At 63.2% G+C, this 57,002-nt stretch carries 56 protein-coding genes, 1 pseudogene and 1 riboswitch (2 of these 58 cut by a window edge); of the genes and pseudogenes, 31 read left to right on the forward strand and 26 right to left on the reverse strand.

All coding sequences use genetic code 11. The features are described 5' to 3' along the window. Positions 1-209 carry the beginning of an NAD(P)/FAD-dependent oxidoreductase gene (locus M1L53_RS06660; RefSeq protein ID WP_042921712.1) on the reverse strand. Its footprint begins 1,348 nt before the window's first position, so only the first 209 of its 1,557 coding nucleotides appear in the window; the start codon lies at positions 207-209; its stop codon lies off the left edge, out of view. A 183-nt stretch (positions 210-392) separates the two neighbouring features. Here M1L53_RS06660 and M1L53_RS06665 point away from each other — a divergent pair, with 183 nt between their 5' ends. Beyond that, positions 393-1,049 carry a TetR/AcrR family transcriptional regulator gene (locus M1L53_RS06665; protein ID WP_007733534.1) on the forward strand — a complete coding sequence of 219 codons (657 nt, stop codon included), beginning with the start codon at positions 393-395 and terminating at the stop codon, positions 1,047-1,049. Further along, positions 1,046-1,672 carry a TetR/AcrR family transcriptional regulator gene (locus M1L53_RS06670; protein ID WP_007733533.1) on the forward strand — a complete coding sequence of 209 codons (627 nt, stop codon included), beginning with the start codon at positions 1,046-1,048 and terminating at the stop codon, positions 1,670-1,672. The genes M1L53_RS06665 and M1L53_RS06670 overlap by 4 nt, the downstream gene beginning before the upstream one ends. 4 nt (positions 1,673-1,676) lie before the next feature. Here the strand turns inward: M1L53_RS06670 and M1L53_RS06675 are convergent, their stop codons facing one another. Beyond that, positions 1,677-2,855, reverse strand: coding sequence for an acyl-CoA dehydrogenase family protein (locus M1L53_RS06675; RefSeq protein WP_261949209.1), 1,179 nt, complete (start codon positions 2,853-2,855; stop codon positions 1,677-1,679). A gap of 187 nt (positions 2,856-3,042) precedes the next feature. Between M1L53_RS06675 and M1L53_RS06680 the strand changes: the two genes are divergently transcribed. Continuing rightward, entirely contained in the window at positions 3,043-4,764 is a 1,722-nt protein-coding gene (locus M1L53_RS06680) for an FUSC family protein (protein ID WP_007733531.1), read from the forward strand. On the opposite strand, the gene M1L53_RS06685 is transcribed toward M1L53_RS06680, so the two are convergent. After that, positions 4,740-5,702 carry a sigma-70 family RNA polymerase sigma factor gene (locus M1L53_RS06685; RefSeq protein ID WP_007733529.1) on the reverse strand — a complete coding sequence of 321 codons (963 nt, stop codon included), beginning with the start codon at positions 5,700-5,702 and terminating at the stop codon, positions 4,740-4,742. The two genes, M1L53_RS06680 and M1L53_RS06685, sit on opposite strands and share 25 nt — an antisense overlap. Before the next feature lie 277 nt (positions 5,703-5,979). Here M1L53_RS06685 and M1L53_RS06690 point away from each other — a divergent pair, with 277 nt between their 5' ends. From M1L53_RS06690 to M1L53_RS06715, 6 genes are read left to right on the forward strand one after another with little or no spacing between them, the layout of a single operon-like run. After that, a complete protein-coding gene (locus M1L53_RS06690) occupies positions 5,980-7,059 on the forward strand; it encodes an ABC transporter substrate-binding protein (protein WP_007733528.1) in 1,080 nt (359 codons plus the stop codon). Next, entirely contained in the window at positions 7,056-7,877 is an 822-nt protein-coding gene (locus tag M1L53_RS06695) for an ABC transporter ATP-binding protein (RefSeq protein ID WP_003940477.1), read from the forward strand. The genes M1L53_RS06690 and M1L53_RS06695 overlap by 4 nt, the downstream gene beginning before the upstream one ends. After that, positions 7,870-8,742: an ABC transporter permease gene (locus M1L53_RS06700; protein ID WP_007733521.1), complete on the forward strand. Its 873-nt coding sequence runs from the start codon at positions 7,870-7,872 to the stop codon at positions 8,740-8,742. Before M1L53_RS06695 ends, M1L53_RS06700 begins: the two co-directional genes overlap by 8 nt. A 31-nt stretch (positions 8,743-8,773) precedes the next feature. Further along, positions 8,774-10,120: an LLM class flavin-dependent oxidoreductase gene (locus M1L53_RS06705; protein WP_007733520.1), complete on the forward strand. Its 1,347-nt coding sequence runs from the start codon at positions 8,774-8,776 to the stop codon at positions 10,118-10,120. Continuing rightward, positions 10,117-11,349: an MFS transporter gene (locus tag M1L53_RS06710; RefSeq protein ID WP_007733518.1), complete on the forward strand. Its 1,233-nt coding sequence runs from the start codon at positions 10,117-10,119 to the stop codon at positions 11,347-11,349. The genes M1L53_RS06705 and M1L53_RS06710 overlap by 4 nt, the downstream gene beginning before the upstream one ends. Positions 11,350-11,362: 13 nt before the next feature. Next, the gene (locus M1L53_RS06715) at positions 11,363-12,349 is read left to right on the forward strand and encodes an LLM class F420-dependent oxidoreductase (protein ID WP_007733516.1); all 987 of its coding nucleotides are present in this window, start codon (positions 11,363-11,365) and stop codon (positions 12,347-12,349) included. Between the two features lie 9 nt (positions 12,350-12,358). Here the strand turns inward: M1L53_RS06715 and M1L53_RS06720 are convergent, their stop codons facing one another. The 5 genes from M1L53_RS06720 to M1L53_RS06740 form a co-directional block, all read right to left on the reverse strand. Further along, positions 12,359-13,021, reverse strand: a complete 663-nt coding sequence (locus M1L53_RS06720; protein ID WP_007733514.1) for a DUF3239 domain-containing protein — start codon at positions 13,019-13,021, stop codon at positions 12,359-12,361. A 74-nt stretch (positions 13,022-13,095) separates the two neighbouring features. After that, on the reverse strand, positions 13,096-15,174 hold the full coding sequence (locus M1L53_RS06725) for a hypothetical protein (RefSeq protein ID WP_007733513.1): 2,079 nt from the start codon (positions 15,172-15,174) through the stop codon (positions 13,096-13,098). Positions 15,175-15,276: 102 nt separating this feature from the next. Continuing rightward, a complete protein-coding gene (locus M1L53_RS06730) occupies positions 15,277-16,935 on the reverse strand; it encodes a DNA repair helicase XPB (protein ID WP_003940219.1) in 1,659 nt (552 codons plus the stop codon). A gap of 180 nt (positions 16,936-17,115) precedes the next feature. Further along, the gene (locus tag M1L53_RS06735) at positions 17,116-18,192 is read right to left on the reverse strand and encodes an alcohol dehydrogenase catalytic domain-containing protein (protein ID WP_050654728.1); all 1,077 of its coding nucleotides are present in this window, start codon (positions 18,190-18,192) and stop codon (positions 17,116-17,118) included. Further along, a complete protein-coding gene (locus tag M1L53_RS06740; RefSeq protein WP_054188959.1) occupies positions 18,189-19,382 on the reverse strand; it encodes an LLM class flavin-dependent oxidoreductase in 1,194 nt (397 codons plus the stop codon). The genes M1L53_RS06735 and M1L53_RS06740 overlap by 4 nt, the downstream gene beginning before the upstream one ends. Before the next feature lie 215 nt (positions 19,383-19,597). Here M1L53_RS06740 and M1L53_RS06745 point away from each other — a divergent pair, with 215 nt between their 5' ends. Then, a complete protein-coding gene (locus M1L53_RS06745) occupies positions 19,598-19,909 on the forward strand; it encodes a hypothetical protein (RefSeq protein ID WP_003939736.1) in 312 nt (103 codons plus the stop codon). Positions 19,910-19,963: 54 nt separating this feature from the next. Beyond that, positions 19,964-20,614: a TetR/AcrR family transcriptional regulator gene (locus tag M1L53_RS06750; protein ID WP_003940633.1), complete on the forward strand. Its 651-nt coding sequence runs from the start codon at positions 19,964-19,966 to the stop codon at positions 20,612-20,614. Positions 20,615-21,038: 424 nt separating this feature from the next. Here M1L53_RS06750 and M1L53_RS06755 read toward each other — a convergent pair whose 3' ends face one another. After that, positions 21,039-21,164, reverse strand: coding sequence for a hypothetical protein (locus M1L53_RS06755; protein WP_007733507.1), 126 nt, complete (start codon positions 21,162-21,164; stop codon positions 21,039-21,041). 87 nt (positions 21,165-21,251) lie between these two features. After that, positions 21,252-23,576 (reverse strand): helicase-associated domain-containing protein, encoded by a 2,325-nt coding sequence (locus M1L53_RS06760; RefSeq protein WP_054188880.1) that lies wholly within the window; start codon positions 23,574-23,576, stop codon positions 21,252-21,254. A gap of 60 nt (positions 23,577-23,636) precedes the next feature. Here M1L53_RS06760 and M1L53_RS06765 point away from each other — a divergent pair, with 60 nt between their 5' ends. Then, on the forward strand, positions 23,637-23,825 hold the full coding sequence (locus M1L53_RS06765; protein ID WP_019744939.1) for a hypothetical protein: 189 nt from the start codon (positions 23,637-23,639) through the stop codon (positions 23,823-23,825). A gap of 83 nt (positions 23,826-23,908) precedes the next feature. Here M1L53_RS06765 and M1L53_RS06770 read toward each other — a convergent pair whose 3' ends face one another. After that, complete coding sequence (locus M1L53_RS06770) at positions 23,909-24,472, reverse strand: transglycosylase family protein (protein ID WP_003939675.1); 564 nt, start codon at positions 24,470-24,472, stop codon at positions 23,909-23,911. Positions 24,473-24,480: 8 nt separating this feature from the next. After that, a riboswitch (cyclic di-AMP (ydaO/yuaA leader) is annotated at positions 24,481-24,701 on the reverse strand. A gap of 383 nt (positions 24,702-25,084) precedes the next feature. Here M1L53_RS06770 and M1L53_RS06775 point away from each other — a divergent pair. Further along, positions 25,085-26,482 (forward strand): YncE family protein, encoded by a 1,398-nt coding sequence (locus tag M1L53_RS06775; protein ID WP_054188879.1) that lies wholly within the window; start codon positions 25,085-25,087, stop codon positions 26,480-26,482. Positions 26,483-26,576: 94 nt separating this feature from the next. Here the strand turns inward: M1L53_RS06775 and M1L53_RS06780 are convergent, their stop codons facing one another. Beyond that, positions 26,577-26,966: a YccF domain-containing protein gene (locus tag M1L53_RS06780; protein ID WP_003939919.1), complete on the reverse strand. Its 390-nt coding sequence runs from the start codon at positions 26,964-26,966 to the stop codon at positions 26,577-26,579. Between the two features lie 33 nt (positions 26,967-26,999). Further along, positions 27,000-27,227 (reverse strand): hypothetical protein, encoded by a 228-nt coding sequence (locus tag M1L53_RS06785; protein ID WP_003940194.1) that lies wholly within the window; start codon positions 27,225-27,227, stop codon positions 27,000-27,002. Positions 27,228-27,442: 215 nt separating this feature from the next. On the opposite strand from M1L53_RS06785, the gene M1L53_RS06790 reads away from it, so the two are divergent. Continuing rightward, the gene (locus M1L53_RS06790; protein WP_007733502.1) at positions 27,443-27,856 is read left to right on the forward strand and encodes a cold-shock protein; all 414 of its coding nucleotides are present in this window, start codon (positions 27,443-27,445) and stop codon (positions 27,854-27,856) included. 88 nt (positions 27,857-27,944) lie between these two features. Here the strand turns inward: M1L53_RS06790 and M1L53_RS06795 are convergent, their stop codons facing one another. The 3 genes from M1L53_RS06795 to M1L53_RS06805 all read right to left on the reverse strand — a co-directional run bounded on the left by M1L53_RS06795 (position 27,945) and on the right by M1L53_RS06805 (position 31,033). Continuing rightward, positions 27,945-28,412, reverse strand: a complete 468-nt coding sequence (locus M1L53_RS06795; protein ID WP_223304425.1) for a DUF2771 domain-containing protein — start codon at positions 28,410-28,412, stop codon at positions 27,945-27,947. Between the two features lie 26 nt (positions 28,413-28,438). Continuing rightward, positions 28,439-30,133: an MFS transporter gene (locus M1L53_RS06800; RefSeq protein ID WP_223304424.1), complete on the reverse strand. Its 1,695-nt coding sequence runs from the start codon at positions 30,131-30,133 to the stop codon at positions 28,439-28,441. A gap of 69 nt (positions 30,134-30,202) precedes the next feature. After that, positions 30,203-31,033, reverse strand: a complete 831-nt coding sequence (locus M1L53_RS06805; RefSeq protein WP_073512664.1) for a glutaminyl-peptide cyclotransferase — start codon at positions 31,031-31,033, stop codon at positions 30,203-30,205. A 38-nt stretch (positions 31,034-31,071) separates the two neighbouring features. Here M1L53_RS06805 and M1L53_RS06810 point away from each other — a divergent pair, with 38 nt between their 5' ends. The 3 genes and pseudogenes from M1L53_RS06810 (at position 31,072) to M1L53_RS06820 (ending at position 35,192) form a co-directional block, all read left to right on the forward strand. Next, the gene (locus M1L53_RS06810) at positions 31,072-31,893 is read left to right on the forward strand and encodes a DUF3027 domain-containing protein (protein WP_030535360.1); all 822 of its coding nucleotides are present in this window, start codon (positions 31,072-31,074) and stop codon (positions 31,891-31,893) included. Between the two features lie 68 nt (positions 31,894-31,961). After that, positions 31,962-34,634 (forward strand): annotated as a pseudogene (locus M1L53_RS06815) (sacsin N-terminal ATP-binding-like domain-containing protein). A 6-nt stretch (positions 34,635-34,640) separates the two neighbouring features. After that, the gene (locus M1L53_RS06820) at positions 34,641-35,192 is read left to right on the forward strand and encodes a phosphatase PAP2 family protein (RefSeq protein ID WP_050654714.1); all 552 of its coding nucleotides are present in this window, start codon (positions 34,641-34,643) and stop codon (positions 35,190-35,192) included. On the opposite strand, the gene M1L53_RS06825 is transcribed toward M1L53_RS06820, so the two are convergent. Together M1L53_RS06825 and M1L53_RS06830 are read right to left on the reverse strand one after the other, a co-directional pair. Beyond that, the gene (locus tag M1L53_RS06825) at positions 35,182-36,165 is read right to left on the reverse strand and encodes an iron-siderophore ABC transporter substrate-binding protein (protein ID WP_232319120.1); all 984 of its coding nucleotides are present in this window, start codon (positions 36,163-36,165) and stop codon (positions 35,182-35,184) included. The genes M1L53_RS06820 and M1L53_RS06825 overlap by 11 nt on opposite strands. Positions 36,166-36,322: 157 nt before the next feature. Then, on the reverse strand, positions 36,323-36,580 hold the full coding sequence (locus tag M1L53_RS06830; protein WP_007733492.1) for a DUF2530 domain-containing protein: 258 nt from the start codon (positions 36,578-36,580) through the stop codon (positions 36,323-36,325). A 102-nt stretch (positions 36,581-36,682) separates the two neighbouring features. Here M1L53_RS06830 and M1L53_RS06835 point away from each other — a divergent pair, with 102 nt between their 5' ends. The 3 genes from M1L53_RS06835 to M1L53_RS06845 all read left to right on the forward strand — a co-directional run bounded on the left by M1L53_RS06835 (position 36,683) and on the right by M1L53_RS06845 (position 40,046). Continuing rightward, positions 36,683-38,137: an NCS2 family permease gene (locus tag M1L53_RS06835; RefSeq protein ID WP_003940242.1), complete on the forward strand. Its 1,455-nt coding sequence runs from the start codon at positions 36,683-36,685 to the stop codon at positions 38,135-38,137. A gap of 65 nt (positions 38,138-38,202) precedes the next feature. Then, positions 38,203-38,634, forward strand: coding sequence for a MarR family winged helix-turn-helix transcriptional regulator (locus M1L53_RS06840; RefSeq protein ID WP_003939901.1), 432 nt, complete (start codon positions 38,203-38,205; stop codon positions 38,632-38,634). Positions 38,635-38,738: 104 nt separating this feature from the next. Beyond that, on the forward strand, positions 38,739-40,046 hold the full coding sequence (locus tag M1L53_RS06845) for an MFS transporter (protein WP_007733487.1): 1,308 nt from the start codon (positions 38,739-38,741) through the stop codon (positions 40,044-40,046). On the opposite strand, the gene M1L53_RS06850 is transcribed toward M1L53_RS06845, so the two are convergent. After that, positions 40,030-40,578, reverse strand: coding sequence for a hypothetical protein (locus M1L53_RS06850; protein WP_003940103.1), 549 nt, complete (start codon positions 40,576-40,578; stop codon positions 40,030-40,032). The two genes, M1L53_RS06845 and M1L53_RS06850, sit on opposite strands and share 17 nt — an antisense overlap. Positions 40,579-40,648: 70 nt before the next feature. Here M1L53_RS06850 and M1L53_RS06855 point away from each other — a divergent pair, with 70 nt between their 5' ends. From M1L53_RS06855 to M1L53_RS06865, 3 genes are read left to right on the forward strand one after another with little or no spacing between them, the layout of a single operon-like run. After that, a complete protein-coding gene (locus M1L53_RS06855) occupies positions 40,649-41,239 on the forward strand; it encodes a TetR/AcrR family transcriptional regulator (protein ID WP_037128521.1) in 591 nt (196 codons plus the stop codon). Between the two features lie 49 nt (positions 41,240-41,288). Then, positions 41,289-42,095 (forward strand): RNA methyltransferase, encoded by an 807-nt coding sequence (locus tag M1L53_RS06860; RefSeq protein ID WP_003939731.1) that lies wholly within the window; start codon positions 41,289-41,291, stop codon positions 42,093-42,095. After that, positions 42,092-42,352, forward strand: a complete 261-nt coding sequence (locus M1L53_RS06865; protein ID WP_054188877.1) for a DUF2537 domain-containing protein — start codon at positions 42,092-42,094, stop codon at positions 42,350-42,352. Before M1L53_RS06860 ends, M1L53_RS06865 begins: the two co-directional genes overlap by 4 nt. Positions 42,353-42,372: 20 nt before the next feature. Here the strand turns inward: M1L53_RS06865 and M1L53_RS06870 are convergent, their stop codons facing one another. The 4 genes from M1L53_RS06870 to M1L53_RS06885 form a co-directional block, all read right to left on the reverse strand. Next, the gene (locus tag M1L53_RS06870) at positions 42,373-43,158 is read right to left on the reverse strand and encodes a DUF6928 family protein (protein WP_054188876.1); all 786 of its coding nucleotides are present in this window, start codon (positions 43,156-43,158) and stop codon (positions 42,373-42,375) included. Between the two features lie 52 nt (positions 43,159-43,210). Beyond that, a complete protein-coding gene (sepH, locus tag M1L53_RS06875; protein WP_003940223.1) occupies positions 43,211-44,152 on the reverse strand; it encodes a septation protein SepH in 942 nt (313 codons plus the stop codon). A 200-nt stretch (positions 44,153-44,352) separates the two neighbouring features. After that, positions 44,353-45,474 (reverse strand): phosphoserine transaminase, encoded by a 1,122-nt coding sequence (gene serC, locus M1L53_RS06880; RefSeq protein ID WP_007733484.1) that lies wholly within the window; start codon positions 45,472-45,474, stop codon positions 44,353-44,355. A 63-nt stretch (positions 45,475-45,537) separates the two neighbouring features. Continuing rightward, a complete protein-coding gene (locus M1L53_RS06885) occupies positions 45,538-46,665 on the reverse strand; it encodes a citrate synthase 2 (protein WP_003940025.1) in 1,128 nt (375 codons plus the stop codon). Positions 46,666-46,909: 244 nt separating this feature from the next. Between M1L53_RS06885 and pdxH the strand changes: the two genes are divergently transcribed. From pdxH to M1L53_RS06910, 5 genes are all read left to right on the forward strand, one after another. Then, complete coding sequence (gene pdxH / locus M1L53_RS06890) at positions 46,910-47,623, forward strand: pyridoxamine 5'-phosphate oxidase (RefSeq protein WP_042451217.1); 714 nt, start codon at positions 46,910-46,912, stop codon at positions 47,621-47,623. Continuing rightward, on the forward strand, positions 47,620-48,885 hold the full coding sequence (locus M1L53_RS06895; RefSeq protein WP_021332219.1) for an MFS transporter: 1,266 nt from the start codon (positions 47,620-47,622) through the stop codon (positions 48,883-48,885). The genes pdxH and M1L53_RS06895 overlap by 4 nt, the downstream gene beginning before the upstream one ends. A 41-nt stretch (positions 48,886-48,926) precedes the next feature. Next, positions 48,927-49,874, forward strand: coding sequence for an aldose 1-epimerase family protein (locus M1L53_RS06900; protein WP_054188875.1), 948 nt, complete (start codon positions 48,927-48,929; stop codon positions 49,872-49,874). Positions 49,875-50,232: 358 nt separating this feature from the next. Then, the gene (locus M1L53_RS06905) at positions 50,233-51,531 is read left to right on the forward strand and encodes a citrate synthase (protein ID WP_003940509.1); all 1,299 of its coding nucleotides are present in this window, start codon (positions 50,233-50,235) and stop codon (positions 51,529-51,531) included. Positions 51,532-51,601: 70 nt separating this feature from the next. Next, complete coding sequence (locus M1L53_RS06910) at positions 51,602-51,964, forward strand: FKBP-type peptidyl-prolyl cis-trans isomerase (RefSeq protein WP_003940440.1); 363 nt, start codon at positions 51,602-51,604, stop codon at positions 51,962-51,964. A 92-nt stretch (positions 51,965-52,056) separates the two neighbouring features. Here M1L53_RS06910 and M1L53_RS06915 read toward each other — a convergent pair whose 3' ends face one another. Both M1L53_RS06915 and M1L53_RS06920 read right to left on the reverse strand, forming a co-directional pair. Next, positions 52,057-52,818: an ABC transporter permease gene (locus tag M1L53_RS06915; protein WP_007733480.1), complete on the reverse strand. Its 762-nt coding sequence runs from the start codon at positions 52,816-52,818 to the stop codon at positions 52,057-52,059. Next, positions 52,815-53,768, reverse strand: a complete 954-nt coding sequence (locus M1L53_RS06920) for an ATP-binding cassette domain-containing protein (protein WP_054188874.1) — start codon at positions 53,766-53,768, stop codon at positions 52,815-52,817. Before M1L53_RS06920 ends, M1L53_RS06915 begins: the two co-directional genes overlap by 4 nt. A gap of 93 nt (positions 53,769-53,861) precedes the next feature. Here M1L53_RS06920 and M1L53_RS06925 point away from each other — a divergent pair, with 93 nt between their 5' ends. Next, positions 53,862-54,665 carry a TetR/AcrR family transcriptional regulator gene (locus M1L53_RS06925; protein ID WP_007733476.1) on the forward strand — a complete coding sequence of 268 codons (804 nt, stop codon included), beginning with the start codon at positions 53,862-53,864 and terminating at the stop codon, positions 54,663-54,665. Here M1L53_RS06925 and M1L53_RS06930 read toward each other — a convergent pair. Next, positions 54,600-55,583 carry a sugar-binding transcriptional regulator gene (locus M1L53_RS06930; RefSeq protein WP_007733475.1) on the reverse strand — a complete coding sequence of 328 codons (984 nt, stop codon included), beginning with the start codon at positions 55,581-55,583 and terminating at the stop codon, positions 54,600-54,602. The two genes, M1L53_RS06925 and M1L53_RS06930, sit on opposite strands and share 66 nt — an antisense overlap. A gap of 239 nt (positions 55,584-55,822) precedes the next feature. On the opposite strand from M1L53_RS06930, the gene M1L53_RS06935 reads away from it, so the two are divergent. Further along, positions 55,823-56,650: an MIP/aquaporin family protein gene (locus M1L53_RS06935; protein WP_054188873.1), complete on the forward strand. Its 828-nt coding sequence runs from the start codon at positions 55,823-55,825 to the stop codon at positions 56,648-56,650. A gap of 64 nt (positions 56,651-56,714) precedes the next feature. Next, positions 56,715-57,002, forward strand: partial view of a glycerol kinase GlpK gene (gene glpK / locus M1L53_RS06940; RefSeq protein ID WP_003939742.1) — the 5' end (the start) only. The gene runs 1,221 nt beyond the window's last position; the window shows 288 of its 1,509 coding nt (coding positions 1-288); its start codon is at positions 56,715-56,717; the stop codon falls past the right edge of the window.

The raw sequence follows: 57,002 nt of genomic DNA on the forward strand, positions 1-57,002 counted from the left end.
TGTGCACCGGGGTAGGTATTGACCTGCCAGGTCCCCCCGGGCTCCGCGGCACGTTCCAGAACGACGAAGTCGTCGATCCCGGACTGCTTCAAGCGGACAGCCGTTCCGATGCCGCCGAAACCGGCTCCGATGACGACGACTCGTGTTCGGCGAGTTCGAGTTTCCTCGTCACCGGCCGATGGCCCCGAGGTTGGGTCGATGTCGACCATGTGTGACGCCTCCTGATTGGTGCGTGAACAACTGAACGAAGAGTAAGTCTGACATCAAGTGACGTCAACAGCGGTTGATGTCAGAATTCAACTGATTGACATCGGGCGATGTCAGTTCGCTTGCGGAGGTCGCCGCGATAACCTGAGGTCGAGAGCGCTGCCGGTCAGTGAGAACATGGGGACATGACGGATACCGAGGCTCGGCGCACCGGCCCGCGCAGGTGGCGTGGGCAGGAACCGGAAGATCGCCGCGCCGCGCGCCGGACACAGCTGATCGAAGCCGGGTTGCAGATCATGGGCACCGAGGGAGCGGCCGCCGCGACCATGCGTGCGACCTGCCGCGAGGCCGCGCTGACCGAACGGTACTTCTACGAGAGCTTCGCCAACCGTGACGAACTGCTGGTCGCCGTGCTCGACGAGGTCGTTCTCGGTGCGCGTGACACTATTCTGGACGCTCTCGAGGCGGCGCCTTCCGAACCGTCGGCCCTGATCCGCCACGTGGTGAAGGCCTTCACCAACTACGTATTCAAAGATCCTCGACGTGGACGCATCATGTTCGTCGAATCCCAGGCGGAACCTGCGCTGTGGGATCGAGGGCGAGAATTGATGGCGGAGTTCACGAATCCGATTTCCGCGTCGCTCGAGCTGATGTACGGCGGCGAGGCAACCGACTCCGCGAACTCCGAACTCAATTCGGTGGGGCTGTTCGGTGCCCTCGCGTTCATCTATCAGGCGCACACCCCGTCCTCCAAGATCTCTCGAAAGCGTTTGGTGGAGCACATTTCGCTCATGGTCGAGGCGCAGGCGACGGTCAACAGCACGCCCGCGAGAAAAGAATGACGTCCGCGTCGGCCACAGGCGGAAGGCGTCTCGGTCCCGAAGACCGGCGTGAGCAGATCATTGTCAGCGCGGCAAAGGTTTTCGAGGAGAAGTCTTTTGCCGACGTCTCGATGACCGAGTTGGCCAAGGCGGCTGGGGTCGGACGTCCGCTGCTCAATCATTACTTCGGCTCCAAGCGGGAGTTGTATCTCGACGTCGTGCGGCGGTTCGTCTTCATTCCCGAAGTGGCGGTGGACCGCATTCCGCGATCGGCGAGCCAGGAGAAGCGGATCGGCGCCGTGATCGATCGGTGGCTCGACGTTGCCTGGCGTCATCGCGACATGTGGATCTCGACAATCATGTCCGACGACCTCCGCCGTGATCCCGAGATGGATCGGATCCTGCAGGATGCTGACGACGTTGCTGCGCGACGCATGATGGATGCGCTCGAGATTCGACCGAGTGAAGGCAGCGCGGCTGCTGTTCATTCGATGATCGTGGCGTACGGAGGCTTGGCGAAGGCCGCCAGTAAGCAGTGGTTGGTGACGGGAGCGCTCGACCGCGAACAGGTGCACCTTCTGCTGGTACGCAGTTTGCTCGCCATCGTGCGTGACGTTCTGCCGGCGTGCGAGGCGGATTCCTGATTGCTCAGAGTGATCTCGCCACGAGGTCCTTCATGACTTCGTTCGATCCGGCGTAGATTCGCTGAATACGAGCGTCGGCGTACATCTGAGCGATGGGATATTCGAGTATGTAGCCGTACCCGCCGTGTAGTTGCACGCAGCGGTCGATCACGGCGCACTGCTGGTCGGTGAGCCAGTACTTGGCCATCGCGGCGGTAGTCGCATCGAGCTGCCCGGCAACGTATTTGACGATGCAGTCGTCGATGAACGTTCGTGAGATACGAGCGATGGACGCGCACTCGGCAAGTTCGAAGCGGGTGTTCTGCAGATCGAAGAGCGTTTGCCCGAACATGTTTCGGGATTTGGTGTACTCGACGGTGAGGGCGACTGCACGCTCCATTGCCGCAGTGGCTGCAACTCCGCAGATCAATCGTTCAGGCAGTAGCTGCTGCATCAGCTGGGCAAACCCTGTGCCTTCGCGGTCCCCGAGCAGGTTTGTTGCAGGCACCCGCAAGCGGTCGAAGAACAGCTCGGTGGTGTCCTGGCCCTTCTGTCCGACCTTCTCGAGTATTCGCCCGCGCTCGAAACCCGGTGTGTTGTCATCGACCTCGGCCACGATGAGCGACACTCCACGCGCTCCGAGGCTGGGATCGGTCTTGGCGGCAATAATCACCAGATCACAATTGCGACCGTTGGAGATGAAGGTCTTTGCGCCGCTGATCAGATAGTCGTCACCGTCGCGGACGGCTCGGGTGGTGATGTTCTGCAAGTCGGATCCGGTGCCGGGCTCGGTCATGGCGATTGCGCCCACCCACTCGCCACTCACCAGCTTCGGTAGCCAGCGCTGTTTGTGCTCGTGATCGGCGTAGGCATTGAGGTAGTGCGGCACGATTCCCGAGTGCACGCCGAGTTGGCGTGAATGATCACCCGCCATGACCTGCTCGTGGAACAGCACGGCGTCGTGCGCGAAAGTTCCTCCTCCGCCGCCGTACTCGGTGGGGATCGACATGCCGGCGAGCCCGAGCGCCCCGAGTTCCCGATATGCGGATTTGTCGGGAAAACCTTGGGACGCGAAGCGTTTCTGATGCGGTGTGACGTGTTTGGCGAAGAAGTTCCTTGCCAGGTCGGCCACGGCCTCCAATTCGTCGTCCATCCACGGGGACCGTCGTTCTGCGGTCCGGGTTGCGGTAGATCCTTGCGTCATCGTGATTCTCCCGATCGATGAAGTGCGACCCGCGAGCGGATCCGACTCCACCTATCATCCACACTGTTGACATAGTGTCAATAAAGGGGTGGTTGAATCGACCTCCGGACCCGCCTCGAATTCCACGTCGGCCGCCCGCAAGAATGGGACGACACAGACACGAACAGGCCGGCGCGAAGGATGGGCAGTGGACCCCGAAGAAACATCAGCGGGTCATGAGTCCGACCTCCCGGCTCCGCGGCCGGCGCGCAGCGTCCTGTTCGGATTGCCGCCGGTGGGAAACCGGTACCCCGGAGCGGTTCGCGTCGCCCTCGCCCTGGCGATTCCGGCGGCCATCGCCACACTGCTCGGATTCGGGTCTGCTTCGCTCCTGGTCGGCCTCGGTGCATTTGCATCGATCTACGGTGAGGGTCGTCCGTACCGGAGCAGGTGGAAGGCAGTCGGTATCGCTGCGACGGCGCTGACGATCCTGTCCTTCGTCGGGGCATCGGTGGGTGAGCCCGTCCACCGAGCCATCGCCGAGGGAGCGCCGACGGTGCTGCTCGTCTTTGTCGTGCTGATCATGGCCGTCGTGGTGTCGACCTGCGCCTTCACCGTCGACGCGCTTCGATTGGGTCCACCGGGCGCGTTCTTTCTGTTGCTCACCACCGAGATCAGTTCCGTGATCGCCACTCCCGGTCAGCCGCCGGTCGAGGTCGCGATGTGGACGGCAATCGGTGGGATCAGCGCGGTGGTCGTCTCGATGACGGGAATCCTGTGGGCACCGAGAGCTGTCGAACGCAGCGCTGTACAGGCAGCCGTCTCGGCCGTTGCGGAGTACACGGACGCTCAGGCGAGGTACGCCCCACCCGAACTCACGCGAGACAAACGCCACGCTGCAGCACTTCGGCTGCACGACGCGTGGCAGTGCCTCTACCGCGGCGCAATCGTCGGGAAAGACCACCCGTTGACCCGTGAACTCGAACGAGCGCAGATCTCGATGGCCAGGGCGATCTCCGACGACCACGATCCGGAACTCATGGCCGACCCCGCGTTCGACGTCGACGACGTCGGTGCTCACCCGCCTCTGCCCGACCCGACGATCCGATATCGGTTCCTCCGCGCCTGCAATCGGTCCAGCCGAGCGTCGGTGACGGCACTTCGGCTGTCCATTGCCTGTATGGCGGCGGGAACCCTCACCGTCCTGCTCGGCATCGATCGCCCGGACTGGGCGGTGATCGCCGCGGCGATGGTCCTTCATCAAGGACCGGATCGAATACTGGGCACCTATCGCGGAATCCACCGCATCGGTGGGACCGTCCTCGGGTTGATTCTGTTGGGTGCCATCTACTCCTGGAGTCCGACCGGTCTGTGGTTGGTGGCGGTACTTGCAGTCCTGATGGCGGGGGTCGAGCTGTTCCTGGTGCGGAATTACGGGATAGCCGTCATCTTCATCACCGCCCTCGCGATTCTCCTCGGCGCGGCCGGTGGTGCGCACGGGACCGTCCGACATCTGATCCTCAGCCGCATGCTCGAGACGGCAATCGGCGTCGTCGTGGCGTTGGTGGTCCTGTGGACGGTGGGGCGCGGTGCGCATCGACGCACTCTGATCTGGGTCGACGAACGGGCCAGTAGCGTCCTGTTCAAGCTGCTGACCGAAATTCGCGCGAGGCACTATGCACCACAGGCGAATTGGTCGGAGCTTTCGGAGCTTCGACGGGACCTGGACTTCGAACTGCGAGGTAGCGCGATGGCCGGGATCGACGCCGCCCACAACGAACCCGAGTGGGCGTCGCAGCAGTGGAGGACGCACACCGAATTGCACCATCTGGGATCGGATGTACTGCACCGACTGTGGTTCGGCACGCAGGTGTCCAGATCACACCTCGAGGAATGGGAGTCTCGCTACTTGCGTTCGGGTTCGGTGTGATCGAGCATCGGCACAGCGCTGAACTTGGCTGGATTCGCAATGTCGTAGGCCGCGCACACGACTCCGTCGCGGACAGTGAAGCCGGCAACGCGAGCGGCGAACTGCGGGTACTGGTCGTCCCCCGGTGAGCCGGCGAATACACCGCCGAGCTGTCCGTTGACGAGAACCGGTGACATCGAGAACACCGCTGCCGGTCCGTACTTGCGGGCCAATCCCAGATAGAACCGCGCGACACGATCGCTGCCGCGCACAATGTTGACAGCCGTGCGGGTAGTTCCGCCTGCGTCACCGATCAGGACGGCATCGGGATCGAGTGCACCTATCACGGCGTTCAGATCTCCACTCGCGATAGCCGTCACCAATCGCTCGACGGCAGCAGCATGCTCCTCGCTACTGACCGGGACCGGCGCCGACGCTGCGGCTTTACGGGCCCGCGAGGCCAACTGACGGGCAGTGGCTACTTCGATTTCGAGGATGCGCGCAACCTCGGCGAAGGGCACGTCGAAGCCGTCATGCAGGACGAAGGCAACGCGTTGAGCGGGAGTAAGGGTGTCCAGGACGACGAGGGCAGCAAAACGATTCTGTTCCTGCGTCACGACGTACTCCAGCGGATCGGGTGTCGCTGAGGGTGTGCCCGAGGTGGCGTCGACGGGCGTGACGATCGGCTCCGGAAGCCACTGTCCGACATAGCTTTCTCTTCTGACCGCGGCCGATTTGAGATGATCGAGGCAGATTCGGCCGACAACTGTGGTGAGCCATCCGCGCAGTTCGCGGATCTGCAATTCGTCGCCTCGCGTGTTTTCGGCAACTTGAAGCCGTATCCACGCTTCCTGCACCGCATCCTGAGCGTCGCTGAAACTTCCGGTGAGACGGTAGGCCACCGACGTCAGGTGGCCACGGTGTTGCTCGAAGTCCTGCGCAGTCGTCGGCGAAAGCATGCCCTCATGATACGGACCTCACACATTAAATCCGGCATGAATGTAACCGTTGACCCAGGTAGTGGGTGCCGACGTATGGTTTCGGCACTGCTCACGGCTCGATCCTGTCTGCACATTCATTGGAGTCTCACGTGTTTCGGTCTTTCCCGCTCATGTCGCTCAACTGTTGTCGTTGAACTGACATTCCCCACACCTGCCTGTGCCGAGCGCCGCACACGGCGCTCCGGACAGGTGTAGCCGAGAACTGAACCAATCATCTTCTACAGGAAGCAACTTCATGATTCGCCCTCGTTTCGCGCGCTCGGTAGCCGCGGTCGTCGCTCTTGTCACTCTGTCCAGTTTTGCCGTTGCCTGCTCGGGCTCCTCCGACGAAGTGGTCAAGACCGCCGACGGCAAGACCGTCCTGCGGTACGAGGGCAGCACCGGACAGGTCATCTACCCCGAACTGGCCGCTGACCTCGGCTACTTCAACGACGTGGAGCTCAACTGGATCGGCGATACGACCAGCGGCCCTCAGAGCATTCAGAACGCAGCGACCGGTCAAACCGAGTTCGGCGGAGCGTTCAACGGGGCGGTGGTGAAGTTGGCTTCCGCGGGTTCACCGATCACCTCGGTCATCGGGTACTACGGCTCCGACAAGGAGAGCTTCAACGGGTACTACGTTCTCGACGACAGTCCGATCAAATCGGCGAAGGACCTGATCGGCAAGAAGGTCGGGATGAACACCCTCGGTGCGCACCACGAGTTCGTCGTGCGTGAATGGCTTGCGCGGGAGGGGCTTACACCGGACGAGATCAAGCAGGTGGAACTGATCGTGGTTCCGCCGGTCAACACGGAACAAGCGTTGCGGCAGGGACAGATCGACGTCGCCACCCTCGGCTCGGTCTTCCGTGACTCCGCGCTCGAACGTGGTGGCCTTCGCGAGCTGTTCACGGACGAATCGTTGTTCGGCTCGTTCACCTACGGCACGTTGGTGTTCCGTGACGACTACATCGCGCAGAACAAGGAGGCGGTCGCCGATTTCGTGCAGGGAACAGCGAGGGCCATCCGCTGGACGCAGACACACCCACGAGAAGAAGTGGTCGCGAAGCTGACGTCGATCATCAACAGCCGCGGACGCAACGAGGACACCAAGCTCATCAGCTACTGGAAGAGCCCAGGAGTCGCCGGCCCCGGCGGAACGATCACCGATACCGAGATCAGCACGTGGATCGACTGGCTCACCCGTAACGGCGAACTCGAAGAAGGAAAGTTGAAGCCGTCGGACATCTACACCAACGAATTCAACCCGTACGCCAACGGAACGTATTCACCCGACAGCGGCGCTGACGGACAGGCACTGGAGGCAGCAAAATGAGCACAGAACCGAAACTACGGCTCGAGCACGTCACCAAACAGTTCGACATTCGTGGGACCGACGAAGTTTTCACCGCGGTCGAGGACATCAACATCGACGTGGCGCCGGGGGAGTTCCTGGTCCTCGTCGGGCCGAGTGGTTGCGGCAAGTCGACTCTGCTGGACCTCCTCGGAGGACTCAGTTCGCCCACTTCCGGTCGAATCCTTCTGGACGGCAAGCAGATCACGGGCCCAGGCTTGGATCGGGGAATCGTCTTCCAGCAATACGCGCTACTTCCATGGCGAACTGCACGTCACAACATCGAGTTCGGACTCGAAGCGAAGGGCGTGAAGAAGAGCGAGCGACGCGAGCTCGCCGAGCATTACCTCGAACTGGTCGGTCTGCAAGGTTTCGCGGATCGCTATCCGCACGAGTTGTCCGGTGGAATGAAGCAGCGAGTCGCGATCGCCCGCAGCCTGGCATTCGACCCCGAAGTGTTGCTGATGGACGAACCATTTGCTGCGCTGGACGCACAGACGCGAGAGTCGCTGCAGGACGAGCTTCTGCGCATCTGGAAGGCCACCGGCAAGACCATCTTGTTCATCACCCACGGAATCGACGAGGCCATCTACCTCGGGCAACGTGTTGCAGTACTGACTTCGCGGCCGGGGCGCGTCAAGACGATCGTCGACATCGACATCGACCGGTCCGGCGACGACGTGCGATCAGGTGAGGAGTTCCGAGTGTTCCGGCACCGGATCTGGACGCTGCTGCACGGTGAAGTCGAGCGCGCTCGGGCCGGTGAACTCGATCCTGCCAAGGAGGTTGCACATGTCTAGCGCATTGGCGACGCCGGAGGTGGTCGCCACCCCGAAACCGTTGGCCGACAAAACACCTGACATTGCACAGCGGAGCCAGGCCGGCGGCAAGGCGGCGCGCTACATTCGTTCCACCGCCTGGCGGATTGCCAAGCCGTCGATTGCGATCGCGATCTTCCTCGGGATCTGGGAAGCGGCACCTCGGCTCGGGCTGGTGGACAAGGTCTTCCTCCCGCCCTTCACCGAAGTTGTGTCCGCATTCTTCACTCTCGCCGAGAACGGACAATTGCAAGAGCATGTTTCGGCCAGTCTGACGCGTGCGCTGACCGGATTCTTCGTGGCCATCGCGATCGCGATTCCGTTGGGAATCGCGATCGCCTGGTACCGCCCGGTCTCCGACTTCCTCAACCCGATTCTCGAATTGTTCCGCAACACAGCAGCCTTGGCTCTGCTTCCCGTCTTCGTGCTGATTCTCGGAATCGGTGAGGAATCGAAGATCGCCCTGGTGATCTACGCCTGCACCTTCCCGATTCTGCTCAACACGATCTCCGGTGTGCGAACAGTGGACCCCCTGCTGATCAAGTCCGCTGCCTCGCTGGGGTTCTCCTCGATTCGGCTGTTCCAGAAGGTGGTTCTGCCCGCCGCTGTTCCCACGATCTTCACGGGTATCCGCATGGCAGCCGCGTCGTCGATTCTCGTGCTGATCGCCGCCGAAATGGTCGGGGCCAAAGCCGGTCTCGGGTATCTGATCACCGCTTCACAACTCAACTTCCAGATCCCGAACATGTACGCGGGCATCGTCGCGATCTCGTTGTTGGGTCTGACAATCAACGCGATTCTGGTCCTGATCGAACGTCGGCTCTCGCGCTGGCGCGTCACCACCTGACCACACATTCACGGAAAGATTCTGCGAACTCATGTCCGAACGACAATTTCATCTGAACGCCTTCCTGATGGGCGTCGGCCATCATGAGGCGGCGTGGCGCCACCCACGCACAAACGCGGCCAACCTCCTGGACGTCAAGCACTTCCAGGAATTGGGGAGAATCGCCGAGCGTGGAAAGCTGGACTCGGTGTTCTTCGCCGACGGTCTAGCAGTCGGCCCGCGGGTCAAGTACAACACCCAGGCGATCTTCGAACCCGTCACCTTGCTGTCGGCGATCGCTGCGGCCACCGACAAGGTGGGACTGATTGCAACCGCGTCGACCAGTTACAGCGATCCGTACACTCTCGCAAGGAAGTTCGCTTCCCTCGATCACATCAGTGGTGGACGAGGCGGGTGGAACATCGTGACGTCGGCCGGCGCCGACGAGGCCGCGAACTTCGGCCTCGATGCGGTACCGACGCACAGCGGTCGTTACGAGCGCGCCGAGGAGTTTCTCGACGTGACGCTCGGACTCTGGGACAGCTGGGAAGAGGGGGCAGTTGTCCTGGACGAAGAGACCGGAATCTTCGCCGATCCTGATCGTGTCCATCGCATCGACCATGACGGTCAACGATTCACGGTGGCTGGCCCGCTCAATTCGCCGAGGTCTCCACAGGGACGTCCGTTGCTCGTGCAAGCCGGTTCCTCCGAGAGCGGTAAGGACTTCGCGGCGAAGTATGCCGAGGCCGTGTTCACCGCTCAACGAACACTCGAGCAGGGGCAGGATTTCTACACCGACCTCAAAGCGCGGCTGATCAAGTACGGGCGTAGTCCCGACGAGATCAAGGTGCTGCCAGGCATCGTTCCCTTCATCGCGGATACGGAAGAAGAAGCCAAGGCACTGGAGCAGTCGTTCACGGATCTCATCTCACCTGAGTACTCGCTGCGCCAACTCTCGAACATGGTGGGCGTCGACCTCACCGAGCATTCGCTGGATGCCCCGTTGCCCCCGTTGCCGGACATCGATCGCATCCAAGGAAACAAGAGTCGATACCAGCTCGTCAAAGACCTTGCGGAGAGCGAAAACCTCACCGTCCGTGAACTGATCGGCAAACTCGGCGGTGGCCGTGGGCATCGGACATTTGCCGGGACACCCGAGCAGGTCGCGGACGAGTTGACCGAATGGTTCGACAAGGGCGCCGCGGACGGCTTCAACATCATGCCGCCCTATCTGCCCGGAGGGCTCGAGGTGTTCGTCGACCGGGTCGTGCCGATTCTGCAGGCGCGTGGGCTCTTCCGGACCGAATACACGGAATCCACCCTGCGGGGTCACTACGGCCTCGATCGTCCGGCGAATCGGTTCTCGCGGGCCGCTGACGCGGCAGAAGTGAGCGCGTGACGGAAACACTGCCCAAGGAACAGCCGGCGATTGCCGGTCTCAAGCCACTGGTCACAACGGTTTTCGTACCGGCGGCCATCTTCGGGATCGGTCAGGGTGCGGCTGCCCCCATCATTGCCGTCACCGCGCGCGACCTGGGTGCCTCGGTTGCCGTCGCCGGCCTGATCGTTGCACTCGGTGGTTTGGGCGCCGTACTCGGTGACCTCCCCGCCGGCAGGATCGTGTCGCGTTTCGGTGAGCGCAGGTCGATCATCGGCGGAAGTTCCTTGGGTGCAACAGGAGTGGTGATCTGTCTCCTTGCACAGACTCCGTGGATGCTCGGTATCGGCGCACTGTTGACCGGATTGGCGAATGCGGTGTGGGGCCTTGCGCGGCAGAGCTACCTCGCCGAGACCGTGCCACTCGGTCTACGGGCCCGAGCAATGTCGTCGTTCGCTGCGATGTGGCGGTTGGGTTTCTTCCTGGGACCGCTTATCGGGGCCGGCGTGATTCTCCTGGTGGGAGCGCGCGGAGGATTCCTTGTCCAGTTGGTGGGCGTCGTGCTCGCCGGGGCGCTGATGGCCCGCGTTCCCGACCCGCCACGAAAGGTGCAGGCAGGCAACAGCGATCACGGACACGTTACGCTCCCGGAGATCCTTCGCCGTCATCGTGCCGCTCTGTCGACGCTCGGGACAGGCTCCCTTCTGATGGGCGCCGCCCGCGCTTCGCGTGAGGCCGTTCTTCCATTGTGGGCATTGCACCTCGGATTGGATGCAGCCCAGGTGAGTGTGATCTTCGGTATCGGTGCGGCCGTGGACCTGCTGTGCTCGTACCCGGCCGGACACATCATGGACCGATACGGCCGCAGGCTGGTCGCGGTGCCTTCGCTGACGGTGATCGGTGTGTCGTACCTACTGTTGCCGTTCTCGACGGGTGCAGTGGGATTGACCGTGGTCGCTGTCGTGATGGGGATCGGCAACGGGCTGGGCAACGGCGTGATCATGACCCTCGGTGCCGATATCGCCCCGCCCGAAGAACGCGCCGAGTTCCTCGCTGCATGGCGATTGACTCACGACACCGGCATGTTCGGTGGGCCGCTCGCGATCGGTCTACTCGCCGCGGTGCTCCCACTCGGGTGGGCATTCGCCGCTCTGGGCGCGACGTCGTTCGCCGGCGCGGCGATGATGTTCCGCTTCATTCCGGTCTACTCTCCGCGGGTGTCACCCCGGTCGCGCGTCGGGAAACTGTAGGTAGGCTCGCTACATGCGATTCGGACTGTTCGTACCTCAAGGCTGGCGTCTGGACCTGGTCGGCATCGACCCCGCGAAGCAGTGGGAGGTGATGCGAGACTTCACGCTGCGCGCGGAGGCAGGGCCGTGGGAGTCGGTGTGGGTCTACGACCACTTCCACACCGTTCCCCAGCCGACGGAAGAAGCGACTCACGAGGCGTGGACGTTGATGGCCGCACTCGGTGCGTCGACCTCGCGTATCCGACTCGGCCAGATGTGTACCGCCATGAGCTACCGAAACCCGGCGTACCTCGCCAAGGTCGCCGCGACCACCGATCTCATCTCGGGTGGACGCGTCGAGATGGGCATCGGCGGCGGTTGGTACGAGCAGGAGTGGCGTGCGTACGGCTACGGTTTCCCCTCTGCCGGTGAGCGTCTGGGCCGCCTCGACGAAGGAATCCAGATCATGCAGCAGGCGTGGTCGACCGGCAGCTCGACGCTCGACGGCAAGTACTACCAGGTCGACGGAGCGCTGTGCCGTCCACTTCCGTTGCAAGAGGGCGGAATTCCCATCTGGGTTGCCGGTGGCGGCGAGAAGGTCACACTCAAGATCGCGGCCAAGTACGCGCAGTACACGAACTTCGACGGCACCCCGGCCGGCTTCGCGCACAAGTCCGAAATCCTGAAGAAGCACTGCGACACCGTCGGTAGCGATTTCGACGCCATCGTCCGTTCGGCCAACTACAACGTGGCCATCGGCGCGACGGAATCCGAGGTGGCTCAGCGGTTGGAGACACTGAAGGCCCGACTGACACCGTTGGTCGGCGAAGCTGCCGCCGATGCGTCGCTCGATGCGTTCCGCGGAATGCCTGCCGTGGGTACGCCCGAGCAGATCATCGAGAACCTGTCGGCGCTCGCGGCGCAGGGACTCGAGTACGGAATCTTCTACTTCCCCGAGGCCGCGTACGACACGTCGGGAATCGAGATGTTCGAGAAGGAAGTGCTGCCCGCGCTCGCGTAACCGTTTGGACTAGCGCAGCGAGTCAGGAAGATCGGCCGGGTTGATCAGAACCCGGCGATCGGGGTGGGTGCGAACTTCTTCGGAATCGGGAATCCGGCTCTGCAGGAAGTTCCACTCGCTCGCACTGACAGCAGCGATCGCGCGTGCCAGCACTGCCGAGTCCTTGGTCCCCCACTCGATCGGCATGGGACTGACCATCTGCCACGTGTCAGCCTTGCTGCGGGTGGAACGATCCGAACGCAGTGCGACCGACGGAATGCGGTCGCCGACTCGCCACTTCGGATTGAGTCGAACGTTGCGGCTGACGAGCGCGTACTGCGGTGCTCCGGCCGCCGGCTTCGCGATGTCGATCAATGCCGTCAAGGTCGCCGCTCGAGGATGAACCTCGGTGACGATCGCGGGAACCAGTGGGTTGTCCGCATACAGAGATTCGACGCTTCCCACCTTGCGAGGTGCCCACACGGCAACCCACAGGGAACTGGCCGCACCGATGGCGAGGACTGCGCCGATGATGATGGACCACACCTCGCCCATGCTGATCAACCAGGCCCCGACCGCGGCGAGGACGATCGCGAAGATCACCGCAGAAATCTGCAGGCGGCGTACATCGGCCAGTGTGTCGTTGACCGACTTGGCGTGAGCCTTGTCGACGGTGAACTGGAAGTCAGCCACGAAAATTTCCTTCGGGTGGTGCCGGACGATCTAGGACCGGCCCCCGATCGCCCGGGGACCGTCCACCAGCGTAGCTAGTTTCGCGCGCGCTCCCACATCTGCAGGTAAGCCTCGGCGCCGCGGCTCATGTCCTCGATGATGGTGTCGCCGTCGGCTCCCGCAGCGATGCGCATGTCCGCGATCCAGTCGGGAATCATCCCGTACTGCGCCACGCCGTCGGTGTTCACGTCGAAAACCCGGGTGCCGGCGCGCTGCTGGTCCATGATCGTGCCGTCGAAGGCGGTGTACGGATATTGCAGCGGATTTTCTGCGGCGTCGCCGCGCGGTGCGGCCTGCGGCCCGAAGCCGTTGGTGTCGGCGCCGTAGCCGAAACCGAAGTAGTAGTTCTCGCTTCGCATCGCCCGTGCGTCCCGCCACTGGTCGATGAACCCACGCTCCTCGGGCTTTTCGTCCGATGCGTCAAGTTGCCCGGCGTACAGGGCGACAAATCCGCCGAGTGCGTAGATCCGCTTGTACAGGCTCGGGTCGCTCCAGCTGTGACTGGAAACGACGCCGGAGTAGTTCGCAGCTTCGAGAATATCGAGAGCCGCTTCGGCGGTCTTGACGCTCATGTGATCGATGTCCACGATCATCCCTCGGTCCATCAAACCTCGGATCGTGTATGCGCCGAGGTCGGTCAGGCCGTGCGAATTGCATTGCGGACCAGAGGGATACACCGGAAGCGTCACTCCGGGTGGGAGTACCGCGAGAAGATTCTGTGCGCCGTCGACCTTGGTGGGCAGCACATTGTCCTCGGCAACGCCGGTGCATGGTTCCGACTGCCAGAACTCCCCGGTGCCCAGGTAGTTGCCGATATTGACGGCCACTCCGGTGACGCCGCCGTCGAAACGGGCACCGCCGAGGGCGTTGTCGAACTTGTGCGTGACGATCATCTGCCGGACACCGAGGTCGTACAACTCGTCCAGGCCGCGGTCGATGTCGTCCTCGGTGCACTGCGGAATACCGTTGCGCACAGAGCAACCGAAGGGTTCGGACACCTCCACCCCGAGGGTGACGGCCAGCTTTCCGTCGGCGGCCACCTGCCTGGCCTGTTCCGGCGAGCTCACGATGCGGAACCAACCCCGGCCGGGACCGCCGTACTGGGCGTCGATGTAGTCCTGGAGTTCGCGTGTCTGCTGCGCCTGGATCCGGACGGTCTCCATCTCGTCACAGGGATTTCGCTTGCTCGGATACAGCTCGCACAGGACACGATTGGCGACAAAGAGATTGGTGAAGATTCGCAGCCCGCCGCGCCAGGCCCGCTCGACCCACTTGTAGTACGTCTGCTCGTGTGTCAGTGAATCGTGCGCCGGCCAGTCGGCGAAACTCGGCCAGCCGGTGGTGTCGTGAGTTTCGAAGGGATTGCCGTACGACAGAACGTTTTCGAGGAGCGCCGGTATCCCGTCAGGTTGATGGTCCGGGCAGTCGACGAGCGCTGCGGTGACGCCCTGAGGATCGAAAGGTCGGCCGCAGTGCAGGTTTCCGCCCATGAACTCGGAAGCGTTCATGTGCACGTGTGTGTCGATGAATCCGGTGACTTCACCGTTCGGTCCGATTTCTCCCGGAACGCCGTTTGCGCCCACCTCCGCTTCGGGGAAATCGGCGCAGCCATCGCGCGGGATCAGCGTGAACGCAGATTCGGGAACGTCACCGGGATCGGACATCGTGAGCATCAAGTCGCGCGAGATCAGTTGACGGCCGTTCGAGGTCGCGGTCAGAACGAACGATTCACCGGTGGACATCACGGTCCAGTCGGTGGAGGGAGTTGCTTCGGAAGTGGCGAGTACCGAGTCCGCGCCGTCGTGCGAGAGCATCGACCCGTCCGGGCCGTACAGCATGAAACGACCCAACTGGGCCGCATGTAGCCGGAACGGTTCGGCGTCTGCGGCTTTCGTTACGTCGGTGAGGTACGCCGACCCGTCACGACGGACGAAATCACCAGACTCGGTGCGCAGCGCGAAGCAACCGTTCGCAAGTGCGTACACCGAGTTCTGCGCAGTAGGAGCAGGACTCGGTGCCGCGGCGCTGACGCCGGTCGCGGCGACGACGACGGCGGCAGTCAGCAGCGAGATGGTTCCGGCGAGCCGACCCCGTAGACGTGGAACTGAGCGCATGGTGCTGGTGACCCCCGGCCGATGGACACGACTGTGACAGGGGACACTCTACAGATAACTGGACGTATGTCCATTTGATTCTGCAACGTGTTGCAGAAATGCTCAGCCGATGGCAGGTCCGAGCAGGTCATCGGCGTCGGTGATCCGATAGGCGTAGCCCTGTTCGGCGAGGAATCGCTGACGATGTGCCGCGTACTCCGCATCGAGAGTGTCGCGGGAAACCACCGAATAGAAGTGAGCCTGACCGCCGTCGTGCTTGGGTCGCAGTAGGCGTCCGAGTCGCTGCGCTTCTTCCTGTCTCGACCCGAAGGTTCCCGAAACCTGCACGGCGACAGATGCCTCCGGAAGGTCGATCGAGAAGTTCGCGACCTTGCTCACCACCAGCGTCTGGATCTCACCGTTACGGAACTGATCGAACAGGATCTCGCGTTCCTTGTTCTTGGTGGATCCCTTGATCACCGGGGCGTTCAGGGCTTCGCCGAGTTCGTCGAGCTGATCGAGATACGCACCGATCACCAAAGTCGGAGAATCGGGGTGCTTGGCCAGGATCGACTTCACGACCGCAATTTTCGTGTGAGCCGTCGAGCACAGTTTGTAGCGCTCCTCCGGTTCGGCGACGGCATAGGACATGCGCTCGGCGTCCGTCATCGTCACTCGCACCTCGACGCAGTCGGCCGGCGCGATCCAGCCCTGCGCTTCGATGTCCTTCCACGGAGCGTCGTAGCGCTTGGGGCCGATGAGCGAGAAGACGTCGCCTTCGCGGCCGTCCTCGCGAACCAGCGTTGCGGTCAGGCCGAGACGGCGGCGCGACTGCAGATCTGCCGTCATCCGGAAGACGGGCGCGGGCAACAGGTGGACCTCGTCGTAGATCACCAGTCCCCAGTCGCGGGAGTCGAAAAGTTCGAGGTGCTTGTACTCGCCCTTCGTGCGACGTGTGATCACCTGGTAGGTCGCGATCGTGACCGGCCGAATCTCCTTGCGCTCGCCGGAGTATTCGCCGATTTCTTCCTCGGTCAACGATGTACGCGCGATCAACTCACGCTTCCACTGACGACCGGCAACGGTATTGGTGACGAGGATGAGGGTGGTGGCCTTGGCCTTTGCCATCGCTGCGGCGCCCACCATCGTCTTGCCGGCGCCACACGGCAGCACGACGACGCCCGAGCCGCCGGCCCAGAACGAATCCGCTGCCATCTGCTGGTAGTCGCGCAGTTCCCAGTGGCCCTCTTCGAAAGCGAGATCGATCGGGTGCGCTTCGCCGTCCACGTAGCCGGCGAGGTCCTCGGCCGGCCAGCCCACCTTGAGCAGCATCTGCTTGAGGCGGCCGCGTTCGCTCGGGTGGACGATCACGGTGTCGTCGTCGACCTTCTCACCGAGCATCGGCGAGATCTTCTTGTGTCGCATCACCTCGGTGAGGACTGCGCGGTCGAGGCTGACCAGGATGAGGCCGTGCACCGGGCTCTTGACCAGCTGTAAGCGTCCGTACCTGGCCATCGTGTCGACGATGTCGACCAGCAGCGGTTGTGGAACCGCGAATCGTGAGTACGACACGAGCGCGTCGACAACCTGCTCGGCGTCGTGTCCGGCGGCGCGGGCATTCCACAAGGCCAGGGGAGTGATGCGATACGTGTGGACGTGTTCGGGGGCCCGTTCGAGTTCCGCGAAGGGGGCGATTGCCTGCCTGGCATCGCCGGCGCGCTCGTGGTCGACCTCCAACAGCAGCGTCTTGTCGGATTGGACGATCAACGGTCCGTCGGTCACGGAATCCTCCTAGTGAAGCAAACGCGGCAGCCACAGAGCGTTGCGCCGCGTTGTCGGCTGACGCCAACCCTGCCATTGTCCTGGTATCGGGGCGCAGACGCCAACAGGCGACGCTCGCACAGCCCGAAGTAGAGGTGCCCGAGTGCGAGCACCCCTACGTCAACAGGGCAGGATCGACCGCTATTCCGGGAGGCCCGCGGGTAGCACGAGGATCTTCACGTGTTCGTCGGGTGCGCGCAGAGCTGCGAAAGCGTCCGAGACTCCATCCAGACCGACCCTGCCGGTGATGATCGCTTCGGCGTCGATCTCGCCGTCGGCGAGCCTCTGCAGGGTGATGTCGTAGGCATTCTCGTAAGGACCGTGACCGAAATTGATCGAGATCCTCCGGAACTGCCCGACGACGGGAATGATCGTCTCGTCGCCGAACGGCGCAGCCAGAACCTGAATCCGCGAGTTGAACGGCAGAGTGTGCATCAGTTCTCCGATGACTCCCGCCCGCCCGCTGCATTCGTAGGCGATCAGAACTCCGTTCGCGGCCTGGCCGACAAGCTGGTTGCCTTCGGCGATCATTCGATTCCACAGTTCGATCGGATCCTGCTCGGCCGGATCGACGACGATGTCCGCGCCCATCTTCGCGGCGAGCTCGCGTCGTTTGGGGGAGGGCTCCGACGCGATGACGATCTGCGCTCCGCGCGCTTTCGCGGCGACGATGGCGCCCAGTCCGATCGTTCCGCAACCGATGACGAGCGCCGAATCGGCCGAGGTGAGGCCGGACTGTTGGAGGTGCATCTCGCCGACGTGGAGAGGTTCGGCAAGTGTGGCGTGCTCGAGTGACAGGTGGTCGGGAACTTTGCGGACCCAGAACCCGTCGACGACGATGTGATCGCCGAACGCGCCGTGGTACTCGTTCGAGTAGCCGATGATCGTCGGGATCCCGGTAGCGGTGTCGGTGGCCAAGCCGATGCCGGCCACCCGATCGCCGATCGCGAAATCGTCTACTGCAGAACCGGTCTCGGAGACGATACCCGCGTATTCGTGCCCCAGCACCACTGGCGCGTCCGGATCGAAGGTGGCGAGCGGGTAGCCCCCGTCGTGCGCGACCTGAACGAAGCGGCACGGGTCCTTCGACATGCTCAGGTCACTGCCGCAGATCCCGCAGGCGACGACGTCGATGCGGATCTGATGGGGTGCCAACGGCGGCGGGTCGGCGATCTCGGTGACCGCGAATTCTCCCTGCTGGAAACGGACGGCCCTCATGCGCGCACGGCTCCCGTCTCGGCCGGCTGGCCGTAGTAGTCGGTATGGGCTTTGGTGATCGCTCCGACCAGCCCGCCGATCAGGTACTCGCGATTGTCCTCGGCGAACTGCATGCTCGCCTGACGCCCCACATTTCGCTTCCGGAAGTGCGGGACCACCTCGGAGGCGAACAATTCGTAGCTGCGTTTGGTGTCCTCCCAGCTCGCCATGTCGACGTGAAGGATCAAGAACGTGCCGAACCCTCCCGTCTTCTCGATCAGACGCTCGATCTGTGCGATCGCATCTTCGGGGGTACCGATGATCGCCTGACCGAACTCGCCGAGCGTGTCGTTGCGCCACTGATCGATGACTCCGGCCGGTGTATCTGCCCAGGCCGGGTTCTGGCCGGTCTGTCGATTCACGTAGGAAGCCATCGATTCGATCCGTCGGCTCACGGCGCGCTCGGCCTCCGCTCGGGTCTCGGCGATGAACATCGGATTGACCACACGCCACGTCGCTCGGTCGGCGCGGTGGCCGTGTTCGGCCGAGACCTTCTCGTACACATCCCAGTTGCGATCCAGTGCGTCGAAGCCGCTGGGTGAACTCGCGGCCAATGAGAGCAGGGAGAGGCCGTTCTTGCCTGCGAGCACCGAACCGTTGGGGGAAATCGTGGACGCTGTCACTGTCTCGATGCCGTCCGCGCGGTAGGTGGGCAGCTGTGCGCGTGCGTCACGCAACGTGAACCAGTCGGTTTCCATGTTGACGACCTCGCCGCGAAGCAACGCGAGAATGGCCTCGAGCGCTTCGCCCTGGCGACGACGCTGGTCCGACGGGTTGATGCCCATCATGTGCGCATCGAGGGGGATCTTGCCCGGGCCGGTGCCGAAGATGAGTCGTCCGCGCGTCTGCAGATCGAGCTGAGTGATGCGGTCGGCCGTGATCAACGGGTGGTGATAGGGCAGAGACGTCACGCCTGTGCCGAACTGGATGCGCTCGGTTCGCTCTGCGGCGGCCGCGATGAACATGTCCGGGGCAGGCACGATCTCGGCGCCGGTCGAATGATGCTCACCCATCCACGCTTCTTCGAATCCGAGGTGGTCCAGGTGTGTCATGAGGTCGATATCGCGTCTGAGTTGCAGGGCGGGATCGGCGTCGAGCGGATGGTACGGGGCGAGGAAGGCTCCGAAGCGGATGGACGATGCGGACCACACGATGACAACTCCTGTCGACAGGGGAGTGATTTGGATCACTCGCTCTGATCGAGATGTCTAACATGGATCACCTGATCCAATAAGTTGAGCCTCCCGCACAGTGGGAGATTTGTAATCACCTGTAGTTCAACGTTATCTGGTGCAATGACGTCGGATATCGTTGTTGCAAGTCGATCGACTGAACCAAGTACTTTCCGAAGGAGTATTGAAGAGGTATGCAACTGGACGTCACAATCACCCCCGACTCCTCGACCGTCGAACTGAACAGTGTCGACGACTTCACCAGTCTCTCGGTCGTCGTTGGCGGCGACGATCGATCCGAGACTCTGAGTCGGGTACTGGAACCGTGGGGGGAACTCGAGGGGGATCACGTCTGGCTCGACATCGGCCACTTGGAGCAAGCCGTCGCTGCCCGGATCGGAAACACCGAGTGGAGACAGAAGTTCTCCGCGATGGTGGACTACGCACGCGCCCACGGCTGGGTGGATCGCGACAACAGGGTGCGAGCACACCGTGAATCACTCTGACTCCGCGTTCGCCACGGTTGAGACGTTTGTCGAGCCCGTGCGAAGCTCGTTCGTATGACCGACTCCCGGCAGAACCGTCAAGGCGACGCGACGCGTCTGCGTTTGCTCAAAACTGCTGAAAGGCTTTTCGCGACAGAGGGATTGGATGCAGTTTCGCTGCGCTCGGTCAACGCCGCGGCCGGTCTCGGGCCGTCATCGGTCCACTACCATTTCGGAACCAAGGACGATCTGGTCGCAGCGGTGCTGTTGGACATGGGAACGTCGGTGCGAGATCAGATCAGCGCGAACGTCGACGCCCTCTCCGCCGACAAGACGCCGCCGACGGTGGAGGCGCTGGTACGGGCCGTCACTGCGCCCTACAAGGCATTGCTCCTTCGCCATCGCACGCGGGGAATGCGATGGATCAGAATCGTCACGCAGATCTCGCAGCCGCAGATGTCACGACCGGGCCATCCAGCCCTCGAGGCGACCGAGCTGCACCTGCGTGAACATCTTCTCGACCAGGTCCGTCGTACTTTTCCTGCTACCGATCCCGAACGGCTCGAGACTCGCTGGGCGATTGCCTTGATGGGCTTCCTCCAGGCGTTGAGCCGGGCGGACGATTGGAGCGGAAGTGGCAAGCCGCTCGCGCCGGAGCGGCTTGCCGACTTCTACGAGGACCAGGTCGTCTTTCTGGTGGGTGGTGTGCGGCAGTTATTGGGGTGAGCGCCTAATCGATGCGTCTCCTATTTCTGCGCGACCACTGACTTCCGCATTTCCATTACATGAGTAATAGCTTCGGAAATTCCGGACCGGTAACCGATATTCTTTTCGGAATCACCCGGAGTGGAATCAAGCTCCGATTCGAGTCTCGTTTGAATGCGGTCCAGGGTATGGATTGTTCTTTTCACGATGGTTGATTCTCTTTCTGCGGTAAATCCGATAGAAGTATTCCGGATTGCCGAGCGTGTTCGTCGAGGACGCAGAGTGAAGCGAGGGTCATGCCCGCTGCGTACCCGCGCGAGCGTGCGTCAGTTCCTCGATTACGTGACTTGAACAGGTTGAACGTTTCGTGCAGGTGCACGAGGGTGTCGGTGGAGGCAGGCATTGGTCAGCTTCGCAATCAGCTCGTCTTTTCTGGACTTTGCTGTCAGCTCCGCTTCCGCTTACGGATGAACTCGGAAGACTCCGCAGTTTTCGCCCGCTTCTCCGCGCGGCGTTCCTTGATCGACTGGGCGGGTTTCTTCATGTTCTTACCCGGCGCCTTGTCAGCCATTGTCGCTCCTCATTTTTCGAAGTGGCAATCACAAACTGACCTCGACCATACTTCATTTACAGAAAAAAGCCAGTTGCTTCTTTTTTGCTATTTTTTTCCGGAGTCGACGGGGCTGACGGAAGTAATTCGGTGCAACGTGAAACGGCGAACCGCGCCGCTCGCGGGGTCGAAGGCGTCCAGCTGTCCGCCGCCAACGCTGACGGGGTCGACGATGCGATGCGTCGCGACCCCCTGGGCGTCGACGTAGCCGATATTGACGCTCGAATTGTCTCGGGCCGCCGTGGCCAGCAAGGCGATGGTGGCGGCGTTGTTCTCCCGTGAACCGTCCGTTCGCACTCCGCCGCGGCCGGGGGCGGAAGCACGGTCTCCGGCCCGCATCGTGCGGACCAACGACGCCAGCTGATCCGCCGACGGGCTCGCCGGCATCCTCGACGCCGGTCGGCTGCGACGGTTGGGTACACGTGCCCCACGTGGGCGGAGATCGACCAACGTGCCCGAGGAGTCCTCACCTGCCGGCGCGAATCCGGCGGCTCGCAGCTCGGTCAGGACTTCGCGGAGAGGGGCCTGCGAAATCGCGACGGTGGGAGCCAAGGCGCGCAGTGCCAACGGCTCGGCCACTGCGGATGCGAGGACCTCCGCCAGCAGTGACGCGTCCTCACATCGAATGAACGACGCCGCCACTCCGGCACGCAGTCGTCCGTGTCGACGGGCGACATCGTCGATCAAATACGAAAGTGATTGGGGGACAGGAGTCTTCGATTTCGAAGCGAACATCGCATGCAGTTCGGTGGCCGTCAGACCGGCGTCGAGCGCACGACGCACGCTGTCCTCGCTGATGCGGTACATGGACGCCGATCCGGCCGACTCGATGTCTGCGACCAGGCTCACCTGCTCGAGCAGGTCCGGTACCAGCGGGCCGGGCGCAACCAGAGTCAGATCCGCCTGGACCAGGATGTAGTCGATGGGCTCGGGTAGCGCGGACTGCATTTCGGCTTCGGCGTCCCCGCCGTGCAGCAAGGCTCGTCCAGGTGACGACAACGCGCCGCGGGCCACCAGCCCGAGAGCAGCGGCCTCGTCCAGAGTCCGCTCGATCGCGAACGTCCGCAGGCGCCCGCTCCATCGCGGGCGTCGCCACGCCAGCAGCCGACTTACCTCGACGGTCGACGCGGTCTGGCCGCTGTCGAGTTCGGAGAGCAGCCCCAGAATGGCCTGACGATCTCGCGGAGCCGCCGGAGCGCGGCCCTCCTCGGACAACGCCGCGATCGGCTTGTCGGTGGAATCGCGCAGCCCGATCATCCACGGGACTCGAGGTACGTCGACCCAGGCGGACGCCAGGACCTCCCACCGTCGCGCTGTGGATGCGTTCAGCCAGCCGTCGACCGCAAGCGTGGGCGTCCAGTATTCGTCCGCGTTGTCCGAGACCGGCGCCGGATCTGGTGTTCCACTGGCGATGAGTCCGGCTGCCGAGAGCAACTCGACAAGTAGGCTCACGCGCGCTTCGTCGAGATCGGCCGTCTTGGCCACGCGTCGTAGTTCTCGAACACCGAGCCCACCGGCTCGCAGTGCGGGGGCCGGCGCTGCGCCCAGAACAGCGATCACGTTCTCGCATTGGCGTACCAACTCGAGCGCCTCGCCGGCTGCTGCGGCGTTCACGTCCGCCGGCTTGAGTTTGTCGCCCCCGATGACGGGTGCGGTCAGCGTCGTCGGATCGAAAACCGGCTCGCCGCGGATGACCTGACGAACCGTCGCCGGAAGCTCGACAGTCTGCTCGTCGAGCCACCGCAGCAGGCCGGCCGCCAGCAGTCGTTGAACCGGGCGCTCAGGCGGCGTTCCGGGGGCAGCGTCGCGGGTGCGACCGATCGGGCTGGAGTTGGCGAGTGTCTCGAGGAGATCCCGCTCGCGGGTGTCCAGAGCGTTGAGCGCAGCCGAGATCTCGGTCTCGGTCATCGCCTCGGCAGGTTCGAGGGCGCGCCCCACACGCCACGGAATCATCCCGATGACTGCCGGGACGACGCTGATGGGATCGACACCCCAGATGAGGGCGGACGCGCGCATCTTCGACAGAGACTTGTCGACGGCCTTCTTGGTGACCTTGCCCTTGCCGGTCAGCGCTCGTTCGGCGATCGCACTGTTGAGCTCCGCCCGCGTCATCGGAGTTTCCTCGGCGCCGCCCAGCGCCAACAATTCGAGAAGACCGAAATCGAGGGTGTCGAGTTCGTCTGCGGCTCGGCTGACCGACGCGCGTTGCTGTGCCCGACCGCTGAGAACCACCATCGTGCTCGGCGGCGGTACGGCCAGATCGGGGCGCAGACGCAGCAACTCCGTCAACTCGGCGTCACTGCGCGCCGAGAGCCAATCGGTCAGACTTTCGGCTGCGGAACTGCCCGCCGGGGTGCCACGTGTTTCGGTCATCAGGTATCAGATTAGAGACCTGGTCTGTACGGCGTAACGGCGTCCTGTCAAAATGACTTCGTGGCCAACAATTCGAAGCAACACTATGTAGATCCAGGATGGCCGGAAACTGCAGACGGAGATCACGCAGTGACCGAATTGTCATCGACCCGCGCAGGTGGACTTTCACCCTTCGGCGAGGACACCACCTTTCCGGTTCCGGTGGAGTCACTTCCTTACGTACACCCGCACACCGTCATCAACCGATAACAACTCGACACGAAGAAGGCCCGCACCGAATCGGTGCGGGCCTTCTTGATGTTCGAGCGTCCGAGCGGACAGTCTTGCCGGTGTTACTTGAGGAACGACTTCGCGGTGTCGGCGACTGCGAGGATCTGCGGGTCGACCGGGATGCCGTTGGCCTCGGCGAATGCGATTGCCTGATCGATGGCGTCGGCGACCGGGTGTGCAACGGTCTGTGCGACCTGCTGCGCCGGAGCCGGAGCTGCCTGAGGAGCCGTCGTGGCCGGAGCGGAACGCTCGGTGGCGCCGCTGCTCAGCCCGAGGCTGGAGGAGCAGGACGGCCATGCGCCCCAACCCTGGTTTGCGAGAACACGCTCGGCAACAACGATCTGCTGCTCGCGAGTGGCCTGGTTTGCGGTGGCTGCGTACTGTCCGCCGCCGTGTGCGTTCCACGTGCTGGGGGAGAACTGCAGTCCGCCCTGGTAACCGTTGCCTGTGTTGATGGCCCAGTTTCCGCCGGCCTCACACTGGGCGAGACGATCCCAGTCGGAGTCGGGGGCAGCGTTTGCGGTTCCGGTGGCTGCAATTCCTGCTACGCCCATGATGGCGCCGGTGACGGCGACCTTGGCGACAGTGCGGCCGGTGGTGGTGGGCTTGCGATGGCGTCCGCTCATGATGGTCGAAATCCTCTCCACACGCGCCTGCGAGGTCAGCTGTCGGGTTCGGGCTGAGAGGTCGCCCGGCCTCGCCTTTCCTGGCTGGAAAGGGTCTGGCTTCACCCCAAGATTCGGTCTTGCGATCGAACCGGTGTCCACTGGAGAACTTTTCTGTTCTCACAGAGGACTTTGGGTCCCCCGTCCTCGTCCCTGGAATGCTCTGTCGGAAGTCCGGTACCCGCGGGACAAGGCTTGGCGCGGCGGGCCGGAGGTGGCCGAGTTTCCCGGCCGAAAACGACGGTAACGGCTCGAGTCGCTCGTGTCACCATTTGATAACGCGGCGTGGCGAAAGCCGTACAACGCGTCACACAAAGCGCAGGAGACTCTTCCCAGGTAGGTGGGGGTGCCCGAGTGAATGTCCGGTTGTGTCCGTTCCGTTATCCATCCGTAATGTGAGCAAGGTCACACGTTATGTGGAAATACAATTTCGGGCGATTGAGAGGTGTGTCGATCCGGACCCAAGGTGTGGCCCGTGTCTCAACATCGAGATCGAAACTTAGGTTAGGTTTGCCTGACTTGCCTCGATTGGGCAGGTTTCGCAGAGTCTTCCAAAGAAGTAGGGCACCCCTCATGAAACTGCAATACCGTCGGCGTGCGGTCACCGCGTCACTCGCCGTCGCCGCTGCTGCTGTCGGCCTGGCCGTCACTGCTCCCGCTGCACACGCCTCACCCGAGGATCCGACACACGGTGTTGTCGGAAGCTATTCCGCAACCCAGCCCGGCGACATCGTCGTCGACTCGGCAACCCACCGCGGATACATCACGCAGTACGGCGGACCGACCAGCTCGTTGTCCGTCGTCGACACGAACACCGGCAAGTCCGTCGGCACCATCGACGGCGTCGTCGGTTACCCGTCGGCACTTGCCGTCGACTCGGGCCTCGGACGCGCATACGTGTCCTCCTCCTACGGCGGCGCGATCTCGATTGTCGACACGAAGACCGGGAAGGTCGAAAAGACGGTCACGCTGAGCGAGAAGAACCCCGACGGCTCGCGTCCGCAGATCAACGATGTCGTCGTCGATCCCACAACACACCGCGCGTACTTCTCGGACTACAAGTCCGGCAACATCCGAGTCGTCGACCCCAACGCCGCCGACGCCGTGTCGAGCATTCTGGTCCACAAGTCGGCAACGCCGACCAAGCTCGCCTTCGACAGTGTCCGCGGCTTCCTCTACATCGCGGACACCAACTTCTTCGACGAGAATTACGGCCGCACGCTGTGGCAGGCGGACGTACGCAAGGGCGGAGCACTCAAGTCGATCGTGCGTGCCGACAACCTCTACCCGGTCGACGTCGATGTCGACACGAACACCGGCAACATCTACATGACCGACACCCGGGCAACCAACCTGTGGGCGATCACCCCGGCCGGCGCGATTCTGTCGAAGACCACGCTGTCTCCGACCGCGATTCCCAACGGCGTGGTCGTCGACGCTGCGGCAGGCATTGCATATGTCGCGGACGTCATGAACGGACACCTGTGGTCGGTCGATCTGACGACCCGCGCCACCACCGCTCTGACCGATACCAAGGTTCCGGCACTGGAGAAGGTCAAAAACCTCGCGCTCGACACCTCGACCGGCGCCATCGCGTCGACGACCAACGGGGGCAAGGTGACAGTCGTTGCCGCGTACCCGCTACCCGCGACCGTCGAATTGCCTGCCGCTCAGGTAGGTAAGGCATATTCGCAGAAGCTCACTGCCGCCGATGCGCGCGTAACCTTTGCACTCACCAGTGGCACTCTGCCCGGCGGACTGTCCCTCGCACAGGACGGCACCATCTCGGGTACCCCCACCGCTGTCGGCAGCGTCACCGTCGAGGTCACTGCGAAGAGCGTGCTTTCGCGTGCTTCGAGCGTGACCATCGTGGTCTCCGAGGGGCCGGTCGGCCCCGTCGATCCGGGCAACCCGGGAACGGGTACCGGTTCGCTCGGTAACCTCCCCGGACTCGGTAGCCTCGGCCGCTGATACGACCTGATACCAGAGAACCCGACCACGGCAACTGCTGTGGTCGGGTTCTTCGGTCCGCGGGCCCGCTATGCGTAATCGACGCGGTCCACGACTATGCGTAATTCACCCGGTCCACGTCGACGATCTCCTTGCCGAGCGGCATCAGCGAGATCGGAATCATCTTCAGGTTCGCGACCGCGAGCGGAATTCCGATGATCGTGATCGCCATCGCGACGGCGGTGACGATGTGTCCGATCGCCAACCAGATACCGGCGATGATCACCCAGATGACATTGCCGATCATCGAACCGACACCAGCGGTCGGCTTGTCGACGACGGTCTTACCGAACGGCCACAGTGCGTAGATGCCGATGCGGAATGCCGCGATTCCGAAGGGAATCGTGATGATGAGGATGCAGCAGATGATGCCTGCGGCGAAGTAACCCAACGCCAGCCAGAAGCCGCCGAAGACCAGCCAGATCACGTTCAGGAGGATTCTCATGGTCAGTGACCTTTCGGTTGGAGGCGGGAGTGATCAGCGCACGCGTCGACCGGATCTGAGCGTGTAGACGATGGCCAGAAGGAAGCCGATCGGGCACGCGAGTGCTACCAGGTACAACGCCAGGCCGGGTGGGGTGTCGCTGAAGATATGGACTGCGAAGATGGCCACGATCGCCAGGAATCCGACGATGAACAGTGCCATCGCCGTACGGAACAGACCGTTTCCGGTGCCGGAAGTGCGCGGGTTCGGTTGAGGGTCCACACCTACGAGGATAGTGCCTGTAAACCTGGGTGCCGACCCGGGTTCGTCACAGGTAGACTGTTAACAGACTGCGCGCCCCGCTGAAGCAAGTGTGGGGCGCGTTCTTTTGCATTCTTCCACCGGAAGCGATGCGAGCAAGGCCATGAGGCTCTTCCGAGAGCCTCCCGAGCACATTGGGGCAGACGCCCCAGTCGAGTGATGAGCAGGTGAACGCGGTGCCGACCGGCAAGGTGAAGTGGTACGACGTCGAAAAGGGTTTCGGCTTTCTGTCGCAGGAAGAGGGCGAGGACGTCTACGTCCGTGCTTCCGCTCTCCCCGAGGGCGTCGAAGGCTTGAAGGCCGGCCAGCGCGTCGAGTTCGGAATGGCTGCGGGCCGCCGCGGTCCGCAGGCACTGAGCCTGAAGGTACTCGAGCCGGCGCCGTCGTTGCGCGGCGCGACGGCGACGCGTCGTGAGCCCGTCGAGCGTAAGCACACCCCTGATCAGTTGCACGGCATGGTCGAGGACATGATCACGTTGCTCGAGGCGAAGGTCCAGCCGGATCTGCGCAACGGCAAGTACCCGGACCGCAAGACCGCTCAGCGGATCTCCGAGGTCGTCCGGGCCGTCGCTCGCGAGCTCGACACCTGATCGCTCGATACGAGCTGCCATACACGGCTTCGAAACAAAATGCCCTGCACACCAATCGGTGTGCAGGGCATTTTCGACGTTCCGGGGATCAGGCGGTCTTGATCGACCAGATCAGCAGTCCCTGTTCGCTTCCCTCACCGACGGCGAGGTGGATTTCGACGCCGACGAGTTGCTTGACGGGATCGCTCGAAGACTCGACCGTCACTGCCAGGGCCTCGCCGGGCTCGAAGACTCGGGGCTCACCGGTCTGGTTGCCGTCGGCATCCTCGTAGACGGCGAGCAGTGCCCACTGCGCATCCGAGACGTCCGTCGACAACGACAGCTGCAGCGGGTAGCCCGCTGGAACGTCGAGTGCGTAGATGTCGCCCACCTGGGCGCACTGGGACAGGTCGATGGTGCAGAAACCGGCAGGGTTCGTTTCGATCGTCTTGCCGTGTGCGTATGCAGTGATGACCGGCAGCTTGTCGGGGTCGTCGTTGATGTTCTTGATGATCACGAAAAGAACGGAGACGTAAGCAACCAGTGCCACCACCATCAGGACACTGATCGCTGCCACGATCTTCTTTGTTCTCGAGCGCATCATCACTGCGGAGTACTTCCTTGTCCTCGGTTGGATTTACCGGTGTAAATCACTTCGGTCACTTCTTGTTCGGCCAGATCGGGTCGCTTCCCGCCGAGGCCGGGCAGGAGGCTGCTTCCTCGGTAGCTCAGGAAGGTCTGCAGAAGCCCGATCGTCAGGAACACCGATACAACAGTGAACCCGATCCAGTATTCGGTCGGAAGCAGAACCCCCAATGCGCCGCCGAGTACCCAGCTCAGCTGCAGAACCGTCTCGGATCTACCGAATCCGGACGCGATCGATTCCTCGGGCAGGTCGTGCTGGAGTGACGCGTCGAGTGAGACCTTGGCGAGCGCGCTGGCGGCCGATGCGATGAGCGTGGCAAGCGCGGCCGTCATGAGGTTGTCCGTCAGAGCTGCGATCACCGCGATGATCCACACCGACGCAGTACACCGGAGCACGATCAAGGCAGGCCGGCCGAGCTTGAGGCGCGCACCCGTGGCATTTCCGGCGAAGTTACCCAGACCGGCTGCTGCGCCGACCAGGCCGAGCATCATGGCCTGCTGGAGCGGCTCGTGATCGGTGCGTGATTTGGCGACGAACGCGATGTAGAGCGTCAGGAAGCCGGTGAGCACGCGAATGGTGCCGTTGCCCCAGAGTCCGATGATCACGGCGCGTCCGAGAGGCTGACGGACCTTGGCAGGTTTGGCGTCCGGCTGCGGTGGGGCGCTGCCGGCGTGATGCGCTTCGTCCGGGTGGTAGGTGATGGTCGCGGGAACCTCACCCTCGGTGACCTCGACCCACGACGGGATTCGCATGCTCAGATATGCGCCGAATACGGTGACGGCGACCGCGAACCACAAGGCGCCGGTGGAACCGAAAGCCAGCGCGAGCGCACCTGCGACAGCGCCGGCCCCGATCGTTCCACCGATCAGCCCGAAGACCGTCAGACGCGAATTCACGCGCACCAGGTCTATTTCCGGTGGTAGGACGCGTGGTGTCACTGCGCTCTTGAGCACCGAGAACGATTTACTGAGCACCATCATGCCGAGCGCGGCCGGATAGAGGATCCAACTGTCGAAGTTGAAGACCAGGATCACCGCGAGGAGCGTCCGGATTCCGAACGACGACGCGAGTGCGATGCGGCGTCCGCGCTGCAACCGGTCGAGCATGGGGCCGATGAGCGGTGCGATGACCGCGAACGGTGCGATCGTGATCAGGAGATAGAGCGCGACCTTGGTCTTGTCCTCGCCCGTCGCGGCCGAGAAGAACAGCGTGTTGGCCAGAGCGACGGAGATCGCCGCGTCGGTCGCGTTGTTCGTCATCACCGCGTAGGTGAGAGCGGTCAGACCGGACTTGTCCGCGCCGTCGGCCTTCGCCGCGCGCTGGAAGGTCGCGATGCCCTTGTTCGTCAGTTCGCGGCTGCGCATCGCTGCGACGCGAGTGACGGTGAGCTTGCGAGGCATCGGTGGAGCCTTGGGAGCGTCCGCCCCCGGCGTCTTCGAACCGGCCGCGGATTCGGAGTCTCCCCGCGATTCGGGAATCGGATGCAGCGGTGGCAAAGGCGTGCGACGGGCAGCGGGACGGGCCGAAGGTGGGTAATTGTCCGGGCGGGCCGCGGGTGGGTAATTGTCGTAACCGGGGTGCACCTGTTGCCCCTCCGGCTCGTCGTGGATTCGCCGAGTTTCGGGGTCGTAGGGTTCGCGCGGTCCGGTCACCACTCAATTCTGTCCTAGTGTCGGCGCGGCTACCACGCACACCCCTGCGAGTCCTGTGTCATGTCGGACTCAGTTAACAAAACGGACTTCGAACATCTGCGGCCAATACTTGCCGGTGAGCAGGAATCGGTCGGTACCGGGAATCTGCGCGATGCCGTTGAGAACGTCGACGGTGCTGGTCGATCCGTCCGCGACGAGTTCTTCGCGTAGCGGCGAAGCGTCGTACACGTTCGTGACGCTGCCGTCCGACGGGTCGATTCGGACGACGGTGTCCGTGGTCCAGACATTGGCGTAGACGGAGCCGTCTTCGGCGCATTCCAATTCGTTCAGCTTGCCGACGGACTCCGAAGATCTGGTGACGTCGACGGTCGAGATCGGCGCAAAGGTTTCGGGATCGCGAAAGGTCAACGTGGCCGAACCGTCGCTCGAGACAATCCGATCCCCGAGCGAACAGATTCCCCATCCCTCGGTGTCGAGTGGGAACCGCCCCCGTTCGGTCAAGGTGTCCTTGTCACGGGCGATGGCAACGCCGTCTTTCCAGGTGAGTTGCCACAGTGTGTCTCCGGCGACCGTGATGCCCTCACCGAACAACGGCGGGTCGAGATCGGCACGCGCAACTTCCGGTCCCGAAGCGGGGGACTGCTCGTCGGAGATCTCGCTCGAGCGCACCCAGGACTGCCCGACGCGTCCGGTGCTTTCGTACAACCGGTTTCCGTCGATCTCGAGGCCCTGCGTGAACGCGTCGGGATCGTGCGCGGACACTCGAACGATCTCGACGGAGCCGGTTTCGGACGTGAGGTTGTCGGGAGCGCCGGGGGAATCGGAGCACCCCGCCAAGGCCGAGGCGATCACGGCGACCACTGCAAAAGTGCGCACGGAATTGGCGTGTGACCTACTCATCTGCCCAGCATGGCAGCCCAGTGCGTTGCGGACTTGCGGTGGTGCGGCAAACTGGAGGAGTGAGTGTTGCTACTTCTCCAGAGCGTGCAGTGCCGCGCCCAGTACTGGCCGATGCGGTCGAGCTTGCCCGAAAGGCAGTCGTCGACCTGCATGAAGGCGGTGTGGGGGCATACCTCGGCGTGACGTCGGAGGACGAATTTGCCGCCACCCATCGATTTGCAGCAGACATTCCGGGATACCGCGGTTGGCAGTGGGCGGTTGTCGTCGCTGCCGGACCGGAGGACACCCACGCCACGATCAGTGAGTTGGCGCTGTTGCCGGGTCCCGACGCGTTGGTTGCGCCGGAATGGCTGCCATGGGATCAGCGGATTCGTCCCGGCGATCTGTCCGTCGGTGACCTACTCGCCCCGCCGGCCGAGGATCCTCGCCTCGTTCCCGGCTACGTTGCCACCGGTGACCCGGAAGTCGACGAGGTAGCTCTCGAAATCGGGCTCGGCCGCAAACAGGTCATGAGCCGCGAGGGCCGACTCGATGCCGCGCAGCGTTGGTTCGACGGTGACTTCGGCCCGGAGTCGGAGATGGCGAAGGCCGCGCCGTCGACGTGTGGACTGTGTGGATTCTTCCTTCCACTCGCCGGTTCGCTGCACGCAGCGTTCGGTGTGTGCGGAAACGAACTCTCCGCAGACGGCCGTGTGGTCAGCGTGTCCTACGGTTGTGGCGCGCACTCGGACACCAGCCTGCCGCTCGGTGCGGGCTCGCCGCAGTTCGACGCATTCGACGACGGGGCCGTCGAGCTGATTGCGGTGCCCGCTCGCCCGTCGAGCGCTGTTGCAGTTGAGGATTCGGTATCCACCGAGTAGAAGATCCGTTCGGTACGGACGCACTCCGCGAGGCGACGCTGCGCGCGTGGTCGGAATCTCCGACGCGATTGCGTGAAGACGCGGCTGCGGAATCCGACCTCGCAAAGGCCGGGTACCGTGACCGTCTGCTCACCGAACTGGCGCAGAACGCTGCCGATGCAGCTGCACGCGAGGGCGTCCAGGGCTCTTTGTGGGTGGACGTGGACGGTCGGACGATGACGGTGGCGAACACGGGCCGTCCACTGGACGAATCCGGTGTACATGCGCTGACCGCGCTGCGCGCGTCGAACAAGGTCGACGCCGACGAAGGTGTGACGGGACGGTTCGGCGTCGGATTCTCGGCAGTTCTCTCGGTCAGTGACGAGGTGGAACTGCGCTCGTCGACGGGATCGATTCGATTCTCTGCCTCGCACACTCTGCGCGAGATCGAGTCTCGCGAACTCCCGGTGCCGGAAACCGGTGTCCCCGTACTTCGTTTGGTGTGGCCGTCTGGCGAATTGCCGAGCGATGATGCTGATTCGGAAGTGGTGCTGACGCTTCGGCCGGACGTCGATGCCGCGGCGCTGCTTTCGCAGATGACACGTGAGGCAGTCGACCTGCTGCTCGAACTCCCGGCTCTCGGATCAATTCGTCTGGGTGAGAAGACTTTTCGGCGATCGGAACGGGTGCTGGATTCCGGCCTCGTCGAGATCGCGATCGGTGATCGCACGTGGTGGCAGTACACCGCGCCGAACGCGCGATGGTTGGTGCCGGTCCGCGACGGGGTCGTCGAGCCGGTCGCAGACGACGTCCTGCGGGCGCCGACGCGATCCGACGAGGAACTGTCGATCCCCGCGATCATCATTGCCGACATTGCAATGCAACCCGATCGGCGACGCCTCATGCCCGCTGCACCGATCGCTCCGCTTGCCGAGGGGTACGCGAAGTTCCTTGCTGCACTACCTCCTCGGCAGCGAACGGCACTCGTCCCGATCCCTGCCTTTGCCCGCAGCGAAACCGATTCGCTTCTGCGCGAAGCGCTTCTGAAGGAGCTGCAGGAAAACGAGTGGCTTCCGGTGGTCGGTGAACCCGACCGCGCGCCGCAGCGAGCATCCGTGGTGCCCGGGCTCGGGGATGACCTTGCCGAGTTGCTCACCGATATCATCGGCGGCCTGGTTGTCCCCGAGCTCTCCGGCCCCAAGCACGAGCGAGCACTCGCGGCAGTGTCGACGCACCGCATCGGGCTCGCGCGCATCGCGGAACTGCTCAGCGGTTCGGAACGTGAACCGAAGTGGTGGAATCGACTCTATTCGGCTCTCGAGCCCTTGGTGATCGACACTCTTGCGGTGGAAGAGCTTGGAACACTGCCGGTTCCGCTCTCCGACGGACGGACGGTGACCGGGCCGCGGACCGTCGTCGTCGGCGTCGAACTGGGCGAAGACGCGCCGTCGGTGCAGTGGACGAGGTTGGTTCATCCCGTCGCGGTTCACCCGTTGCTCTCTCGATTGGGAGCGCAGACTGCGAGTGCCACCGACCTGCTGTCCGATCCGGCGCTGCGCGCATTGATCGAAGATGCTGCGGACCAAGATGATTCGGTAGCGACGGAGTTGGCGCAAGTGGTGCTCGGATTGGCGGCCCACGTGGCGCCAGGGGCGCTGCCGTCGTGGATCGGTGAAGTGCTGCTTCCTGATTCGGAGGGCGAATTGCGGTCCGCCGACCAACTTCTGCTTCCGGGAGCTCCCCTTGCAAGCGTCCTGGTCGAGGATTCTCCCTTCGGCATCGTCGACGCTGATTTTGTTCAGCAGGTGGGGGAGCAGGCGCTACGGGTAGTCGGTGTCGGGTGGGGTTTCACGGTGGTCCGTGAGGAATTGCCTTCCGGCCCCGATCACGATCTCGACGCCGAAGACGCATGGTGGGACACCCTCGACGAGGACCCCGAATACATCGAAGCCGTGCGCGATCTCGATCTCGTGGACGAAGACCGCTGGCCGCAGGCGTTGTCGCTGCTGGTCGAGTCGCCGGCGACGCGGGCGCTGCTCACCGACCGTCGTGGATACACGGCGTGGTGGTTGCGTTCGAATGCCGAACTCGGCGGTGAGGTGCTGGGCTTGCTGCGCGCTCCGGGCGATCGCACCTTCGAGGGATTGCTCGATGCTGCCGAACACCCCGACGCCGGATTCTTCTCCGGATTGCTGGCATCGGATACTGTCGACGATCCGGAACTGGCTCAGCTGCTGCTCGATCGGCTTGCCGACCCACTACGGATGCCGGCCTCCGCCGTCGTCGCGCGGACGCACCGACTACTGGGTGAGGCAGCGCAGCGACGGGTTCTCGACCTGGAGGAACTGCACCTGCCTCCGTTCGTGCGAGGCCTTTCCGGCGATCTGGTCGATCCCGGCGACGCCCTTGTTCTCGACCGACCGTGGCTGGGAGCGGCACTACCTGCACAACGAGTGGTGCTCGGCAGCTTCGAGACGGCCGACGCACTGGCAGATCTACTCGACGTCGCGACGGCGTCTGCATCCGTTCACGGACGAGTGAGCAGCACCGGCGTCGTCACGACGTGGGCGAACGAACCGCAGGCAGTTCTCGGCTTCGCAGCCCTCGGCCGTGAGGTACCCAGCGGCGAGGTAGTGATCCATCACTAACTGACGGTGGAACTGACGGGGGCGGTCGAGACGACGGTGATCGTGCCGTGGTGGGTGGACTCGGACGGCGTTCATCACGTGATGCGTACGTGGACTCTGCCGCAAGGAATGTGAGGGCAGATGTCTTTTGATCAGTGGGTACTCGACAGCGCAGTGAGTCAGCGGACGGCGTGGCTCGTGGACGTCGTCGACGTCATCACCGACAGCGGCGGAACCCTCGCGTCGTGGCTGATCGCGACGCTGCTCACGATCGTGCTTCTGGTTCGGAGACTGCGTACCGAAGCTCTGCTGATCGCCGGATCGATGTTGACCGGTCTGCTCGTGATGAGCGGATTGAAGCGCATCTTCACGCGAACCCGCCCACCCGTTCCGGAGAGATTGATCGAAATCGATTCGTATTCGTTCCCGTCGGGCCACGCGATGATGAGCGCGATACTCGCGACTTCGGTTGCCGCCGTGATCCTTCGTCTTGCCTTGCCGAGGCTCGCGAAGATGGCAATGCTCGCGAGCCTCGGCCTGTACACGATCGCCGTCGGATTCTCCCGCGTCTACCTGGCTGCCCATTGGATGACCGATGTACTGGCAGGTTGGGCGTTCGGGATGATGTGGGCCGGGGTGTGGATCTGGGGAACCGCGCAGATCAGAAAGCGCCGGGCGCTGGTTACTTCGTGAGCTCGGCGAGTAGTTGGCTCGTGGCCCACGGCAAGCTCAGTGCCGAGCTTGCGGTCAAGGCCGCACCGACCTGCGGAGCCTGATCGTCGTTGACGTAGACGACGCGATTGTCCTTGACCACGTCGAGTTGCTGGAAGCCAGGGTTGTTTCGGACCGCCTGTGCGGCATCGGGATTGCCGATGACAACGAGACGGTCCACGTCGAGAAGATCCAGTCGTTCGGTGGAGATCGGCGCGTAGAACTCACCGTTCATCAAGGCCTCGACCGCGGGAGCAGGTTTGAATCCGAGACTGCCGAGAACCCGTCCGCGGGCGTCCTCGGAGGAGAAGGCGTAGAACTCCGGGGTCGCGTCGACGCTGATGATCACCGCGGTCTGGTCTGCAAATTCCGGGTGAGCGCTTCTGGCGTCGGCGAACTGCTTGTCGATATCGGCGACCAACTTCTCGCCGTCGGCTTCGCGACCCACTGCCTTCGCTGCGGTCTTCGTCGTGATCTGCCACGGAGTTGCGTAGTCGCCGTAGGCCGGATCCTTCGCGACGGTCGGGGCGATCGCGGAAAGTGTGCTGTACAGGTCTTTGTCGATGCTCGAGTAGAGCGCGAGGATCAGGTCGGGCTCGAGCGCAGCGATCTTTTCGACGCTGATCGTGGTTTCGGGATTGCTGCCGACGACGGTCGGTTCGGTTCCGCCCCAAGGGCCGGTGACCCATGGCCACGTGCGGTTGACGTCCGGTTCGCCCGGGTACTGGTTGACCATTCCGACGGGCTTGATGCCCAGGGCCAACAGAGCCTGCTCGTCGTTGTAACCGACGGTGACGATCCGTTGTGGTTCGGAATCGATCGTGGTGCTGCCGAAAGCGTGATCGATCGTGACGGGGAAGGCGCCACCACCGGAACTCGACGAACTACTTGCTGCGTCGTCGTTCGAACTGCAGGAGACGAGTGCTGTGCCGACCAGGGCGACCAGGGCGACCACAGCAACGGATGTCAGTCTCGTCCAACGTCCTCGGCTTTTCCAACGATTTTCGGTGCGAGATCTTCACGGCTACGTGGTTCCTTTCAGCATTGACAAGCTAAGACCGACACTGGAGTGCAGGGTAGGCTTACCATACTGAAAGGGTGAATCGACCTGCTCAGTCGACCAGACCGGCGCCCTGTTGTGCGCCCTTGTCACCGCGCACAGCTGCGCGTCGTTGAATGGAGAACAGAGCGAAGCCGAGGAAGCCGACTCCGATACCCGCGTAACAGATCGGGAGTGCATCCGACCAACGATCGCCGCTCACCGCGACCACGATCGTGGCGATCACCCACAACGCGGTGCCGATGATCAGTGCCGGCGCGGGTGCGGACAATTTGCCGATCAGGCCTGTTGTGTTGCGAGTCTCCGTCACAAAATTAACGCTACCCGTACCCCGGTGGCCTACTCTCCCTAGTGCGACCGGCTTCATGTGCGCCGGCACACGGCGACCTACAGCGATGGGGAAAGAACAAACATGGCGGCACCCGGCAAGATCCTCGACACCTATTTCAAGATCAGCGAACGAGGGTCGACGATCTCGACCGAGATTCGCGGCGGTGTCGTCACCTTCGTGGCGATGGCCTACATCGTGGTCCTCAACCCCCTGATCCTCGGCAGTTTCTCGGCTGACGACGCTGCAGCGAAGACCGACGTTCTCGGCAACATCCTTCCGGTCAACCAGGTGGCTGCGGTCACCGCTCTGGTTGCCGGCCTGATGAGCATCGTCTTCGGTGTCGTTGCCAACTATCCGTTTGCCATCGCCGCGGGTCTCGGCATCAACAGCCTGCTCGCCGTCACAATCGCACCTCAGGTCACCTGGCCCGAGGCGATGGGCCTGGTGGTCATCGACGGTGTGATCATCGTTCTGTTGGCACTCACCGGTTTCCGAACTGCGGTGTTCAATGCGATTCCCTCGGCATTGAAGTCCGCGATCGCGGCCGGTATCGGCATGTTCATCGCCTTCATCGGACTGGTCGACGCCGGATTCGTCCGCCGTATCCCCGATGCCGCCGGTACGACGGTTCCCGTCGGACTCGGAATCAACGGCTCGATCGCTTCGTGGCCGACCGTGGTGTTCATCTTCGGTGTGCTGCTCATGGGTGTTCTGGTAGTGCGCAAGGTTCGTGGTGGACTGCTGATCGGCATAGTCGTCACGACGATCCTCGCCGCGATCATCGAGGCAGTTGCCGACGTCGGACCCTCGCTCGGAACCAACCCCAAGGGCTGGAACCTCAGCATCCCCGCGATCCCGGAGATGCTCGGTGGTATGCCTGATCTGAGCCTGGTCGGCGACGTCAGCATCTTCGGCGCATTCACCCGCATCGGTGTTCTGGCCGCCAGCCTGCTTGTCTTCACTCTCGTGCTGGCGAACTTCTTCGACGCCATGGGCACGATGACGGGTCTCGGTAAGGAAGCCGGCCTGACCGACAAGGACGGAAACCTCCCCAACGTCGGTCGCGCGCTTGTCGTCGAAGGCGCGGGCGCGATCGTGGGCGGTGGCGCTTCGGCGTCGTCGAACACCGTGTTCGTGGAATCCGCGTCGGGTATCGCCGAAGGCGCCCGCACGGGCCTGGCAAACGTCGTGACCGGACTGCTCTTCCTCGTCGCGATGTTCCTGACGCCGCTCTACTCCGTCGTGCCGATCGAGGCAGCTGCGCCTGCCCTCGTCGTCGTCGGTGCGCTGATGATCGGGCAGGTCCGAGACATCGATTTCACCAAGTTCTCGGTTGCTCTCCCGGCGTTCCTGACCATGATCGTCATGCCGTTCACCTACTCGATCGCCAACGGCATCGGCGTCGGCTTCATTTCATGGGTGGTCCTGCACGCTGCCAGCGGTGGTATCAAGAAGATCCACCCGTTGCTCTGGATCGTGGCGGCACTTTTTGTGGCCTACTTCACTGTCGGACCCATTACCGACGCCCTTACGTGAAATCAGGGTTGACCGGTATTCGATTACGTGAGCTACCGGCCAGCTCTTGACGTATTGTCTGACGCGTGACCACCGAAACTCGTGCGCTGGCCAGCGATCTTTCCCTGGCTGTAGTGCGTCTCACCAGGCATCTGCGCGGCCGCAGAGTCGACGCTCAGGTATCGCTGACGCAACTGTCCGCCTTGGCGAGCCTGGATCAGTACGGCCCGATGACTCCTGGCGTACTCGCAGCACGTGAGAAAGTGCAGCCGCCGTCGATGACGCGCGTTGTTGCTTCTCTCGCCGAGCTCGGTCTGGTCGAGCGCTCGCCGCATCCCACGGACGGTCGTCAGATCATCGTAAATCTGTCCGACGCCGGGCAGGCGTTGCTCGCGGACGAAACCCATGCGCGTGAGGCGTGGATGAACGAGCAGCTGGCCGGGCTGGGTGGCGAAGAACTCGCGACGCTGCGCGGTGCCGTCGAGATCATCACCGAGATGGTCAACAAGACGGAGTAGCTCCGTGAGTTAGAGGTCGCGTAGCTCCGCTACCTAGAGGTCGTTGCCCAAACGAATTACTCGAGGGGCAAGATAGTGGGGTGCCCCGAGACCCCGATTCCGGCATGTTTGCCGCGCTCCACAACCGCAACTACCGCCTTTGGGCTTCCGGACAGATCGTTTCTCTGGTCGGCACGTGGATGCAACGCATCGCCCAGGACTGGCTGGTACTGACGCTCTCGGACGGCAATGCGCTGGCGGTGGGCATCGTCATGGCCTTGCAGTTCGGCCCGACGCTGTTCTTGTCGGTGTGGGGTGGGGTGCTTGCCGATCGGTACGACAAGCGTCGGATCCTGATCTTCACGCAGTGGGCGAGTGCGGTATGCGCGCTGGTGTTGGGTCTGCTGGACGTCGGTGGGCTCGTCGCGTTGTGGCATGTCTTCCTGATTGCCTTTGCCCTCGGCTGTGTCTCGGCGCTCGACGCACCCGTGCGTCAATCGTTCACCATCGAAATGGTGGGCAAGGAACACCTGTCCAACGCCATCGCGCTCAACTCCATGACGTTCAACACGGCCCGCATCGTCGGTCCGGCCATCTCGGGTGTGCTGATCAACCTGATCGGAACAGGGTGGGTGTTCCTGCTCAACGTCGCGACATTCGGTGGGGTGCTCATCGCGCTCTACCTGATGAACAAGAAGGAGTTGATCCCGTCGGAACCGGCCCCGCGCACCAAGGGGCAGGTGCGCGACGGGTTCCGATATGTATGGGGCCGCAAGGACCTTCGCGTGATAATGGTGTCGGTCTTCATGGTCTCGACCTTCGGCCTGAACTTCGCGATCAGCCTGGCGGTGATGGCGCGCAACACGTTCGGCCTCGAGGCCGACGGTTACGGATTGCTGTCCACGACGCTCGCCGTGGGCACCCTTGCCGGCGCTGCGTACGCCGCAAGACGGAAGGAAGCGCCGCGGTTGCGGACGTTCCTCGGTGCCGCCGTGGCTTTCGGTGTGTTCGAGGTCGCGGTGGGATTGATGCCCACCTACGCGTTGGTGGCGCTGATGTTGATCCCCACGGGCGCACTGACGTTGACGTTCACGACGTCCGCGATGAACATCCTGCAGATGTCGGTGCCTTCCGAGATGCGCGGGCGGGTGATGGGTATCTACATGCTCAGTTTCCTCGGTGGCACACCGCTGGGAAGCCCGTTGCTGGGTTGGCTCGCCGACTCCGTGGACCCACGTGCGCCCTTGATCGTGGGCGGAGTGATCTCGCTCGTCTCGGGCACTGTGGCCGGGGTGTACCTGCTACGCAGCGAAGGGCTGAAACTTCGTCTTGCGCGACCCGAAGACGGGGGCAGGCTGCCGGTTTTCGTCCTGCGTCCGGTGATCGTATGCGACGCGACCGAACAGGCAGTCGAGGCTAGCCGCGCGCCGTGACCTTCTCACGCTTGGGAAACACCGTGTAGCTCAGGGCGATTGCTCCCCAGATTGCGAGTACCACTGTCAGCTTGCTGATCCATCCGTCGAGGGCTCCAGTACGGGTGGGGTCGTCGACGAGGAAGATGGCCGCGCCGAGAAGTCCGCACGCGACGGCCCAGGCGATTGCGGCTTTGCCGAACTCGCGCCATTCGCGCAGTGCTCGCGCACTCCCGTACTTGGGTGGTGCGACGGGAGCCGGGCCGCCGGCGAATCGGTAGGCGAACCTGGCGTCGGCCCAGGAGATGAGGCTGTGTCCGAACGCGACGGAGAATCCGATGTAGGCCGCGGCAAGCCCGTGGGTGAAGTTCGCCTCGCCACCGCCACGAAGATCGAGGGCTGTGGCGACGAGCAGTACGACATCCACCAGGGGCGCGCAGATGAGCAGTGCGGCGCCCAGCGTTTTGCGGCGCAGTAGATAGCGGGCCGCGAGACCTGCGGCGATGAACACCCAGAACATGATTTCGCACGCGATGATCAAGTGGACGATCATGACATCAGCTCATTTCTAGTACGACTGTGTTAGTGATTGAAAACTAGCACAGCTGTGTTAGTTTTGTGAAGTGGTGAAACGTAGCAGTCCGGATGAGCGGCGTGAAGAGATCGCCGAGGCCGTGTGGCGTGTGATCCGTCGAGACGGTGTGGCGAGCGCCAGCGTCCGGGCGGTCGCGGACGAGGCGAAGATGTCGACGGGGTCGCTACGGCACTTCTTCGCGACGCAGTCCGAACTCTTGCTGTTCGCGATGACGCTCGTGACCGTCCGGGTGGAGGAAAGGATTGCCGGCATCGACTTCGATCCCGACATCCGCCGCGCGATCCGTCAGTTCACCGATCAGTTCGTTCCCCTCGACCAAGATCGGCGTGAAGAAATGCAGGTTTGGGAGGCCTTTGCTGCTGCCGCCCAGACCGATTCGGCGTTGACGGCGGTGCGTGACGAGACAGACCGGACCTTGTTCGAGCACTTTCGTTCGTTCGTGGAAGCGGCGCATCGAGCGGGTTTTCTACGGCCGGGTGCCTCGGTCGACATCGAGGCGATGAGATTGCATGCGCTCGCCGACGGGCTCGCGTCGCACGGCGTCGACAATCCCGAGCGAACCAATCCAGAGGTGATCAGCCAGGTGCTCGACGCGCATTTTGTCACGCTGTTGCGCTAGGTCGGGAGTAGTGGTGGGGGGCTCGCGGTGCGTACGGCACGATAGACCCGTGGTTCACGTCATCGACATCTCAGATCCCGCCGATCCCCGGCTGGATGACTTTCGCGATCTCAACTCTTCGGATCGGCGCCCCGACCTGCCGGAGGGCAAGGGACTGGTCATCGCCGAGGGAGTGTTCGTCACTCAGCGACTGCTGACTTCGCGGTTCGAGCCGATCAGTCTCCTCGGCGTCGAACGACGGCTCCTGGAGCTCGCTGACGATCTCGACGGGGTGGACGTGCCGTTCTACCGTACGAGCGCCGAAGTGATGGCCGAGGTCGTCGGATTTCACCTCAACCGCGGCGTCCTCGCTGCAGCAGCACGCCCGGCACCGCTCGCGGTCTCGGACGTGTTGAAGGACGCGAAGACCGTCGTGGTTCTCGAAGGCGTCAACGATCACGAGAATCTCGGCTCGATGTTCCGCAACGCGGCGGGGCTCGGTGTCGATGCAGTTCTGTTCGGGAAGGGTTGTGCCGACCCGCTGTACCGGCGGTCGGTCCGTGTGTCGATGGGGCACGTGCTGCGAGTGCCCTTCGCGCATGTGGCAAAGTGGCCACACGACTTGGATGAGCTGCGTGGCAACGGTTTTCAGCTCATTTCCTTGACTCCGAATCCGGAAGCGGTCACTTTGGCCGAAGCGATGACCGGGGAGAAGGTAGCGCTACTGCTGGGCGCCGAGGGGCCAGGTTTGACCGAACATGCGATGCGGGCCACCGATATTCGTGCCAAGATACCGATGGCGCCCGGCACCGACTCGCTCAACGTCGCGACCGCAGCGGCGATGGCCTTCTACGAACGTGTCAGGACCGGCCGGTGACTCAGGACCGCACGCCCTGGTTCACCGGAAGCGCGGTGTCGGTGTTCGCAGCCATGCTCTCGACCAGTGCCGTCGCGGCGTTCTGTGTCGCGCTGGGCAACGTGAACGTGCTCCTGGCGGTTGTCGTCAATGTCATTGCGGTAGGCGGACTTGCGCCGACCGTCTGGCGCTGGCGAGCCGTCCCCGTCTGGCGATGGGTGGTCTACGGCGCGGTAGCCGGCGTACCGCTCGGGTGGATCGCAGCGATAGCCGCGTGAACCTGTGAGGCTGCTCGGCGCTACTTGAAGCCGAAGTACCGAGCGAGGCGGCCGCGCGGCTTGGCCACCAGTGCGTCGTGGATCGGCGGCATTTTTTCGGGCATGGGTACCTCTGTCGGCGCCTGCTCGGGCATCGGCGCGGGGGCTGGTGGTGCAGGTTTGGGTGCCTCGCCGGGTCGGTGAATCTTGAAGCCCCACAGGAGAATCTGCGTTGTGTCGAGTTCGTGTTCTCGCGGCGCGCCGGTGTATCGAAATCCCAGCCACTCGAGGTTGGCGGACTCCGCGAACTGTTGCGGGTGGAACGGAAGTGACTGCGGATCAGGCAGGATCCCGGGCGGGTAACGCAGGGGATGGTTGCCGGCCCAGAATTCCAGTTCCCAGGTCTGTGGGATCCCCAGATTTTCGACGATGTCGATCGGGATGGCACTGAACGAGCGTCGTAGCTCGCCGTCCTCCCACAGTGCAAACGAACCCTGCGCGGTTTCGGGGACGGAGCTGATCAACAGCGTCGAGCCCCCCTCTGCCGAAAGGTGCCAGGAATCAGGCAGTTTCGAGGGGACGAAGGTGCTGAGTTCGGAGCTGCAGACGACACTCACTCGACCGTACGCGCCGACGAAGACGTAGCCGGGGCTCACCGTCGCGGCCATCGACAGCGGCTGAGGCCCGAGCGACTCGAACTCCTTGTCCGGGTACAGCGACATGGCGATTTTCAGGGCCTCGGTCTGATCCGGCTGTGGGTACCTGCTCAATTCGGTGCGAGCGTCTGCGCCGCCCAGAAACCAGATCGTCGATACCCGTGCAGCCACCGGCAGCCCTCTCTCCTCAGCCTCGCTCGAAAGAAGAATACTTTCCTTCGGGTCAGCGACCGCTGCTGCGGACCCCGAGGAGTACGTCGTCCCACGAGGGAAGAGCAGGCCGTCCGCGCTTGTCCTTGGTCTGCGTCTGCTGCGGAGCGGTTTTCGGGGTCACATCCGGTGCGGGTTCGGGAACCTCTTCGGTGACGACGGTTTCCGGCTCGACAGCAATCGGTTCGGGCGCCACGATCCGTTCCGCCACCACCGTCCGCTCGGGGACTACTGTGCGCTCGGAAACTGCTGTCCGCTCGGAAACTGCTGCGGGCTCGGGCTCGATCTCCGCCACCGGTTCGACGTCGAATCGGGACAGTTCGAGCTGTTCCGGTTCGTTCGAGACCACCGGTACCAGGCCGCGGAGCGGGCGACCGAAGTCGGGATCGATCAAGTCGAATGCCGCGTCGTCGAGTGCGACGATCGTTCCGCCGTGCGCGTCGGGCTGGTAGCGCCAGTGCGCGGCGTTGGTGGTGCGGCCGGCCTGCCACTGCAACTGCGCGACCCACTGATTGTCCTCGTCGCGCCAGGCATCCCAGGTGGCCTCGTCGATACTGTGGCCGCGGGCGCGGAATGCGTGGGTCACGATTTCGGAGAGGGTGGGAACTGTCGGACCGTTGTCGCGCACCGGGTGTCCGCCCTGCGCCATTTCCGCGGCGCGGGAGCGCTCGAGCAGAACGGGGTACGCAAAGCGCTCGACCTTGCTGATGGGGATCTTCGCTTCTTCGGCGACCTGCTCTACGGAAGCACCGGAACGAATGCGCGCCTGAATTTCGCGGGGACGGAGTTGGCTTTCCATTTCGATCTCAATCTGGCCGAGTCGAGCCACGTCTCCGCGGGAAGCTGCACGAAGTTTGTCATCGGCGGGAAGCCGGAATTTCTGGCCGGTTTCAGCATCTGCGCACACCACATGCGATCCATCGGGTTCAAGTCCGATCACTCGAAGCTCTCGCACATTGACCTCCTTATCGCGCCGGCTCGCGACTTTGCGCCGCGCTCAACTGTAATTCATTCGTGACCATGGACTCGGCAGGACACGCAGGGCGAGATGACCTCGGATCCGCCCACCGGTGTGGTAGCTCACAAGGCCTGGCGCAAACGACGCTCGGCCCCCGACGTCATGCCGGGGGCCGAGCGGTGAAGCAAATGTGAAAATCAGCCGAGCTGAGAAACGACCCAGTCGATGCTCTTGGTGAGAGCGGTGACGTCATCGGGGTCGATGGCCGGGAACATGCCGACGCGCAGCTGGTTGCGGCCGAGCTTGCGGTACGGCTCGGTATCGACGATTCCGTTGGCGCGCAGGATCTTTGCCACCTCGGCAGCGTCGACGTCGTCGTTGAAGTCGATGGTGCCGACAACCTGCGAGCGGTGTGCCGGATCAGCGACGAACGGCGTTGCGAACTCACTGGCCTCGGCCCAGTTGTACAGGCGCGAGGACGAATCCGCGGTGCGAGCGGTAGTCCAGTCGAGGCCGCCGTTGCTGTTCATCCACTCGATCTGGTTGGCGAAGAGCAAGAGGGTGGCCAGGGCCGGGGTGTTGTACGTCTGATCCTTGGAGCTGTTGTCCACGGCGATGGGCAGCGAGAGGAAGTCAGGCGTCCAGCGTCCCGAATCCTTGATCTCCGCGACGCGTTCGAGGGCGGCCGGGCTCATCAGCGCGATCCACAGTCCGCCGTCTGCAGCGAAGCACTTCTGCGGAGCGAAGTAGTAGACGTCGGAATCGGCGACATTGACCGGAAGTCCGCCGGCGCCCGAGGTGGCGTCGATGGCGATCAGTGCGTTCTCCGAACCCGCGGGACGCGAGACGGGGATCGACACACCGGTGGAAGTCTCGTTGTGCGCCCAGCCGATGAGATCGACGGACGGGTCGGAGACCGGCACCGGTGCGCTGCCCGGATCGGCGGAAACGACGATCGGGTCACCGATGAACGGGTTGGCCTTGGCGACCGAAGCGAACTTGGAGCTGAATTCGCCGTTGGTCAGGTGCAGCGACTTCTCGCGGATGAGGCCGAATGCGGCCGCATCCCAGAACGCAGTGGTTCCGCCGTTGCCGAGGACGACCTCGTAGCCCTCGGGCAGTGAGAACAGATCGGCGAGGCCGGAACGAATGCTGGCCACAACGTTCTTGACCGGCTTCTGGCGATGGCTGGTGCCGAACACCGAAGCGCCCACCTCGACCAGGGACTGCAGCTGCTCGGGGCGAACCTTGGAAGGACCGCAGCCGAAGCGTCCGTCGGCGGGCTTGAGGTCGGCGGGGATGATCGGTGTGGAGGTCATCGCTTCTTTCTGTTCCTTCACTTGTGTTCTGTACTACCGTGATTGGCGAATTCGAGCGGGGTACTACGCGTGGCTGATCTGGTCCCAGCCCTCGACCGACTCCGGAGTACGGGGCGCCGGGCCGGTGTAGATGGCGGCCGGGCGTACCAGTTTACCGAGACGCTTCTGCTCGAGGATGTGTGCACACCAGCCGGCGGTGCGGCCACAGGTGAACATGGCAGGCATCATGTGCGCGGGAACCTCGGCGAAGTCGAGGATGACGGCGGCCCAGAACTCGACGTTGGTCTCGATCGCGCGATCGGGACGACGCTCACGCAGTTCTGCCAGTGCAGCCTGCTCGAGAGCTGCGGCAGCCTCGTAGCGGGGAGCGTTGAGGCGCTTGGCCGTGGCGCGGAGCACGCGTGCACGGGGATCTTCGGCGCGGTAGACGCGGTGTCCGAAGCCCATGAGCTTTTCCTTGCGGTCGAGGATTCCCTTGACCAGTGCGCGGGCGTCGCCGGTCTTCTCGGTCTCTTCGATCATCGGAAGAACGCGGGCCGGTGCGCCGCCGTGCAGCGGGCCGGACATCGCGCCGATGGCGCCGGAAAGCGAAGCCGCGACGTCGGCGCCCGTGGAGGCGATGACGCGGGCCGTGAAGGTGGAGGCGTTCATGCCGTGCTCGGCTGCCGAGACCCAGTACGCGTCGATTGCCTCGACGTGTGCCGGATCGGGCTCACCCTTCCAGCGAACCATGAAGCGTTCGGTGACGGTCTTGGCCTCGTCGATGCGGCTCTGCGGGACTGCCGGCTGGTAGATGCCGCGAGCGGACTGCGCGACGTACGACAGCGCCATGACGGATGCGCGGGCGAGCTGGTCGCGGGCGGTCTCGTCATCGATGTCGAGGAGCGGCTGGTAGCCCCAGATGGGAGCCAGCATCGCCAGTCCGGCCTGAACGTCGACACGGACGTCGCCGGTGTGAATGGGGAGGGGGAACGGCTCGGCCGGCGGGAGGCCGGGGCCGAAGCGGCCGTCGACGAGAAGGGCCCATACGTTGCCGAAGGTGACCCTCTGGCCGACCAGGTCTTCGATGTCGACTCCGCGGTAGCGCAGTGCGCCGCCGTCCTTGTCGGGTTCTGCGATATCGCTGGTGAAGGCGACGACGCCTTCGAGTCCGCTCACAAAATCGTCCGGTATTGCTGCGCTCGCTGCCATTCTCGTGGACTCTCCTCGTTCGAGTGCGCCAGGTCTACAGTCGCACTGCCTCAGCTTCAGTGACTGCGCCTCGGTGCTCGCAGGGATGAGCACGCACCGTGTTTTGTACTGCGCAATCGTCTCGTCCCGATTCGGCGCTGTCGCTGGTGCGGCTCGCGGTCCGGGTCGGGTCTAGCCACGGCAAACTTTAGCGCGTGCCGCGTAGCCGTTGGCCAGTGAGTACCCGGGAGTAGCGTTCTCGGCTGTGTCGAATGAACGTCAGGACCCGCAGGCGGTGGACAACGAACTCGCGGCCATGCGTGTGGGCTATCCGCAAGCAGGCAGCGAATCGGAGTCCGTCGAGGACCGCATGAGTGCGGAATTGGATACTTCGGTTGTCGAAACCGGTTGGCTGCCCCTCATGCGCCAATGGCTCGTGGACGCCGTCGAAGCTGACGCGCCGGAGCCCAACGCCATGACTCTGTCGACGGTGGACGACGGTGGCCGTCCGGCGTCGCGCACCGTGCTCTGCAAAGGGCTCAGCGAGGACGGCGTCCTCTTCTTCACCAACTACGGATCCGACAAGGCTCGTCACCTCGACGCCCACCCGTACGCGTCGGCGAACTTCACGTGGCTGACCCTTGCCAGGCAGGTGATCGTCCGCGGCACCACCGAGCGGGTGAGTGCTCAACTGACGCAGGAGTATTGGCGAACCAGGCCTCGAGGTTCACAGCTCGGCGCGTGGGCGTCGTCGCAGTCTCGTCCGATCGACTCGCGTGCCGATCTCGACGGGCAACTGCGTGAGGTCGCTGCTCGATTCGGCGTGGACGGTGAGATTCCGGTGCCACCGAACTGGGGCGGGATTCTGATTCGGCCCGAGTCCGTCGAGTTCTGGCAAGGACGCGCGAACCGCATGCACAATCGAGTTCGCACGAGCCTGGTCGACGGACAGTGGTCCGCCGTCCGTCTCCAGCCGTGAGCCGGCTACTCGCGGACACGACTCCGCTCGAGAATCGCGACTATCGACGGCTGTGGACGGCCGGCATCGTCACCGTCATCGGCGCTCAGCTCAGCGTGGTCGCCGTACCGCAACAGGTGTACGAGATCACCCGAAGCTCGGCCTACGTCGGTCTGACGGGAATCTTCGGTCTGGTCCCGCTGGTCGTTTTCGGTCTGTGGGGCGGCGCACTGGCCGACGTCATGGATCGACGACGGCTGTTGATGATCACCTCGATCGGACTCGGCGTCACGTCGGTGCTGTTCTGGATCCAGGCTGCCCTGAACGTGAACAACGTGTGGTTGGTGCTCGGATTGTTCTCGGTTCAACAGGCGTTCTTCGCGGTGAACCAGCCGACGCGAGCGGCGATCATCCCTCGGTTGATTCCGGGCAGGCAGTTACCGGCCGCGAACTCGCTGAACATGACTGTCGTGCAGTTCGGTGCGATAGCCGGCCCGCTACTGGCGGGTGTCCTCATACCGTCGGCCGGTCTGCAACTGCTGTACCTGCTCGACTCGATCTTTCTTCTCGCCACACTGTGGGCGGTATGGAAGCTCCCGGCGATTCCGCCGACCGGAACGTCTCGGCGAGCCGGATTGAGCGAGGTCCTCGGCGGTTTCACGTATCTCGCGACGCAGAAGGTTCTGCTCGCGTCGTTCGTGGTGGACATCATCGCGATGGTGTTCGGGATGTCGCGAGCACTGTTCCCGGAGATTGCCCACGAATCCTTCGGTGATCCCGCCAGCGGCGGTTTTGCGCTGGGACTGCTGTTCGCGGCGATGTCGGTGGGAGCCGTTCTGGGCGGAGTCTTCTCGGGTTGGTTGCCACGGGTTCAGTACCAGGGGCGAGCCGTTCTGGTCTGCATCGCGCTGTGGGGGCTGTCCATGGTCGGCTTCGGCGTTGCCGTGTACTTCGCGAGTCCCGGTTCCAGTGTGATTCTGCTCTGGGTGGCGGTCGCGTTCCTGGCATTCGGCGGAGCCGTCGACATGGTCTCGGCGGCTTTCCGCAGCACGATGCTCCAGCAAGTGGCAACCGACGACATGCGCGGACGACTGCAGGGCGTGTTCATCGTGGTCGTGGCAGGTGGTCCGCGTATCGGTGACGTGCTGCACGGCGGTGCGGCCTTCCTGTTCGGGACCGGTGTCGCGGCAGCGGGCGGCGGCTTCCTGGTGATTGTCGGTGTTGTCCTTTCTGCCCTCGCATTCCCGGCATTCGTTCGCTACAAGGTGGGACGCGCCGTCTGACGTCCTGGTTAACCGGTCGCTCGTGGTGGAAACTGGTACGTATGACTGCGCCGCACAGCACGGGTAGGGGAGGGTTCGAGATCCGTGGTGGAGGCTATCGAGCCGAGATCGCCGCGGCCGGTGCCGGGTTGCGGCTACTCGATCACGAAGGACCGAACGGTCAGCGCGCGCTGACCGAGACCTGGGCACTCGGATCGAAGCCACCGCTGTCGGCCGGATTGGTTCTCGCGCCGTGGCCCAACCGAATTCGCGACGGGCACTTCATGTTCGACGGGATCGAGCATCAACTCGAGATCACCGAACCTGCGCTGGGGAACGCGAGCCACGGGTTCGTCCGGCGTCGCAATTGGAGCCTCGTGGACCACACGTACGAGCGCGTCGAACTGTCGGTCGACGTGGGACTTCACAAGGGTTGGCCCTATCCGTTGCAGCTGACGGTCGCCTACGAGGTCGGTGCCGACGGACTGACCGTCACGCACACGGCCACGAACAAGGGTGCGACCTCGTCGCCGTTCGGGCTCGGAATGCACACCTTCATTCGCGCCGGCGACTTTCCGCTCGACGAATGTGCTCTGCATCTGGCATCAGGCACGCGGTTGCCGATCGATCCGGCGAGGATGCTGCCGAACGCGTATTCGCAGGCAGTCGCCGGTACGGACTACGACTTCCGGACACCGAGACTGCTTGCCGGGGTGCAGTTGGACACTCCGTACAGCGCATTGGACGTCGTCGACGGCAGTGGTCGCACGCAACACGAGCTGCTGGCTCCGGATGGAACGGGCACTGCCCTGTGGACCAACCGCGAGTTCCCGTGGATTCAGGCCTTCATCGCAGATCCCGCCAACGACAAGGGGTATCCCGACCGTGGGCGCGCATTGGCTTTGGAGCCGATGACCTGCCCGCCTGACGCCTTCAACTCGGGCATCGATCTCCTGGTGCTTCATCCGGGTCAGACGTGGACGGGTAGCTGGGGCATCAAGGCGCTGTGATCCGGCTCTCATACCGTGGGATCGTGTAACACCAAGTAGGCATCAGCCGATAACGATCGGTTTTCGGTACCCCGTGTCAGTGGTCCGGAAGGTCCGACGTTGCTCCCATTTGCGAATTGCAGCCGAGATTTGCAGATCAGTGTGGGTAAATGCGCGATTCCGTAGACTGGAGTACCGGTCACGCGAGTGGGAAAGCCCAGACTGGAACATGTTTCAGTTTCGGTGGGTATGTCGGGTTCGTGAGTACCCGAAAAATAGCCGTGGAGCGACCCTCCTTCGGCACGATCTCTCCCGTGCGACTAGTTTCTAGTTGATCGCATGTAGTTACTCGTTGGTTCGAGCTTGAGAGGGATCCTTCGTGCCCGCTGACAATGACACAAAGCCCACGCTTACTTACCCCGGTGGTGAGTACACGATGTCCATTGCCAGGGCAACAGAGGGCAATGACGGCATCGAGCTGGGAAAGCTGCTGGCCACAACGGGGTACACCACCCTTGACCCCGGTTTTGTGAACACTGCATCCACCAGTTCTGCAATCACCTACATCGACGGTGAGAAGGGAATCCTGCGTTACCGCGGATATCCCATCGAGCAGTTGGCAGGTAAGTCGACGTTCATCGAGGTCAGCTACCTGCTGATCTACGGCGAACTGCCGACCGACGCCCAGCTCGAGTCCTTCACGGACCGCATCCGTCGACACACCCTGCTTCACGAGGACCTCAAGCGGTTCTTCGACGGATTCCCGCGCAACGCTCACCCGATGCCGGTTCTCTCGTCCGCAGTGAACGCATTGTCGGCGTACTACCAGGATTCGCTCGATCCCGAGGATCCGGAGCAGGTGGAACTGTCCACCATCCGTCTTCTCGCGAAGCTGCCGACCATCGCTGCGTACGCGTACAAGAAGTCCGTCGGACAGCCGTTCCTGTACCCGGACAACTCGTTGAACCTGGTCGAGAACTTCATGCGTATGACGTTCGGCTTCCCCGCCGAGCCGTACCAGGGTGATCCCGAGGTCGCCAAGGCACTCGACATGCTGCTGATCCTGCACGCAGACCACGAGCAGAACTGCTCCACGTCGACCGTGCGTATGGTCGGCTCGTCGGACGCCAACCTGTTCACCTCCGTCTCGGCCGGCATCAACGCGCTGTGGGGCCCGCTGCACGGCGGCGCCAACCAGGCAGTGCTCGAGATGCTCGACGAGATCAAGGCCAGCGGCAGCACCGCAGCCGAGTTCGTCCGCAAGGTCAAGAACAAGGAAGACGGCGTGAAGCTCATGGGCTTCGGACACCGCGTCTACCGCAACTACGATCCGCGCGCTGCGCTGGTCCGCGAAACCGCGCACACCATCCTCGCCAAGCTCGGCGGCGACGACGAACTGCTCAACATCGCAATGCAACTCGAAGAGGCCGCCCTCACGGACGACTACTTCATCGAGCGCAAGCTTTACCCGAACGTCGACTTCTACACCGGCCTCATCTACCGCGCGATGGGCTTCCCGCCGCGCATGTTCACGGTGCTGTTCGCCATGGGCCGTCTGCCCGGCTGGATTGCGCACTGGCGTGAAATGCACGAGGATCCGGCTACGAAGATCGGCCGCCCGCGCCAGATCTACACCGGCTACACCGAGCGTGACTACAGAGACATCACGTCCCGCTGACGCGTGACCTAGCGATATCACCACCCGCTAGTCTTCTGTACCCAACATTTCGCCTCAACGAGGAGGACCCATGAGTAGCAAGCCCGTAATCGAGTTCCAGGAAGGCCCCGCGCCGACCGATCTGGTCATCAAGGATCTGGTTGTCGGAGAAGGCGCCGAAGCCGTTCCCGGTGGCACCGTCGACGTTCACTACGTCGGTGTCGAGTTCGAGTCCGGCGAAGAGTTCGACTCTTCCTGGAGCCGTGGCGAGTCCATTCAGTTCCCGCTTCGTGGCCTGATCAAGGGCTGGCAGGACGGCATCCCGGGCATGAAGGTCGGCGGACGCCGTCAGCTCACCATTCCGCCGGAGCTGGCATACGGCCCCGCCGGTGCAGGGCACCAGCTTTCCGGCAAGACCTTGGTCTTCGTGATCGATCTGCTGGACGCCAAGTAATCCACTGTGCGCCTTTATTAACCCCCCGCGGTTAATAAAGGCGCACAGCACAAGCAGCCCCGCACCGTCAGGTGTGGGGCTTTCTTGTGTGGTCAGCTCGCGGTCTTTCGTCGGTAGAGCCAGTTCGACCACACGAATCCCACGGCGGCGATGCCCAGGCACCACGCGAGGGCGATGGCCGCGCTGTTCCCGATCGGCGTGCCCATCAGGAGTCCGCGCACAGTCTCGATGATCGGAGTCACCGGTTGGTGCCGGGCAAACCCCTGCAGCCAGGACGGCATGGTCTCAGCCGGTACGAAAGCAGTGCTGACGTAGGGCAGGAACATGATGGCGAAGGTGAATCCGCTTGCAGCCTCCGGGTTCTTGGCCAAGAGTCCCAAAGCTGTCGAGAGGTACGACATGGCAAAGACGAAGGCGACGATCACAGCGGCGACGCCGAGCCAGCGCAACGGATCGCTGGTCGGGCGAAATCCCATGATCAGCGCAACGACGACCACGATCGCCGTAGTCAGGACGTTGCGGACGACGCTGGCCAGTACATGACCGGTCAGGACCGACGGCGGAGATATCGCCAAGGTCCGGAAACGGTCGATGATCCCGTCCTTCATGTCGCTCGAGACGCTGACCGCGGTGGTCGAGGCGCCGAAACCGGCGCACAGAAGGATGATTCCGGGCACTACGTAGTCGATGTACTCGCTACCGGTGTTGATGGCGCCGCCGAAGACGTAGACGAACAGCAGCATGAGCATGACCGGAAGGGCTATCGCGGTGATCATCGAATCCGGACTGCGCAGAACGTGTTTGAGATTCCGGCGGAGCATCACCGCGGAATCGATTGCAATGGTGGAGGTCATCGAACGCTCGCAATCTCGGGTTGGCCTGATCCGGTGAGCGCGAAGAACACGTCGTCCAGATCCGGAGTGTGAACGGAGAACTTCTCGACGGTGATCGACGGATCGTCGATCGAGTCGAGGATCGCTTTGATCGACGGAACTGCCCCGTCGGAAGGGATGTGCAGGGTCAAGGTCTCGGCATTCGAATGCGCCTGCGGCAGTGATGCCGCGGCGAGTTCGAGTTGGGCCAGGTTCTCGAATTGCAGTGCGACGTGGCCGCCGGGAACAAGGCGTTTGAGTTCGTCCGGTGTTCCCTCGGCGACGATGCGGCCGCCGCTCAGCACGCCGACCGTATCGGCCAATTCGTCTGCCTCGTCGAGGTATTGGGTGGTGAGGAAGATGGTGACGCCTGACGCTGTGAGTCCTCGAACGATCGACCACATGTCGTGGCGGCTTCGCGGGTCCAGGCCGGTGGTGGGTTCGTCGAGAAAGACGACGTCCGGTCGGGCGACGAGGCTCATTGCGATGTCGAGTCGTCTGAGCATGCCGCCCGAGTAGTTGCCGGCGCGTTTGTCGCCGAAGTCCGTCAAAACGAACTGGTCGAGCAATTCCTCGGCACGGCGACGGGAGTTCTTCCGGCCCAGGTGATTCAGTTCGCCCAGTAGGGTGAGGTTCTCGAATCCGGTCAGCAAGGTGTCGACGGCTGCGTACTGCCCGGTCACGCTGATGCGTCGCCGAACGTTCTGTGGATCTCCGGGCAGTGAATGCCCCGCGACCATGACCTCGCCTCCGTCGAAGGGGATGAGGGTGGTGAGAATTCTTACGGCCGTGGTCTTTCCGGCGCCGTTCGCGCCGAGGAGGGCGTACACCGATCCGGCCGGGACCGCCAGGTCGAGTCCAGCCAGTACCTGTTGATCGCCGTAGCGCTTACGGAGTCCGCGGACCGAGATTGCGGGGATCGTTCCTGACATCGAGACCTCCAAGTAAGAACTGTGTATGTCATAAACTCGTGTTTATAGCGTACACAGTTCTAGGATGATGGCAAGAGTGAAGAGTGGGAGCTTATGGATCGCGGAGCGCTACCGAGAGCAGTTGAACTGGCCTGGGGACTGGACCAGCCGGGAACGCGGGGTCCGAAGAAGGGGCTCAGTCTCGAGCAAATTCTCGACACCGCGATCGAATTGGCCGACGCAGAAGGCGTCACCGCTCTGTCGATGGGCCGCGTGGCCAAAGCGCTCGGGTTCACGACCATGTCGCTCTACCGCTACGTGGCAAGCAAAGACGAACTGATCGAACTGATTTCGGATCGGGTGATCGGGCCGCCGCCGGTAATTCCCGACGGCGTGACCTGGCGCGTCAAGCTCGAGGCGTGGGCGAATCAGGAGTACGCCACGATGCTGAGTCGACCGTGGTGGCTCAAGCTGCCCATCACGGCTCCACCGACCGGGCCCAACAACATGGCGTGGCTCGACGCGGGTCTGAGCGCCCTCGACGGGGTCGCCCTGAGCGCCGCGTCGAAGTTCCAGGTGGTGACCAACGTGTCGTTGTTCGTCATCGGCCGCGCTCGATTCTCGGCTGACCTGGCGTCTCGTTCAGCGCAGTCGGCAGACGACGACGTCGCATACGGCGCTCTCATTGCTCGTGTCATCAATCGGGAGGGATTCCCCTACCTGAGTGCCGCAATCGAGGAAGGCGGCTTCGAGGACGGCAGCCCGGAGGGTGAGGCCGCCGGCGACGATGCCTTCGATTTCAGTTTCTCGCTTGGCTTACTTCTCGACGGAATCGAGAAGCTGGTGCAGCGGTCAGGACACCAGCGCGGTGGCGCTGACGTCGTCGATGATCAGATCGGTGATCAGCCCGCCCCGTAGTGCTCCCTCCAGGGCCGGCAGTTTTGCTGTTCCGGCGACGATGCACACGCGCCTGGCGACCTTCTCGAAAAGGTCCAGTCGCGGGCCGCTCGCGCGCTCGTTGAGTTCGATTCCGCGGTAGCTCCCGTCCGACCGGAAGAAGACGGTTGCGATGTCGCCGACCACTCCGTCGCGTCGAAGTGCTTCTGCTTCATCGGGTTCGAGGTATCCGGCGGTGTAGACGTGACTCGGTACGTTGCCGCCTGGTACGCCGATGCTGAAGACTGCCAGGTCCATTCGCTTCTGCATGTCCAAGACGCGTTTGATGCTTCGTTCGCGCCACAGTTGCTCCCGAGTTTCCGGGTAGTCGAAGAAGGCAGGCACCGGAAATCCTTGTGGCAGAGCACCGTAGGCGTCGGCGATGGTTCTGATGATGTCGCTGGCGTAAGAGATTCCGGTGGTGCGAGTATTCGCGGCGCCGTTGAGTTGCACGACGTACGAGTTGTACGTGCGTTTGGGGGCAAGGTGCTTGCTGACTTCACTGAGTGTGGTTCCCCAGGCGATCCCCATCACCATGTCGCTGTCGAAGAACGACGCCAGCAGGCGTCCGGCAAAGGTTGCGACCTTTTCGAGTCGCTCGAGATCTCCCACCAGTTCCGGCACGGTCACCACGTGGGCGCGCACTCCGTACCGTTCCGAGAACTCGCGTTCGATGCGAGGAGCCTGGCCGTGCGGGGTGCTGATCTTGATCTCGACGAGACCCGAGGTGCGCGCGTAGGTGATCAATCGGGAGACGGTGGATCGGGACACCCCCATGTCGCGGCCGATGGCAGCCATGGTCTGGTCCTGGAAGTAGTAGAGGCGTGCGGCCTGAACTGCGTCGGCGATGCGCGGGTCCGCCGGATCGGAGGTAGCGGAGTCCGAAGTGGGAGTTTCCATGGGTTCGTCCTGTCTGCACGTACGTGCAAGAGCATTGAACCGAATCTTATCCGAGTAGGCCCAGGCTGAGGCGCTCGATCACGCAAAGTCCCAGAAGTGTGTCTGTTACCCGCGTTACGGTGCGCAAATGGGGCATTTGCACATATGTGCACGAGCTATGCGTGAATGTGCAAACGGCCTTACGCTACGGGTGCAGCAATCCAAACTATGACATGCATCACAACGAAGTGAGGGTGGGGATGGAGAAAGCCAAGCGATTAGGGCTTCCAGGCGAGTTGGCAGCCGAGTTCGCCGGAACGATGATCTTGATCTTGTTCGGCGTCGGAGTTGTGGCGCAGGTTGTGTCCGGCGGGAGCGGTGGGGGTCTCGGCGGACACGACAGTATCGCGTGGGCCTGGGGACTCGGCGTCATGTTCGGCATCTATGTCGCAGGCCGGGTGACGGGTGCTCATCTGAACCCCGCAGTGACCTTCGCCTTTGCGATCTTCCGGGGATTCTCCTGGCGCAAGGTCCTGCCCTACACGCTGGCGCAGACCGCTGGAGCCTTTGTCGCGGCCCTGATCGTCCGGTGGAATTACAACGACATGCTCAATGCCATCGATCCCGGACACACAACGGCGACTCAGACGATCTTCTCGACGATGCCCGGAAACGGAACGCTCCCGGTCAGTCTGGGATCAGCGCTGATAGATCAGATCATCGGCACGGCGATCCTGTTGTTCCTCATCGTTGCGGTGACCGATACTCGGGGAACTCCGCCGCTCGCGAATCTTGCGCCCTTCGTCGTCGGTTTGATCGTGGTGGCAATCGGATTCGCATGGGCGACCAACGCGGGTTACGCCATCAATCCGGCCCGTGACTTCGGTCCGCGGCTGGCGTCGCATCTCACCGGTTACGGCAGCGCCTGGCGAGATCAGTACGGGAGCCTGTATTTCTGGGTGCCCATCGTGGGGCCGCTGATCGGCGCTCCGATCGGGGTGTTCCTCTACGACAAGCTGATTGGTCGATTCCTGCCTGACGAGTCGGTGGAGAAGGCAGCCGAGGAGCCGGCCACGATACCGGCCTGATGGCGAATCATCATCTCTGACAGTAAATCTTTCGCACTTTCTTCGACACCAAAGGGGTAGCACGATGGCGCAGTTCGTAGCCGCGATAGACCAGGGAACCACCTCCACGCGATGCATGATCTTCGATCACAGTGGGCACGTAGTCGCTGTCGAACAGCACGAGCACACACAGATCTTTCCGCAGGCAGGCTGGGTCGAACACGATCCGATCGAAATTTGGGACAACGTCCGCAACGTCACCGCGGGCGCCTTGGCCAACGCAGATCTGACCGCGGCCGACATCGCATCCGTCGGCATCACCAATCAGCGTGAGACGGCAGTGGTCTGGGAACGAGCAACCGGAAAGCCCGTT

This window comes from Rhodococcus sp. T9N, assembly GCF_024436645.1.
Classification (GTDB): Bacteria; Actinomycetota; Actinomycetes; order Mycobacteriales; family Mycobacteriaceae; genus Rhodococcus_F; species Rhodococcus_F qingshengii.

Bases quoted from the DNA above. Each gene is read 5' to 3' on its own strand.
- M1L53_RS06755 (WP_007733507.1), bottom strand. From the start codon at position 21,164: ATGGCTGACAAGGCGCCGGGTAAGAACATGAAGAAACCCGCCCAGTCG.
- M1L53_RS06935 (WP_054188873.1), top strand. From the start codon at position 55,823: ATGGAGAAAGCCAAGCGATTAGGGCTTCCAGGCGAGTTGGCAGCCGAG.
- serC (WP_007733484.1), bottom strand. From the start codon at position 45,474: ATGACCTCCACACCGATCATCCCCGCCGACCTCAAGCCCGCCGACGGA.
- M1L53_RS06670 (WP_007733533.1), top strand. From the start codon at position 1,046: ATGACGTCCGCGTCGGCCACAGGCGGAAGGCGTCTCGGTCCCGAAGAC.
- M1L53_RS06835 (WP_003940242.1), top strand. From the start codon at position 36,683: ATGGCGGCACCCGGCAAGATCCTCGACACCTATTTCAAGATCAGCGAA.
- M1L53_RS06700 (WP_007733521.1), top strand. From the start codon at position 7,870: ATGTCTAGCGCATTGGCGACGCCGGAGGTGGTCGCCACCCCGAAACCG.
- M1L53_RS06705 (WP_007733520.1), top strand. From the start codon at position 8,774: ATGTCCGAACGACAATTTCATCTGAACGCCTTCCTGATGGGCGTCGGC.
- M1L53_RS06915 (WP_007733480.1), bottom strand. From the start codon at position 52,818: ATGACCTCCACCATTGCAATCGATTCCGCGGTGATGCTCCGCCGGAAT.
- M1L53_RS06925 (WP_007733476.1), top strand. From the start codon at position 53,862: ATGGATCGCGGAGCGCTACCGAGAGCAGTTGAACTGGCCTGGGGACTG.
- M1L53_RS06745 (WP_003939736.1), top strand. From the start codon at position 19,598: ATGCAACTGGACGTCACAATCACCCCCGACTCCTCGACCGTCGAACTG.
- M1L53_RS06770 (WP_003939675.1), bottom strand. From the start codon at position 24,472: ATGAGCGGACGCCATCGCAAGCCCACCACCACCGGCCGCACTGTCGCC.
- M1L53_RS06675 (WP_261949209.1), bottom strand. From the start codon at position 2,855: ATGACGCAAGGATCTACCGCAACCCGGACCGCAGAACGACGGTCCCCG.
- M1L53_RS06725 (WP_007733513.1), bottom strand. From the start codon at position 15,174: ATGCGCTCAGTTCCACGTCTACGGGGTCGGCTCGCCGGAACCATCTCG.
- M1L53_RS06780 (WP_003939919.1), bottom strand. From the start codon at position 26,966: ATGAGAATCCTCCTGAACGTGATCTGGCTGGTCTTCGGCGGCTTCTGG.
- M1L53_RS06775 (WP_054188879.1), top strand. From the start codon at position 25,085: ATGAAACTGCAATACCGTCGGCGTGCGGTCACCGCGTCACTCGCCGTC.
- M1L53_RS06920 (WP_054188874.1), bottom strand. From the start codon at position 53,768: ATGTCAGGAACGATCCCCGCAATCTCGGTCCGCGGACTCCGTAAGCGC.
- M1L53_RS06695 (WP_003940477.1), top strand. From the start codon at position 7,056: ATGAGCACAGAACCGAAACTACGGCTCGAGCACGTCACCAAACAGTTC.
- M1L53_RS06685 (WP_007733529.1), bottom strand. From the start codon at position 5,702: ATGCTTTCGCCGACGACTGCGCAGGACTTCGAGCAACACCGTGGCCAC.
- M1L53_RS06760 (WP_054188880.1), bottom strand. From the start codon at position 23,576: ATGACCGAAACACGTGGCACCCCGGCGGGCAGTTCCGCAGCCGAAAGT.
- M1L53_RS06735 (WP_050654728.1), bottom strand. From the start codon at position 18,192: ATGAGGGCCGTCCGTTTCCAGCAGGGAGAATTCGCGGTCACCGAGATC.
- M1L53_RS06690 (WP_007733528.1), top strand. From the start codon at position 5,980: ATGATTCGCCCTCGTTTCGCGCGCTCGGTAGCCGCGGTCGTCGCTCTT.
- M1L53_RS06845 (WP_007733487.1), top strand. From the start codon at position 38,739: ATGTTTGCCGCGCTCCACAACCGCAACTACCGCCTTTGGGCTTCCGGA.
- M1L53_RS06910 (WP_003940440.1), top strand. From the start codon at position 51,602: ATGAGTAGCAAGCCCGTAATCGAGTTCCAGGAAGGCCCCGCGCCGACC.
- M1L53_RS06900 (WP_054188875.1), top strand. From the start codon at position 48,927: ATGACTGCGCCGCACAGCACGGGTAGGGGAGGGTTCGAGATCCGTGGT.
- M1L53_RS06665 (WP_007733534.1), top strand. From the start codon at position 393: ATGACGGATACCGAGGCTCGGCGCACCGGCCCGCGCAGGTGGCGTGGG.
- M1L53_RS06850 (WP_003940103.1), bottom strand. From the start codon at position 40,578: ATGATCGTCCACTTGATCATCGCGTGCGAAATCATGTTCTGGGTGTTC.
- M1L53_RS06715 (WP_007733516.1), top strand. From the start codon at position 11,363: ATGCGATTCGGACTGTTCGTACCTCAAGGCTGGCGTCTGGACCTGGTC.
- M1L53_RS06930 (WP_007733475.1), bottom strand. From the start codon at position 55,583: ATGGAAACTCCCACTTCGGACTCCGCTACCTCCGATCCGGCGGACCCG.
- M1L53_RS06750 (WP_003940633.1), top strand. From the start codon at position 19,964: ATGACCGACTCCCGGCAGAACCGTCAAGGCGACGCGACGCGTCTGCGT.
- M1L53_RS06805 (WP_073512664.1), bottom strand. From the start codon at position 31,033: ATGAGTAGGTCACACGCCAATTCCGTGCGCACTTTTGCAGTGGTCGCC.
- M1L53_RS06885 (WP_003940025.1), bottom strand. From the start codon at position 46,665: ATGGCAGCGAGCGCAGCAATACCGGACGATTTTGTGAGCGGACTCGAA.
- M1L53_RS06820 (WP_050654714.1), top strand. From the start codon at position 34,641: ATGTCTTTTGATCAGTGGGTACTCGACAGCGCAGTGAGTCAGCGGACG.